The organism is Brevibacterium sediminis, from assembly GCF_024895295.1.
In the GTDB taxonomy this organism is placed as follows: domain Bacteria; phylum Actinomycetota; class Actinomycetes; order Actinomycetales; family Brevibacteriaceae; genus Brevibacterium; species Brevibacterium sediminis.
This window is the reverse complement of the sequence record NZ_JAHQRN010000003.1, coordinates 1-56626: the sequence shown is the minus strand read 5'-3', so window position 1 is coordinate 56626 and position 56626 is coordinate 1. Positions and strand designations below refer to the sequence as shown.

Genomic DNA, 56626 nt, shown 5'->3' with positions numbered 1-56626 from the left:
GGGTCTGTTCTGGATCGCCGTCGCTCTGTATGTGTCCTTCACCGTACTCACCGTGGTGCGGATCCTCCGATATCCAGAAGCTGTCCGCGCCGACCTGCATGATCCCTCCCGGGCGTTCGGGTTCTTCACCGCTGTGGCAGGCACGAATGTCCTGGCGACGGGGCTCGTCGGTTTCGGCTTGATCCCGCTGGCCCTCGCCTTCTTCGCTCTCGGCGGTCTGCTCTGGCTGGTGCTCGGGTACGGGATTCCCTTCACCGCGATCCTCGGGTCGAGCACACGGCCGGTATCTGCAGGGGTGAACGGCACGTGGCTTGTGTGGGCGGTGGCCGCTCAGTCAGTGGCGGTGGTCGCCGCGAGCCTGGGGATCGAGCTTCCGAACACCGCATATCTCGAGCCCTGTCTGGTCGCATTCCTCGCGCTCGCGGCGGTGGTCATGTGGGCGGTTGGACTGGCGCTCTACGTCGTCTGCGTGATTGCGATCGGCGTGCGCGTGCTTCGGCATCGGTTCGGGCCCAAGGACCTCGATGCTCCGTATTGGGTGACGATGGGGGCACTGGCAATCACGATCGTTGCGGGTTCCCGGATTCTCGATCTCGGCGACGCTCCCCTGCTCGAAGCGACACGTGTACTGGTCGGCGCCTCCTCGGCGCTGCTGTGGGCGATCGCCACGTGGCTCGTCCCGGCGCTCGTCGCCGCAGGAGCCTGGAGGCATGCCGTCCACCGGGTGCCGATGACCTATTCGGCCGGGCTGTGGAGCATGGTGTTCCCAGTCGGCATGTACACCGTGGCGAGCATCTACCTGGGCCGGTCGGATCATGTGCCGGCGATCGAATGGATCGGGATCCACTGGTACTGGATCGCACTGACCGTCTGGGCGATCGTCTTCGTCACCATGGTCACGTCATTCGTCAGAACCCTCCGCAGTCGCTGACCGCTCGGACCTCCTCGGCGGGGTCTTCGCAATCCGTCCTCTTGGCAACACAACACCCCGCCAGTGGCTTCTCGCACCATTGCAATGGTGCGAGATGACACTGACGGGGCGTTATGGTTGCGCAGCTGTGTTACGTGTCAGCAACTAGACGTGATGCTCCGCCCGAGCACAGGCGCCGCAGTCAGACCTCGAAATCAGACGTCGAAGCGCTGACCCTCGGGCTTGGGCGGCATGATCTCCATAACGAGCACAACGATTCCGCCGATAGAGGTCAGGGTAAGCAGGTAGAAGAGGCCGGAGAAGCCTGCATCGTGGAGGCGGCGCCAGGAGACAGCGATCGACGGCACGATCGTGGCCAGGACAAACACGCCGAGAAGGACCCCTCCGATGCCCATCAGTGCAATGCCACCGCCCGAGGGCGCCCCGCCCCCGTAGGGATCGGCAGAAGCAGACGCCGCCATCATCACCGCTCCGATGATGACAAGAATGTAGGGCACCAGCGCAACGAGAACGCAGAACAGCGTCGCCCACCAGAACTCGCTGCGCGAGGCGCGCCCGCTGAACTTCGCGTAGTTCTTGAAGAAGCGCTTGACGGCCTGGCCGAAGGAAGCGCCGTAGAGCGGCAGTGAGAGGTCATCGGGGCTGGCGGCACCGCGTGGCGCTCCACCGAAGCCCTGCCCTCCATAGCCCTGGCCGGCGGCACCGGGAGCTCCTTGACCGGGTGCGCCGGAGTTGTATGCTGCATTCGCGTCGTAGGACATGATGACCTTCATTTGTAGGTGACGTTTCCGATCGCGCTCCGACGTCGATGGGCCGAAAATGCTCAGCCGATCTTCAGGAAGCGCGCACTCTATTCTGCACCAGGCATTCCATCGATCATGTGTCGAACCGGTTTCAGATCTGCAACACAGCGCATGATTCACTCATTTGTCATGGTCCGGACACGGAAACGGCGCCCGAGGAATGATTCCTCGGACGCCGTGATCCGCGAGCCGCTGCCGCTTCGAAAAGGCTCGACCTCGTCGACGATCAGCACTGCCTGCAGGCGAGTTCGCCTCAGGCGTCGCCTCCGGTGAGGGCATAAGCCTCGTCGACCGACGACTCATCGATATGCCCGTCGACGCGACGCAGCTTCTTCCAGCCGAGCGAGATGACGACGACCGACAGCAGCACGGCCCCCGCACCGAAGAGGTACGGAGAACCCGCACTGATCGATTCCGACACCGCACCGGCGACGATCGGCGCAACGGCACCGCCGATGAAACGCACACCCGAATAGGTCCCCGAGGCGACCGGACGAGGCAGGTCGCTGACCTCCATCGCCGATTCCGTGAACACCGTGTTGAGCACGCCCAGAAGCATGCCCGCCACGATGATGCAGACGATGATCCCGGCGAGCGATTCGACGAGAAAGGACATCACGCCCAGAAGCACGGCCAGTGCGACCAGGGTGACGATGAGGCTGCGACGACGTCCGATCCGCTTGGTCAGCACGGGAGCACCGAACACCGAGGTGATCGCCACGCAGATGCCCCAACCGAAGAAGACGTAGCCGAGGCCCATGGCGCCGAAGTCCTCCATGCCCAGCTTCGCGGCGGCAGCCTCGACAGGGAACGGGCTGTAGGCCAGCAGTATGAAGAAGCCGAAGTTGTAGAGCAGAGCGGAGACGCCGAGGATGGCGACACCCGGACGGGCGAGTGCACGGAAGGTGGCGCTGAGCTTGATCGGCTCCGCCGAGGCCCCATTCGAGCTCGTTCCTCCCGGCAGCAGCACAACGATGGCGATGAAGCCGATGGCCATGAGGACTGCGGTGCCGAAGAACGGTCCGCGCCAGGAGATGCCGCCGAGCAGTCCGCCGAGCAGCGGGCCGGTGGCGATGCCGACGCCGAGAGCCGCCTCGTAGAGGATGATAGCCTTCTCAGCACCACCGGACGCGGCACCGACGATCGTCGACAGAGCGGTGGAGATGAACAGCGCGTTGCCCAGCCCCCAACCGGCACGGAAACCGATGATCTGGTCGACGGAACCGGAGAATCCAGCCAGAGCCGCGAACGCGACGATGAGCACGAGACCGATGAGCAGCGTGGTCTTCGCACCGATGCGCGAAGACAGGAAGCTCGTGAAGAACATCATTCCGCCGGTGATGAACAGGTAGCTGGTGAACAGCAGCATCGATTGGGCGGGGGTGGCGTCAAGCTCGGCCGAGATGGCCGGCAGGATCGGATCGACCAGGCCGATGCCCATGAAGGCGATGACCGCGGCGAACGCGACCGCCCAGACGGCACGCGGCTGGCGAAGGATCGACGCTCCCGCCCCGGAATCGCCGGGTGTTTCGTCCCCTGTTGTTTCGTTGTCTGCTGACGCTCTCATCTGCTGGTCGCGTCTCCTTTCCTATGGTGCGTTCCGCTTGCGAAGTCCGATTCGGAAGCGTGGTTGAAAAACTGAGGTGTGTGCTGCGGCTAGCCCGCGGCCGAATCGGAGTCCGATTCGTCGGCGGGTTCGTCGACGCCGTCGACCGGGTGGCGGTCCTTGAGGAAGTCCGAGACCAGTCCGAGCGCACGATCGACGCTCTGCCTCTCCTCGACGCTCAGCGACTCGAAGTAGGGCTGCATCTGCTCGATCATGATCGACCGGTTCTCCGCCAGCCTCGCCCGTCCGGCTTCGGTGAGAGAGAACTGCGACGCCCGGCCGTCCGTGGGACTGGGTTCGCGCACGACGAGTCCGGCTTCTTCGAGTTTGGCGAGGAGTTTCGTCGCCGCGGGCTGAGAGCTCAGATATCCTTGCGCAAAATGGCCCACCCGCACGGGCTGATACTGCTCGACGACTGCGAGCGCACGCAGCGCCGCCAGCGAGTTCTCATTGCCGATCACTCGTCGAAACGCTCTGGTCAGGCGCGACGAGACGACAACGAGCCGCGACACGAGTTCAGCCGAATCCACATCATCCATAACTTATTTATATACTCAGGTTATGCAATTCGGCAAATCGTGGTCACCGCGAGCGCCTTCGCGTCGCTCGCGAACGCCGGCCCGCCCGGACCACGGAGACACTCCACCCCATCCGCACGCAAAACCGCTCCCACCCCGCCCAGATGTCACCATGTGACGGACCTCACGGCCGCCTCGGTGATGGTCATGCTACTCTGGCCTCACATGTTCCGGGGACGGTGAAATTCCGTACCGGCGGTCATAGTCCGCGAGCTGCTCGCATTCGTGCAGGCGGTTGATTCGGTGAAATTCCGAAACCGACAGTCAGAGTCTGGATGGGAGGAGCATGGTGGCCTCGGCCGCTGTGTCTGGTGCAATCGACCGCACCGTCGCACGCGACTGAGACGCCCTGATGGTTGCACCCGCAATATCCTCCCTCCCGGCGAAGGCTCGGGAGGTTTTTTCATGGGCGCGCAGCCAGGCGACGCAGCGGAATTCACGGACCTCGAATCCGCGGCGATGACCGCTGCCCTCAATGCGGCCCGCGAAGGTGTTCGCGGAGCGAATCCGCTGGTGGGCGCGGCAATCCTGACAGCCGACGGCCAGATCGTCACCGGTCACCACGGAGGTGCGGGCACTCCCCACGCCGAGGTGGACGCGATCACCACCGCCCACGACCTCGACATCGATCTGACCACCTCGACACTGTTCGTCACGCTCGAGCCCTGCGCCCATCACGGCCGGACCGGCCCCTGCACCGAGGCGATCATCAACGCTGCGATCCCCTCCGTCGTCTTCGCCTCCCCCGACTCGAATCCCCTGGCCGCGGGCGGCGGAAAGACCCTCGCCGAGGCGGGGTTGACGGTCCGTTCGGGACTGCACGAAGAGGACTCCCGCGCACTCAATGCCCGCTGGGTCCGGTCGACGGCCGAGGCCCGCCCGTTCGTCTCGGCGAAGATCGCACAGAGCCTCGACGGGGCCGTCGCCGCCGCCGATGGAACCAGTCAGTGGATCACCTCCGCGGAGTCTCGCGCACACGCTCACGAGGTCCGGGCCCGAGTCGACGCCATCCTCGTCGGCACCGGCACCGCCGTGGCCGACGATCCGCGTCTCAATGCCCGCGGCCCGGACGGAATCTCACTCGACGACCAGCCGCGGCCCGTCGTGCTCGGCACCTCGGAACTGCCGGTCACATCGTTTCTCGCCCTCAATCCGAACACTCTGCAGCTGCGCACCCACGATGTCCGTGCGGCCTTGGACGAACTGTACGCCGCCGGAGTGCGCCACCTCCTCGTCGAAGGCGGGCCGACGGTGCTCGGAGCCTTCTTCGCCGCGGGGGTCGTCGACGAAGTCTTCTGCTATCAGGCTCCGCTGCTCATCGGCCCCGGCCGCAGCAGCGTCGACGGCTTGGACATCGGCACCCTGTCCGAGGCGCTGCAGCTGATCCCCGACGACACGGAGACACAGGCGGTGTCACGGCTCGGCCCGGACTTCCTGCTGCACTTCACAACTGCGGATCCGGAACCTACCGAAACCGGCTCCCCCGAACCAGGTACGTAGCCGCCGCACTCCCCCAACCACCACCGACCACCGCCTGAAGAATCTGGAGTCACATGTTCACCGGAATCATCGAAGAACTCGGCACCGTCGAGTCCATCGAGCACACGAACGATTCGGCCGCGATCACCATCGACGCCGGCCCCCTCGTCGCCGACCTCGACCTCGGCGGCTCGCTGTCCGTCAACGGAGTCTGCCTGACTTCGACGAGGCAGCCCACCGAGCAGCGTCCGGGCCTCTTCACCGCCGAGGTCATGGGCGAGACCCTGCGCCTGACCGGGCTCGGCTCCTTGGTCACGGGCGACCGCGTCAACCTGGAACGCTGCACGCCCGCCTCGGGGCGCTTCGACGGGCATGTCGTCCAAGGACACGTCGACGGACGTGGCGAACTCCTCAACCGCATCGACCGACCCGAATGGTCGACCCTGCGCATCGGGATCCCGAACGACCTCGCACCGCTGACCGCGATCAAGGGGTCGATCGCGCTCAATGGTGTGTCGCTGACGCTGACGGCCGTGTCCGAACCGAGCGCACCCTCGGCGTGGGTGGAGGTCGGCCTCATTCCAGCCACCCTGGCACACACGACGTTCGGCGAGCTGCCGGTAGGCGCGGCCGTGAACGTCGAGGTCGACGTGCTCGCGAAGTACACCGCACGCCTCCTGTCCTTCCGCACCGATGGCGGCGCCGCCGACGCGGTCCCCACTCACTCGAGCCCCGCCTCGGCGGGCTCATCACCTTCGAACAGCACCCAGCAAGGAGTCGATCATGACTGATCCCATCGCCCACGCCAGCCGCCTCGATCCCATAGACGCGGCCATCGCAGCCGTCGCCGCCGGCCGACCCATCCTCGTCGTCGATGATGAGGACCGGGAGAACGAGGGCGACCTCATCATGGCCGCCGAGTTCGCCGATCCCACGACGATGGGCTTCTTCGTCCGGCACACCTCGGGCGTCATCTGCGCACCGATGACCGCCGACCGAGCCGCGTCCCTGCGTCTGCCGCCGATGGTCACCGACAACGAGGATCCGAAGGGCACCGCCTACACGGTCAGCTGCGACGCGGTCGGGGTGACCACGGGCATCAGCGCCGCCGAACGCGCCGAGACCGGTCGAGTCCTCGCCGCCGCCGATCCGGATCCGGCGGCGATCTCGCGGCCCGGCCACATCTTCCCGCTCGTCGCGAAGGACGGCGGGGTCCGGGAACGTCCAGGTCACACCGAGGCCGGAGTCGAGTTCGCGCGCCTGGCCGGTGCGCAGCCGGTGGCGATGATCGCCGAGGTGGTCCACGACGACGGTTCGATGATGCGCTTCGACGCGGTGCGCGACTTCGCCGACGCCCACGACCTCGTCATGGTCTCGATCGAGCAGCTCATCGCCTACCTCGAGTCGCGCGACGCGGATGAGTCGAACGACTCCGCGGCGGCCGTTGCAGCGGTCCCGGGCGTGTCTTCGGCCCCAGCCGTGTCGTCGCCTTCGGACGATTCCCGCACTGAGGCGGCCGCCTCGGTGAACGTCGCCGGTGCCCCTGGTGGGGACGAATCGGTTGAGGCGACCGCGGAGGTGGCTCTGCCGTCGGAGCACGGCAGCCTGCGGGCCCGCGCGTTCACGATCAACGGGCATGACCACCTCGGCGTGTTTGCGGGGTCCCCGGATTCCGACTCAGCGGGTCCGGCACCTCTCGTCCGGCTGCATTCGGAGTGCCTGACCGGGGACGTCTTCGGCTCGCGCCGGTGTGACTGCGGTGAGCAGCTCGACCTGGCGCTCGGCCTCATCGCAGAACACGGCGGGGCGGTGCTCTACCTGACCGGACACGAGGGTCGCGGAATCGGACTGAGCAACAAGCTGCGCGCCTACGCTCTGCAGGATCAGGGGCGGGACACCGTCGATGCGAACCGGGATCTCGGGTTCACCGACGACGCCCGCGACTACCGTGCCGCGGCGACGATCCTGCGCTCGCTCGGGCTGACTCGCATCCGCCTGCTCACGAACAACCCGGCGAAGACCTCGGCTCTCGAAGACCTGGGCATCACGGTCGACGCTGTGGTTCCGCTCGAGGTCGCGGCGCGGCCGGAGAACACGCACTACCTGGCCACCAAGCGCGAACGCATGCACCATGTGCTCTCGCTGCCGGAGGTCACGGGCACATCCGGCACAGGCGCGGGCACCGCTGGAGCCGTCGCCAGCTGAACCTCGGCCCCACACAGAGACACGAACCAGGCTCTGCGGAGCCGTCGAACAAAGGACACACTCATGGCTCATTCCGGAGCACCAGAACTCACCGTCGACGCCGCTGACCTGCGCGTCGCCATCGTCGCCGCCTCCTGGCACACCCAGATCATGGACGGACTCGTCGACGGGGCCCAGCGCGCCGCCGCCGAGGCCGGAGCCGAAGCCACGCTCGTCCGCGTGCCCGGCAGCTTCGAACTGCCCGTCGCCGCGGCCCGCCTGGCACCGCACTTCGACGCGGTCGTCGCTCTCGGAGTCGTCATCCGCGGCGGCACCCCGCACTTCGACTACGTCTGCCAAGCCGCCACCGACGGCCTCAACCGGGTCGCCATCGACTCCGGCAAGCCCGTCGGCTTCGGGGTGCTCACCTGCGACACCGAACAGCAGGGACTCGACCGTGCCGGGCTCGAGGGCTCGGTCGAGGACAAAGGCCATGAGGCGATGACCGCGGCCCTCGTCACAGCTCAGGCCCTGGCGCCGTACCCTCAGAGCTGAACAGCTGTGCTGGGCTGGGCTGAAAGGCTCGGCCAAGCTGGCGGGCCTTCGGGCTGATCGTGCTTTCGAGCCGGCCGGCCCCGTCGAGCCCTGCTTCCGCGAAGACAAGTGTGCGCAGATTGCCCGTTTGGGTGTCCCAAGTGGCAATCTGCGCACACTTATCGTGCTGCGCGGCAGGTTGCGTCGGCGCCGCAGGCCCGCGACCTTACTCAGCTCAGAAGAGCTGGCGGATGTTCGTCCGGGCGAGATCGATGAGTTCGTCGCCCTTGCCCGAGAGCACCGTGCGGATCGCGTAGAGCGCGAAGCCCTTGGCCTGCTCGACGGTGATCGACGGCGGCATCGACAGCTCCTGACGTTCGGTGACGACGTCGAGGACCGCAGGCCCCGGGTAGGCGAGGAATTCCTTGACGACCTTCGGCAGGTCCTTGGACTTCTCGACGCGGAATCCCTTGATCCCGACCGCCTCGGCGATGGTGGAGAAGTCGGGATTGTCGAGGTCCGTACCGAAGGTGACGAAACCGGCCGCCTTCATCTCGAGCTCGACGAAGTTGAGCGACGAGTTGTTGTACACGACCGTCTTGACCGGCAGCTTGTTCTGCGTGAGCGTGATGAGCTCACCGAGCAGCATCGACAGTCCGCCGTCACCGGCGAGCGCGATGGTCTGTCGGTCCTCGAACGCCGACTGCACGCCGACGCTCTGGGACAGAGCGTTGGCCATCGACCCGTGGCTGAAGGACCCGATGAGGCGGCGCTTGCCGTTCATCGTCAGGTAGCGGGCCGCCCACACCACGGGTGATCCGACGTCGGGGATGAAGACGGCGTCGTCATCGGCCATCTCGTCGAGGAGGCGCGTCAGGTACTGCGGGTGGATCGTCCGCTTCGACGGTGTGGCCAGCTCGTCAAGGTCCTTGCGGGTCTTCTGATAGTGCTTGGTCAGGGACTTCAGATGCGTGCTGCTGCGGTTGGCCTTGATCTTCGGCAGCAGCGCCTCGACGGTGTCGGCGACCGTTCCGACAAGCGGAATGTCGACCTTCGTGCGCCGTCCGATCTGGGACCCGCGCACATCGACTTGGATGACGGTCGCGTCCTCGGGGTAGAACTGCTGGTAGGGCAGATCGGTACCGAGCATGAGCAGAGTGTCGCAGTCCTTGAGCGCAGCGTAGCCGGAGGAGAATCCGAGCAGGCCGGTCATGCCCACGTCGTAGGGATTGTCGGGTTCGACGAATTCCTTGCCGCGCATCGTATGGACGATCGGGGCCTGGAGCTTCTCGGCGATGGCGAGCAGCTCATCATGGGCCCCCTCAGTGCCGGCGCCGGCGAGGATCGTCGTCTTCTTGCCCTTGTTGAGCGCCTTGGCAGCGGCTTCGATCTGGGAATCCGCTGGGATCATGTGCGACGGGTAGGCCCGGACCTCCTCGGCGGCGGCATCGATGTCGGCCAGGCCGACGTCACCGGGAATGACGAGCACGGCCACGCCGCGCTTCTCGATGGCTTCTCGCATGGCGATGCGCAGCAGGCGGGGCATCTGCTCAGCCGAGGAGACGTTCTCGACGTAGACGCTGCAATCGCGGAACAGCTCGGTCGGGTGGGTCTCCTGGAAGTAGTTCGAGCCGATTTCATCGCTGGGGATCTGGGCAGCGATGGCCAGCACGGGAACTCGCGAACGCTGGGCGTCGAAGAGACCGTTGATGAGGTGGAGGTTGCCGGGTCCGCAGCTGCCGGCGCAGACCGCGAGCTCACCGGTCAGGGCGGCCTCGCCGCTGGCGGCGAAGGAAGCGGCCTCCTCGTGGCGGACGTGAACCCATTCGAGTTGCGGGTTCACGCGGAGGGCATCGGTGAATCCGTTGAGCGAATCTCCCGGGATGCCGTAGACGCGCTTGACTCCGCTCGCGACGAGGGTATCGACGATGTTTCTGGCGACGGTGGGCATTGACTTCCTTCCGTTGAACCATGGCACCGGGGTGCATTCACAGCCCCGGCAGGGGGCGCGGCCCACGCTTGGGGCCTTGACCGCGCTTTCAGTCTAGCCCCGAAGTCCATCAGGGCGGCTGTCCGATTCCTCACCCTCGGATGCGGGAATATCTCCCGTATCGGTCTGGGAACGACCTCGCCGAGGCGGCCTTGACGGACGGGTTCGCATGTGCAGGATCCTCCGACGAGGTGTCTGTTGGGAGGCCCGCAGGAGAGCCCGGCAGATGTGTCAAGCAACTTTCCATATCTCCGAAACGTGTAAAAAAATCGCCGATTCTTTTACACGTTTCTCTGCTCAGAGAGTGTGCCCCTCACCGAGGTGGCGCTCACGTCCGCGCCGACAGCAGGGTCGCCAGTGCGAGCAGCCCAGCCATGGCCACCGCCATCATCGGGTACCCGCCGAGCACTCCGGCCAGCGCCGGACCCGCGACCGGCGCGAGCGCCGTGCCCGCGGTGATCGGAGCGACGAAGACGCCGTTGACGGCCCCGAAGTTCTTCGTTCCCCACCTGTCGGACACCGCTGTGGCCTGCAGCAATGTCATGCAGCCGCGCACGCCGCCGCCGAGCATGGCGATGCCGATGAGCAGCCAGATCGGGCCGGGAACCAGAGCGAGCAGCCACAGGCCGACAGCGCCCGAGGCGAAGAGGATGATCGTCCGCGACCGTGTCGACGAGTGCCGTTCCAGACTCGGGTAGCCAAACCGTCCGGCCACCTGACCGAAGCCGACGAGGCCGAGGGCGATGGCCGCCAGACTGTAGTCGGCACCGCGTTCGATGATGAGCGGGATGATGTTGATCGTCACCGCGAAGAGCGTGAACGTGGCGATCGCGACGGCGATCTGCAGGGTGATGAAGCGCGGGTGACGAGTGACGCGGCGCAGTTCGGCCCGGCTCGGCTTCACCGTGGATGCGGCCGCCTCGTCGGTCCAGGTGCGGTTGAGGAAGAACAGGTGCATCGGCAGTGCGAGGACGGCGAGCAATCCGGCGAGCACACCATAGGTTCCCCGCCAGCCGAGGCTGTCGATGAGCCAGGCGATGATCGGAGCGAAGACCGTCGATGCGAGCCCGCCGACGAGCGTGATCGTCGTCAGGGGTTTCGTCCGCTCCGCCCCGTACCAGCGGGTGATGACGGCGAAAGCCGGCGGGTAGAGCGTCGCTGCCTGCGCGAACCCGGCGAGGATCCAGGCGGCAAAGAACACCACGAGGTTCGGCGCGACCGCGACGAGTCCGAGTGCGACAACTCCGATGGCCGTACCCGCACCCATGATCAGCTGCGGACCGTGCCGGTCGAGGAGGCGCCCGACGCTGGGTCCCATGAGCGCTGAGACGATGAGTCCGACGGTCAGCGCCGCCGTCACCGTCGTGTGGCTCCACCCCATATCGTCAGAGATCGGGGTGACCGCCACCGGCAGGGAGTAGTAGAGCAGACCCCAGCACACGAGTTCGGCGACGCAGAGAGCGGCCAGTCCCCCGCGCGGCTTATCGGTCGTCATCGGGGCCCTCGCCGAGGCGGCGCTCCGTCTCCGTGCCGACCGCGGTCCGCAGCCGGTTCAGAGCCCTATCCCACGGGATGCGTTCCTGTTCGAGCCGGACGCCTCCTTCAGCATGTAGTCGTTCGAGGGCACGTGCTTCGGTGCCGGTGAGATGCGCGAAAGTGCCGGTGCTCGGCTTCGGTTCCGGTACCCAGAGATCCTGGTGCGCGAGCAGTGTTGCTTCGTCCATGAGCACGGATTCGACCTCCGGCAGGTGGCTGCGCAGGCGGTTGAGGATCGCGAAACCATGGGAGTCGAGGTCGCCCCAATAGATCACGCGCGCACCCGCGATCCAGTCCAATCGAGCGACCCCGTCGACGGCATAGCCGGAACCGTGTACGGCCACGGCACCCGGCCAATCCGGCATGGCGAGCACGGATTCGAGGTTCTCGAAGACGAAGACCAGCCTCGGCGATATGGGCAGTCGACCGAGTTGGGAGATCGGAGCGGTGATGTCGTCGAGGGGCGCGGCGGCTGCTCTGACCGAGGTGCGATCGACGGTGACCTCATGATCCACGGCGCCGATCAGGGTCCCGTCGAGGATACGCAGCCGCAGTCGCGGTTCGGCGTCGAGGACGGTCACAGCATCGGCGTGGCCGATCCCTCCGAGCAGGGCGGTGACGAGGCTGCGGTGGTTCTCGAACCATTTCGAGTCCACTCCGCGGATGGGCAGCTGTCTGGGTCGCAGCGATCCGAGCGGATGGGTGCACAGCCAGTCGACGACGTCGATGACAGTAACGAACGCAGTGTCGGACAAGGAGAGGATCCGTTTCGACTGGGAACGTATCGCCGCGGCAAGGGAGCTCCCGTCCGAGCTGACCTCCGCGTCCGCGTCGCGAGTCGCCGCGATGCCGTTCGATACGGACCCGAGTCGCTGCCGGATGCTGACGGCACGGTCTCGCAGCCTCCGCCAGTATCGAGCGGTGTCGCCACCGACGAAAGCGGCCACTGCATCAGGGGTCAGCAGTCGCAGTCGGACCGGAACGCGTTGACTGCCGACGCGGACCCAGCTGCGCTCTTCCCAATCGATCTCGAGCGCTGCAGGTGCGCCCGCGGCTGCCTCCGGAACCTCCCGGACCGCCCGCCAACTGCCGGCCCAGTCGGCGGCAGCAGCCTGATCGGAGAGCACCTGCTTCTCCGTCGGTGGTTTGAGGGCGATCTCAACACGCACCTCGCCTGTTGCCTCCGCCGCCCACGAGGCCATGGACGAACTCAGGCGAGCACGTGCCTTCGTCCGAGCCTCGGCGACGGAGAGCATCGTCATCGGGCGTCCGACTCCTCGAACTCAAGCTCGACTTCACCGGCCACACGGATGCTGTCGGAGCCGGCCGCCTTCTCAGACCCATCTGCCCCACCGGCACCGTCCGATCCCTCAGCTTCCGTGGCCGCTCCGGCGCCGCTCGATTCTTCGCCAGCGCCAGCGACTGACTCCGACTCCGATACTGACTCCGAGACCGACTCAGCTCCAGCCCCGTCCAGCTCCGTCTCGTCCCACACCATCGTCGAGGTCAGGGTCTTCTGCCGACTCGGATTCTCGATCGAGGTCGCCGCACCCACATAGGGTTCGATCGTCTGCAGCAGCTTCTGCGGAGTCGCCAGCACCATGTGGAAGCCGAACTCGATGAAGATGTCCAAGGCCATACGCGTATACCGCGTATCCGCTTTGTCGAAGGCCTCGTCGAGGATGATCGTGCCGTACTTCGAGATCGCCTCATCCGGGTCGGCGAGCTGATAGCGCAGCGCTGCCGCCAGGCAGAAGATCACGAGCTTCTGCTGCTGACCACCGGACATCGCCGCACCCGAATCGTAGGTGGCATGTGCACGACCATGGTCGTCGATCTCCTCGGCGAGGAAGCTCACGTGCAGGCGTGTGTCCAGGCACTGAGTCTTCCAGACCTTGTCGACGTGCTCGCTGGATGAGAATCGGCGCATCACCTCGGCGAGGGTGTCGTACTTCCTCTCCGCAGTCTCCATATCGTCCTCACCCCAGCTGCCGCTCGCCACGAGGCGGAGATCGGCGATGAAGGCGTTGACGGTCTCGGACCGCCGGGTCTTGACCTTCAGCCGCAGGTACCGGTCCTCGTCGAACTGCGACCGTAGAAGGGACGAATTGATCGGCGCGACCCGATCCTCGATCTCACGCGGGGCGGCATGGATCTCGTTGAGGAGTTCGCCGATGAGATCCCGGGACCGCTGCTGCAGCAGATCCCGGAAACGGTTCTCATGATCGGGTAAGCCGTGCGCGAGGATCTCATCGAGCATCGACAGGTAGGCGCGCCGATCATCGACTTCCGCCGTGAGCTGGGACGATACCGATGGCCATGCGGCCTTGAACTCGGCAGCCAACCGTGTCACGGACTGCCCCGACCGACTTGCATCGGCTTGCGCCCGGTCCTTTTCCTCCTGCAACACCTGCGAGACCTGCTGGCCCACCTCGGCGAGGTTCTCCCGCTTGATGCTGCGTTGGATCTTCCGGAACCGTTCGTCCAATTGTTCGCCGAGGTGGCCCTCGACTTCCGCCACCCGACCTGAGTTGACGTCGTCCTCGATCCGGGTCAGGTTCGAGCGCAGACCCGTCGATTCCTCGTTCGCCCGGCGAAGGGCATAGTCGGCTTCGTTCTTCGCTGTCTCGGCCGCGTCCTTGACCGCCTTGGCTTCGCGTTCGGCGCTGATCGCCTGCTGCAGGTCGCCGTCGGCATCTTCGAGTTCGGCCAGCTGCCGCTCGAGAGTCGCGACCTTCTCGGCCGCTCCGTCTCGGTCGACGTCGCGCCAGGACTGTTCGCGAATACCGGCGAGGATGCCGCGGCGACGGTGGGCCTGTGCGGTTTCGGCGTCAGCAGCCGCGACCACCTGTTCGGCCGCGGCCAGTTCCGACTGAGCCTCCTTGAGGGATTCGACGAGGGCTTCGAGTTTCGCTTCGCGGTCGCCGAGGACCCATTGGCTGCGATCGTCGATAGCCCGCCGGTCGTCCTTCTCGTACCGGGTGCGTGAGGTCTTGACCTGGCCCTTGACGGTGACGGCGCGCGGATGGTCGTCGAGTTCGTCCGGGTGGTCGACACAGGCGAAGTCGAAGCGTTCGGACAAGGTGGTCCGGACCCAGTCGCCGAAGCCGGTGTCGCTGACATTCACCTTGTTGACCAGCGACTTCTCACTGCCCACGGGGCGGGGGCTCGGCACTGAGCGCGGGATCTCCTCGAAGACGAGGCGTCCGCGGATGCGGTGGGAATCCACCCAGGTGCGCACGGCCGAGAGGTTCTCAGAACGGACGAGGACGGTCAGAGCCATGGGCCGCAGCACCCTCTCGATGGCACCCGTCCACCGGGCCTCGTCGGGGTCGACTTCGATGAGTTCGGCCGCGAACGGCAGCGCCTTCTCGCTCAGTCCGGTGCCGGCGGCGAGCTCGGACCTGATCGTCATGAGGTTGTTCGGCACGGTCGATCCGGACCGCCGAAGGGATTCGATCTCCCCTTCGAGTTCGCGGACCTTCGCCCGCGCCTGAGAGAACCGGTCGTGATCGGCATGGCTGGGTCCGGCGACCTGCGTGTCGTCGTCGAGGCTGGAGGCGATCTGGGCCTGCAGTTCGGCGAACTCGGCGGCCGTGGTCGGGGCATGCTCGATGCCGGCCTGCTCAAGCTGGCGAGCCAGCCCAGACCAACGTTCGGCGATGGCGCGGCGTTCGGTTTCGGCGGTGTCGATGCGCTGCTGAAGGTGTTCGGCCTCGGAACCACCGAGTTCCAAAGTGGCCCGTCGGGCCAAGTCGTATTCGTCGACTGCGGCGTCGAAGTCACGTTTGGCGCGGTCGGCGGTGACTTCGAGTTCGACGATCTGCCTGGTCAGCGCCGAAAGGTCGGCGCGGAGGATATCGAGCTCGCGCCGCTTCTGGTACGGCAGCAGAGCTTCGCTGAGCGCGATCGACTTCGCGGCGATGTCGTTGGCAGTCTCGAAACGGGAGGCGGCTTCGCGCAGCTGCAGCAGATGATCGCGCTGTTTGCGCAGTTCGACGACATGGTCATGAGCGTCCTTGAGGTCACCGAACTGTGCGACGGCAGTCTCGGCGAGGTCGAAGGTCACCGGACTTTCGAGCATATGGTCTCGGAAGAGCCGGTCGAGGCTGTCCAGGCTCTTCGCCGACTGTGTTTTATGCAGCAGCTGGAGTGCGGACTCGTCGGCCATGCCGAAGGTCTTGCGCATCCGTGCATAGAACTTCCCGTGGTGGCCGTTCGAGGTGACCACCGCATCAGGATGGTCGGCCTTGAGTTTGCGGGTCTCGAGCCCGGAGCGCGCATAGTGCTGCAGGTCGGAGAGGTCGAGGTCCGCGCGCTCGAGGACACAAGCGTCGGAGAGGTCCGTCGTTTTCGTGCCCGATCCCTTGATGAAGAAGAGTCGGGCCAACGACAGGGGCTTGTCGCTGCCGTTGTCGTAGCGGAGGATGATTCCGCTCCAGGTGGCGCGCGGACGCAGATACTTGCTGACGACCCGGTCCTCTTCGGAATCCGCGGTGCGAGTCCAGGCCCCGCGGACGTAGCTGACGAGGCTGCGCTGGTCGAGGCGAGCGCCCGCGGTCTGAGCGGCGACGTTGAAGCGCAGCCACTTGTCCGGGGTGAGGACTGCGGCGATTCCGTCGAGGAGGGAGGACTTGCCCGAGCCCGAGGGCCCGGTGATGAGGTGGCCCTTGTGGGAGACGGGGATGCGGTGGATGTCGGCGTCGAAGGTGCCCCAGTTCGCGATCTGGATCTCGCTCAGGCGCCACTGACTGCCGACGTCGGGCCGGTTCGCTCCGCGAGCACGCGCCTGGTCGGCGACGAAGGCGGCATCGAGCGGGAAGAGTGCCTCGGTCACGCGTCGTCCTCCTCGGTGTCGGCGTCTATGTCGCTATCGGCTTCGGATGCGTCGGTGGCGGTATTGTCGACGACCGCCTCGGCGATGGAGTCCCCGCCGTCATCAGACTTGCCGTCATGGATCTCACCGGTATCGGTCTCACCAGCGGCGATGCGTTCGTAGACGGCGATGAGCTCGCGCACGCGATCCTCGTCGATGAGGAACTTCACCATGGGAGAGATCTCGAAGCGGTCTTCACCGGCTTTGTGGAGCACACGCAGTCGGTTGCTCATCCGCGACCATGCGCCGTTGAGATTGCGTTGGAAGGTCGATTCGTCCCCTGTGCGGTAGATCGCGAGTCGTTCATAGACCTCTTCGCGATCGACGATGACGCGCTTCTCCCCCGGCGCGGCCAACAGCAGCTGCCGGAGCACCAGCAGCATTGCCGTGTCGAGGAAGGTGAGTCGTTCGCTGCGTACCGCGGCGGGCGCGTCGATCTCGTCGGTGACGATCTTGCGGGTGAATGCGAATTCGTCGACCCGGTCGATGACGAGGTCGAGGAACAGATCGTGCAGGCGCGAACGGACGAGGCTCTCGTCCGCGACGAGGGCTGCCCACAGCTGCGGGGCCTGCGTCCCGGACACATACGGGCCTTTGAGCAGTTCGAGCAGCACTCGGCGGGTGCGCTCTCCCAGCGTTCCGGTGTCACCGGACCACAGACCGCTGGGGTTGTGGCTGAGGTCGTCCGCGGAGTCGGTGGATTCCATCGCCGAGGCGGCCCCCACCTCGGCGGGGGCTGTGTCGTTGTCGTGGTGGGTGGGACTCATAGGGTGATGCCTTCGGTGAAGTAGTGGCGGCGGATCGCGGCGGTGCGGACGATGCCGTCGATGCCGGCCCAAGTGAGGATTTCGCGGTTGCCGACATCGACGTGGCCATAGGTGCTGGCCAGGGACAACAGGCCGACGACGCTGGCCAGTCCCTGTGTGGCAGGGAAGGTTTCGAGCACCTCCGCGACGGAGGCTTCGTGGGCGGAAGTGACGACGGAGTTGATGTTCTCGGTGAGTTCGGCGAAGTCGATTTCGGATTCGCGGGCGACTGCGATGAGTTCGGCGAAGTCGATCTCGGAGTCCGTGGCCTCGCCGAGTTCCGCTCCGGCGTCGAACTCCTCGGGGTCGTGGAGGATGACCTCGCCGACGCTGCCGAGTGAGACGCTGGAGAGTTCGAGGTCGATGCCGATCTCGTCGTAGGGTTTGAGCTCCTGCGACACGGGCGCGGCCGCGGCGAGACCCTCCTGGAGGAGAGTGCGCATGACGCGGTCGCGTTGGAATTCGTGGGAGTGGACGTAGCGGCGCAGGCCACGGGCGAACTCGGTGAGGATGTCCGAAACCTCGTGAGACCCGTCCTTCATCTGGCGCATCAGGGTGCGCAGGGAACGGCGGGTGGCCAGAGAGAGGGTGGCGGAGAAGTCCCGGTCGAGGATGGCGGCGATGTCGTCGTCGAAGGCCGCGGACTGTTCGGGGTCGCGGACGAGGGCGGAGAACGCCGAGAACGTCCGACCTTCGTCAGATGACTCGATGAGATCGACGCCGCGGAACACTTCGTCGAGGACTTGGGACTGGGAGTCCTCGGCGGCGAGGATCGAGACCCGCAGTTCCTGATTGAGTTCTTCGAAGCGTGCGCGCACGCGGGCGAAGTCGGCGGGCAGTCCCTGCGCCTGCTGGAGGATGTCGGAGACGCGTTCGTTGGCTCGCCGCCTGTCGAGGACGACGGAGCGCGGATCGCTGCGGCGGACCCGGGCGATCTCGGCGTCGATGCGATCGCGTTCGGCGCGCAAGGAGGCGAGGCGGCGGGAGCTGTCCGGGTCGGTGTCGATGGCCAACTGTCGCACGGATTGGGCGAGGCTGACCAGCCGGGATTCGGTGGCGGTCTGTGGTGGTGTGCGCAACTGCTCGAGCATGCGGATGGCATCGAAGCCGGCGGCGGAGAGTTCGTATGTTTCGCCTCTGGCGGCGGTGGCGGGACGGCGGACGAGGATCTCGGCGCGACGCCAGTCATCGCAGTAGGCCTTCGCTGTCCGCAGCGAGAGGTCGAAGTGGTCGCGGAGCTCCTCGAGGTCGGCATCGATGCTTTCGTGCAGATCCTCAGTGTTCATCCTGGTGCCGGGCTTGCCGAGATGCGCGTCGAGGGTTCCGGCCATGACAGCGAGGTTGTCGGCCCGGAGCATGCGCAGGGTGGCATTCGATTCGAGCAGTCGCCGGTAGGCGAGCGCGGATGACAGGGCGGACATAGGAACTATTCTCTGCGCCTAGGCGGGTGCGCGCCAATTCGCGAGTCGAGTGAGGTCAACGGCTGTCATTCCTCCCTCCGAAAGTGTCAGGGTCAACAGGCCGGTCCTTCTTGGACATCTTGGCCACGACAAGACAATAGGACTCGAGCACGAGGTCGTGAAGAAGATCGGGATCGAGACGATCGCCGGCAGTTGCGGCGCCGGGTTCGCCGCCGTCATCGCTTCCCTCCCCGGCGACGGTGATCCAGTGCTTCTTGTTCATGTGGTAGCCGGGTGAGATCTCCGCATAGGCGTCGCGCAGCACCTCACCGTCGAGGGGATCGATCTTGAGGTTGAGACTCGGAACTCCCCGCAGCTCGTATGCCATCATGAACATCTTTCCGCGCACTTTGTACACGGCATTGTCCGGTCCGAATGGGTGGTCGAGCTCGACCGAGGGGTACTGCATGGCCTGGTCGTTGGCCAAGCGGAGCACGGTGGCTGGGTCCATGCGTGGAGACTAGCAAGGGCCACTGACGTAGGAACTGACGTTAGACTCGAATCATGCCTGAGACCCCACTCCACACCGCCCCTCACCTGCTCTTGGCCGCTCTCGGCGGGACCATCGCGTCGACCGCCAATGGCGCAGGTGGGGTTGCTCCAGCGCTCAGCGGCGCGGAGATCGCTGCGGCCGCGGGTCTCGATCAGGTCTGGCCGGATCTGCAGGCTGATTTCACTCAGGTTGCTCAGGTTTCGAGCGCGAATGTCACCCTCGAGATGCTCTTCGACGTCGTCGAGCTCGCCCGCTCATCCGAGGCCGATGGAATCGTCCTCACCCAAGGCACCGACACTCTTGAAGAGACCGCGTTCGGGCTCTGGCTGCTCAATGACTCTGGCACGCATATCTCTGTCACCGGGGCCATGCGCAACCCGACGCTGCCCGGAGCCGACGGACCGGCCAACGTCCGTTCTGCCGCCCTCACTGCCCTGTCCGACCAGGTCAGAGACCTGCCTGCGTCGCTTGTGTTCAATGACGAGGTCCACGATCCGAGGTTCGTGACGAAGTCGCACACCACCTCGACGGCCGCGTTCTCCTCCGGGCCCGTCCTCGGCGCGATCGGATGGCTGAGCGAAGACGATCTCCATCTCCCGCACGCACCCCAGCCTCCGAAATCACCGTTCGCCGGACTTCCCCGTCCGTCTCTGCTGAGCAAGGTCGCCCTCGCCGAGGTGGGGATGGGCGAACCGGAAGAGACCCTTGATCTCATCGCCGGTTCCGGTTTCGCCGGCGCCGTGGTCTCCGGGGTCGGCGGGGGCCACGTCCCCGAGGAGTTGCTGCCCGCCGTGGCTCGACTGGCGGAGAGGATGCCCGTGGTGCTGGCCTCACGCACCGGTTCGGGTGCGAGCCTGCACCGCACCTACGGCTATCCGGGCGGCGAGATCGGCCTACTCGAAGCGGGACTCGTGCCCGCTGGCATCCTCGATGCCCGCAAGGCCCGCATCGTGCTCAACCTGGCGCTGAGCTTCGGCCTTGACCCCGCCGAGGTGTTCGCTCACTTCAGGTGATCAGCCGCCGTGCTTGCGCAGAAGTTCATCGAGGCGGCTACGCAGATCTTCCAGTCGCGTAGTGATGACTGCCCATAGGATCGAGTAGTCAATCTCACCATATTCATGAGCGATGACGTTGCGCATCGCAATGATTCGGTGGATATCTGGGATCTCCGCAGCGGCTCCAGGGGCAGAGGAACGCAACCGTTTCAAGGACTCTCCGAGGATCTCGAATTGCCTTTCCACTGCTGACCGAACGAGCAGATCATCGTTGAACTCAGATCTGACCATTCCATCGACGAAGCGCAGAATCGCATCTGCGGCACATTTCGCGTCCCAGATGAGTGCGGGAGTCTCAGGCCGCATAGACGTCACGGGCCTTTTCCAGCGCAGACGACCTGAAGTAGGGGTTCCTCATGGTTCTGCCGACGACGAGGTCCACCTTGCGCTCGAGAAGATCAGTCAATTCCTCGAGAAGGCCGAAGTAGTCGTCGAACGGGTCCGCCCGATCAGGCAGAAAATCGACGATGAAGTCGACATCGCTCTCGCCCGGGTCGAATCGTTCAGTGAGGGCAGAGCCGAATACACGGAGCCGCGCAACGCCGTGTCGTGCGCAGATCCGTGCAATCTCTTCGGCATCAAGGTGGATCGCCATGTCCATAGCCTCATTTTCTCACCTTGAACGACTGGAGTACAGGCTCTGAAGCCTCAGCTCTCGGCACCGACAGCCACGACCATCTTGCCGAAGTTTCCGCCGGTGAGCAGATCGTTGAAGTATTCGGGAGCCTTCTCGAGACCGGGACGGATATCCTCGCGGAAGCGAACCTTGCCCTCCTTGAGCCAGCCGCTCATGTCCGTAAGGAACTGCGGGGTCAGACGCTCGGCGAACTCGGTCTGGATGAATCCGCGCACGAGCAGCGACTTCGTCAGGATGTTGCCCATGAGCGCTCCCGAACGGTCCGGCCCCTCTGGCAGCGAGGTGAGGTTGTAGTTGGCGACGAGACCGCACACGGGCACGCGAGCGAACGTATTGAGCCGCGGCAGCACAGCGTCGAAGACCTCCCCGCCGACGTTCTCAAAGTAGACGTCGATGCCCTGCGGCACCGCCTCCTTCAGCTCCTGCCGCAGGTTCCCCGTGCGGTGGTCAAGTGCCACGTCGAAACCGAGCTCACGAAGGTGAGCGACCTTGTCCGGTCCGCCGGCGATGCCGACGGCAGTCGCTCCCTTGATCTTCGCGATCTGACCGACGACGGATCCGACGGGACCGGTCGCAGCGGCCACGGCCACGGTCTCACCCTCCTTGGGCTGACCGATCTCGAGCAGACCCGCGTACGCAGTGAACCCGGGCATGCCGAGCACACCGAGGTGGGTGGAGATCGGCGCAATCTCCGGGTCGATCTTGCGCAGGTGTCCGGTCGACTCGACCGAATACTCCTGCCAACCGCCGTAGCCGAGCACGATCTCACCGGCAGTGAAGCCCTCGGCATTGGATTCGACGACCTCGGACACGGTGGCGCCGACCATGACATCGCCGACCTCGACGGGCTTGGCGTAGGACTTCGCATCCGACATCCGCCCGCGCATGTACGGATCGAGCGAGAGATAGAGGGTGCGCAGCAGCACCTGCCCTTCGCCCGGGGTCGGTACAGGCACCTCGTCGAGCAGGTAGTTCTCTGCAGTGGGGGCGCCCACAGGGCGCGAGTTCAGGCGAATCCGATGGTTGGTCGTCATGGAGACGGTTCCTTTCAGCAGCAGATCATTCTTCGCTTGTGTGCTTCATTGGGGCGACAGGTGCATCCGCGACGATCACCGATGCTGTCGGTCATAACAACCATTCGGGATCGCCCGATGTTCCTGATCGAACGATTTTTCTGACACCGAGGCGGCACCCAGTCGAACCTTCCCCACCAGATCGCGGGCCACCGTCTCCCATTCGGGATCGAAGGCCCACCCGAAATCGCCGAGGTGGTCGAGCAGATGGCTGCCATTGTCTCGAATGATCTCCGACCACTCCTTCGGCCACGCGCCAAAGTTCGCCGCCGCGGCGAGTTCGTCGACATCCTTGAACACGGCACCGGTCGGATCGAGCCGACCGTCCTCGGCGTGCAGGGGCATAGACGCGATCGGGAAGGTGATATCGAGGATGTGATCGCTGGTGAACAGCGCATCATCGCTGCGTCGGTGTGAGGTCTCAAGATTGATGTACCACTCGACCCGCACGCCGCCGGACTCTGGACGATCGACATCATCCGCAGCATCTTTGAGCAGCACCCATACGGAGAACGGAGCTTCGGGCGGGACGATCTTGAGCACTCCACGACCCCGCCACGTGCCCTCGACATTGATCCTCGTCGGCGCCTCGGCGATGGGACGAAACCGTGCCTTCAACGGCACATCGTGGGCGTTCGTGTCTTCCCACCCGACGATGCGGGTCTCCTGCGTCGGCGTACCCCCTGCCAACCACAGAACAGAGCCGGACGGCCCGTCGGCGATGACACGCATCGGTCGTGCCACCTCGGCGAGGTCGCGGTCGAAGTCGAAACGCCGGAACGTCCAGGTCACGGTCTGCCCCGGAGTCCAGTACGGCGCCTTCCCCACGGGTCTGACCTGGGACGGAGTGGGGATCGTGAACGGATCGCGCAGGCTCATGCGGGCAGTCTATGCGTCGGTCATGGGCGAGCGCTGAAGACCGACCACCCGTGAAGACCTGGGCGGCGAGGTCATAGAGTGGGGCCATGAACGACTCCGATGACGCAGCGGCTCAGACCCCCTCGGCAGCCCAGACCGCCCCCACTGCCCCGACCGCGAACCCTGCCCCGGAGACGACGATCGGTCGCGCCTTCGAGGTCCAGGAAACGATGACCGCTCCACCGCGCACCGATGCCGAAGTCCCCGACTACGTCCGCGCCCTGGGCTTGCCAGGCCTCGCTGACATCCACGTCCACTTCCTTCCGCAGAACGTGCTCGACAAGGTGTGGGAGTACTTCGACAATGCCGCGGACAACTACGGCCGCGACTGGCCGATCACCTACCGGTACGACGCGGACACCCGCCTGGAAATCGTCCGCGAGCTCGGCCTGCGCGCGATCCCGGCCCTGACTTACCCGCACAAACCCGGAATGGCCGCGTGGCTGAATGAATGGAACGCCGAGTTCGCCGTCGCCCACGACGACGTCATCCACTGCGGCACCCTCTATGCCGAACCCGAATCAGCCGACTACGTCCCGGCCGCACTTGCCGCCGGGGCGAAGCTGTTCAAGGTCCACGTCCAGGTCGGTGTGTTCTCTCCCGACGACGAGGTCCTCGACCCCGCGTGGAAGGCTCTCGAGGAGGCCCGCGTGCCGATCGTCATCCACGCTGGATCCGCTCCCCTGCCGGGCACGTACACCGGGCCGCAGGCGGTGGCGAACGTTCTGTCCAAGTTCCCACGGCTGAAGTTCGTCATCGCCCATATGGGCATGCCCGAGTACGACGAGTTCGCCGATCTCGCAGAGAGATTCGACAACGTCTATCTCGATACGACGATGTTCGCCTCCGGGTATTTCTCCACCCCCGCCGAGGTGACCCCCGCCTACCGTGAACGCCTGGCCAGGCTTGAGGGCAAGGTCATCCTCGGCTCTGATTTCCCGAACATCCCCTATCCCTATGTCGATCAGATCTCCGGACTGGCAGGGTTGGGCCTCGGCGATGATTGGATGCGCTCGGTGCTGTGGACCAACGGTGCGAAGGTGCTCGGGCTCGACTGAGTCTCAGCCGTCGCGGGGCACTCGGTCGGCGCCGACGACCCCGGTGAGCATCTCCTCGGCGATGGGTGCACCGCGTCGGATAACGCTGATCTGACCGGTCGATTCGAGGATCACGCACGCCACCTCATCGCGGTTGCGGATGCCGGCAGATCGCAGTTTGGCGATGAGTTCGTCGTGGTCGACGTGGCTCTTCGACAGGTTGTCCGTGAGGATCTCACGACCGGCCATGAGCACCACCGCCGGGGAGTTGACGACGCTGCGCACGAATCCGAAGCGTCGGCCGAATCCGCTGAGCGCCTGCAGGATCAGCAGGGTCGCCAGACCCAGGATTCCGGCCGCCAGGGTCGGGGTATCGCCGAGGATGGACCGCCCGATGATCGCTCCCATCGCGATGATCGCGGCCACGTCGAAGCTCGACAGGCTCGCCAGAGTGCGCTGGCCGAAGATGCGCAGGAGCAGAATGATCCCGAAGTAGAAAGCCACGCACGATACGACGATCCTGACTGCGTCGACCCAGTTGAGCCCGTATTCCATCCAATCCATGAGAACCTCCGGAACGGATGATACGCCTGCCCCGGAATCGGGGCTCTGCATTGCGCCTGAAGTTCAGTGCCTCGTCTGGGACTCAGACCGAGCGCAGCCATTCGTCGACGGTCTTATCGGACATCCTCGGTGACGGTGGGATGAGGCCGTCGCGGGCCATCGGCCCGGGCAGGGGAATGCCGACGACTTTCGACGGCTTCACACCCGCCTTCCGGGCACGTGCAGCGGCAAGTCGGCGGGCGATCTCAGCGAAGTCGCTGATCTCGGGACCGGCGACCTCGATGGTGCCGCGCTCGCGTGCGTCGATGGCTTCGGCCATCATGCGTGCCGCCTCGGTGACTGCCAGGGCCTGCACGCGCATCTTCGGCACGAAGCGCAGCGGCCCGGCCTTGATCGTCATCGTGTCGACGAGTTCGAACCACTGAGCCGACCGGAACATCAGCAGCTGCTCCTCCGGGATGAGCCGGCGAAAGATGCGCTCCTGCATGGCTTTGCCCTGGTAGTAGCCCATCAGCCGCGACTCGGCGGCCTCGGAGCGGAACGCGATCGACAGGACGGCCACGGAGGTGCCGGGCTTCTCGGCAGCAGCCTCGGCGATCGAACGGGAGCTGCGTGAGAAGAAGTCGATGGCTTTCTGGGCGTTCGTCGTCAGCTGGTTGACGCAATCGACGAGGATGTCGCTGCCTTCCGCTGCCTCGGTGACGCCCTGCCCTGTCACCGTGTCGACCCCGCTCCCGCGATGGGCGGCGATGACGGTGTGGCCGCGTTCCCGCAGCTGGGGCACTAACTGCGCGCCGAAGGTTCCGGTGGCTCCATAGACGGTGATCTGCATGCTCGTCGACCCCTCAGACGCCGCATGGGCGGGCCCGACGTCGAGCCCGCCCGTGCGCCGGTCGTTTCTCAGTTCTGGTTGACTGTGACAGTACCAGTATCGGCCGTGGCCGAGATCGGAACGAGGATCTTGCCCTTGGCTTCCTTCGGGTCATCCGCCACATCGTACTTCTTCAGATCGGAGGCGAGGTCGACGGATCCGTCATTGGACTTCGCGTTGATCCGGTAGAAGAAGTCCTTATCCAGCTCTTCCGAGGTGAGCTTGAGATTCGGCACTCGCATGTCGATCGAGCCTTCTTCTGTCTTCGCGATGATTCCGCCGGTGGGCATCGCCTGATTGGTGAAGTCGAGATCGACGGTTCCCGTCGAACTGACCACGTCGATGCGGTCGCTGACGGTGAGGTTCTCTCCTTCGATGGCACCGACCCCCGTCTTAGCTGACACCGTCCCGAAGTCACCGTCCAGATAGGTCGCACCCCAATCGCTCGTGGTCCGCACCTTCTCAGCCGAACCGGTCACGTTCGCGGTTCCACCGCCGGTATCGGCGTTGATCTCGGCGAAGTCACCGGTGACATCGAACCGGCCGTAGTTGCCGTCGAAGTCCAGCGCGAGGTCTTTCGCCTCACTGGTCGGGATGGTGACGGTCAACCTGGTGTTCTCGAGTTTCCCGCCGTTCTTCACGGCCACCTCGGCGGTATCGGCTCGACTGTCGACCTCAAGGTTCGCGGAGCTGTCACGGGGACCGGTGCCGGTGAGCTTCACGGTCGCCTCGGCGACGTCGGCGGTCTTGATGTCGACGGCACCACCGGAGTCGAGGCCGATCTTGAGTTCCTTCATCGCCTTCGGCAGCGGTTCAGACGATTCGATCCGCCCGTAGTCGAGGCGGGAAGCACCTTGGGCGGTGCTGACGATGACGGGGACGAGGAGGACGACGGCGGCGAGGATGATCAGGACCGCGCGCAGACCGACGCGGGCGGATTCGCTGATGCGCACTGTGGCAGGCATTCTAGGCTCCGAGGAATGTGAGGACGGCGAGGACTCGGCGGTTCTCCGAGGTGTCGGCGGTGAGGCCGAACTTCGTGAACACCGAGGAGATGTGCTTTTCTACGGCACCGGCACTGAGGTAGAGGGTGCCGGCGATCGCGGCATTGGACTTGCCTTCGGCCATGAGCTGGAGGACTTCGATCTCGCGGGGGCTCAGGGTCGACAGTCCGTCCTTCTTGCGCGTGCGCACAAGGATCTGGGACACGACCTCCGGGTCGAGAACGGTGCCGCCGCCTGCGACCTCGTCGACGGCGGTGAGGAAGTCTTCGACGTCGGCGACTCGGTCCTTGAGCAGGTAGCCGAAGCCGCCGGTGTTCTCGGCGATGAGTTCGGACGCGTACTGCTCCTCCACGTACTGGCTGAACACGAGGACCTTGACGTCCGGGTTCTGCTTGCGGATGAGGACGGCGGCGCGGATGCCTTCATCGGTGAACGTCGGGGGCATGCGCACGTCGATGACGGCGAGGTCCGGCGGATCGTTGTGAACGACGGCGAGGAGTTCGTTGGCGTCGGGCACGGCGGCGATGACCTCATGTCCGGCGTCGGCGAGCAGCCTTTCGAGTCCGGCCCGCAGGACGGCAGAGTCTTCAGCGATTACGATGCGCATGGCACCTCCACAACTACAGTCGTTGGCCCACCTGCGGGGCTGGTCAGGTTCAGTGTGCCACGAGCGGCTTCGACCCGGTCGATGAGGCCGGCGATCCCGGTGTGACGCCCCGTGCGGTCGACACGTGCACCGCCGTGGCCGTTATCGGTGACGACGATCTGCACACCGCTTCCGGTCGGGGCGATGAACACGCTGGCCCGGGTGGCGCCGGAGTGCTTGGCGATGTTCGTCAGGCATTCGGCGACGACGAAGTAGGACACGGCCTCGGCTTCGCGCCCGATCCGCCCCTCGAGGCGGACATCGACGTCGACGGGGATCGTCGACCGTCCGGCCAGGGCGGAGACCGCGGCGTCGAGTCCGCGGTCGGTGAGGACAGCGGGGTGGATTCCGCGGGCCAGCTGGCGGAGTTCGTTGACGATGCCCTTGGCTTCGGTATGGGCTTCGGCCACGAGTTCCTTCGCCTTCTCCGGATCGGAGTCGATCTTCGTCTTCGCCATGCCCAAAGTCATGGTCAGGGCGACGAGGCGGGGCTGGGCTCCGTCGTGGAGGTCGCGTTCGATGCGCAGACGTTCCGCGGCTGCCGCCTCGAGGCCGGCCATGCGGGCCCGATCGAGTTCCGTGACCTCGGCCTGCAGCGCCACGGTGCGGGCCGGAGCGAGCAGCGCCCGGTCGAGGGCGCGGTCGAGCAGCGGGGCGAACCACAGGATGGCCAGGGAGCTGGCGAGGACGATGACGGCACCGATGGCCACACCGATGCGGGCCGGTCCGTCGATGGTTTCGCCGATGAAGAAGGTGTTGACTCCATGGGGGTTGATGGCCGCGAAGATGCCGAAGATGGAACCGCAGATTGCCGCAATGGTGCCGGCGACGACGATCAGGCCGAGGAGCATCTTGATGTAGTGGTGGGCGGTCGAGCGCCAGAAGGCACCGGATTTCACCTGCAGCCAGCGATTGTGGAGGAAGCGGCCCATGCCGGGTTCGCGATTGCTGCTTTCGATCTTCGGGACGGGGATCTTATCGGAGTAGATGAGTTCAGCCCGGTAGCGTTCGGCGTTGTTCGCGCCCTGCTGGACGAGGACCCAGACGAGGAGGGCGAGGACGCCGAGACCGAGGGCGAAGATGCCGCCGATTCCGGTGAACAGCAGTCCCAGCGGGATCCACGCCCAGATCAGGGCGAGGACGGCGGAGAGCACGAGGTTCGCGACGCCGATGATTCCGGTGGGGCGTTTGGGCCAGGTGATGGGTCCGTCGGCAGGGATCTCGGTGACCTCGTCCCGGCTCAGCGGCAGTGAGCCGGTGACCGGGGCGTAGGCGACGGGTTCGCGTTTGGGCTTCATCCGCCGAGGCGACCGCGGGCGTGGCATCGGCTGTGCCATCGGCATGGGCTGTGCGTTCGGCGCGGGCCGTGCATGCGGCATGGGCTGTGCATGCGGCGCGGGACGACCGAACTGCGGGCCGGGTTGTGGTGCTGGGCGCGGTCCGGGTTGAGGGGCGCGGCCGGGTGGGGTGGGGTAGTTCGGGTTGTTCGAGGGCGCGTACCCGGATGGTGCGGCCTGAGCCGAGGGATGGGTGCGGGGGCCAGGCTGCGCAGGAGCCGTCGGATGTGTGTAGGTGACCGGCCTGGTGGGGTTCATCGGTGGGTCGTCAAGACGCTGGGCCTGTTCGCCGGCTCCCATCACTCGGGTCGAGCCCGTCGCGAACGGCACGTCGAGGTCGACGGGTTTCGTCCGGAACTCTCCTGCTTCGCGAGCGGTCGGTACGTCGACCGCTGCTGCGTCGACTTCGGTGGTCGGCGGTGCATTGACGATCGCTTCGGCGCTGATCGACTCTTCGCGCTGTGGGGGTTGAGGCTCCTGCGGATCGGGGCCGAGCGGCTCCTGATCCTGCGGGTTCTCGGGGGTCTTCTCACTCATAGCAAATACGCTACGGGAGCCGCGGGCTCGCGAACAGCACGAAGACCTCCGACCCCACGTCGGGTTTTCCCGACACCCTGTGACCGGCCCCACTGGATTTCCAGGTGGACGCTGGAGCCCCGGACCGCATCAGCCGCGCCTTTGCGCGCGGCGTGTCTGAGCGTCCCTCACCCTTCGCGACGAATCACCCCGCTGCAACGAGGTGGTCTGCCACGAAGGGTGAGGTGTGCCGACGTACCGGGAGGAAGTGTCGCTCCCGGTACGTGATGCCGTCGGCTATACGGGGACCGCAGCCGCTCGAGACGAGACGTGGTGCTTTCCCGCAGGAGCGGTATGTGCGGCTCCGTCGGCAGGACTCGTGCCCGCATCACCGGACGTGGCGTCGAGCGCCTGCGCAAGGTCGGCGAGGATGTCTTCGACGTCTTCGATCCCGACGGACAGGCGGATGAACCTGCCGGAGACGCTGACCTCGCTGCCGGCCACGGACAGGTGCGTCATCGTCGCCGGGTGGTCGATGAGGGACTCGACTCCTCCGAGCGATTCGGCCAGAGTGATGAGCTTCGTGTTCGCCACCAGGGACAGTGCCCGCTCCTCGGTGTCGGTGCGCAGGGACACCACTCCTCCGAACCCGCTCATCTGCCGCTTCGCCACCTCGTGCCCCGGGTGCGAGGGCAGGCCCGGGTAGATCACTTCGGCCACCTCGTCGCGGGTCTCCAGCCATTCGGCCACCGCCTGCGCGTTGGCACAGTGCGCCTTCATCCGCACCGGCAGGGTCTTGATCCCGCGCCTGGTCAGCCACGCGTCGAACGGGGAGATGCCCAGCCCGACGGACGCGAGGTGGCTTTCGAGGCGGTCGACCACCTCGGCGGCGCGGGGACAGCTCGTCCCGTCACCGGTGAGGACCGCCCCGCCGATGACATCGGAGTGGCCATTGATGAACTTCGTCGTCGAGTGCACGACGATATCGGCGCCGAGTTCCAGCGGACGCTGGAGCACCGGGGTCGCAAAGGTCGAGTCCACGGCCAGGAGCGCGTTCGCTCGGTGGGCGAGGCGGGCCGCCTCGGCGATATCGATGATGTCGAGCCCGGGGTTGCTCGGGGTCTCGACCCAGATGATCGCGGTGTTGTCGTTGATGGCGGCGGCGAGCGCCGCGGTGTCCGTGAGGTCGACGGTGCGGATGACCACGCCCCAGCGGACGTACTCATTCTGCAGGAGCCGGAAGGTCCCGCCGTAGACGTCGCGGGGCAGGATGACCTCGTCGCCGGGACGAAGCAGAGAAGAGAACACGGCCACCTCGGCCGAGGTTCCCGAATTGACGGCCGCGGCGAACGACGCTCCCTCCAATTCGCACAGAGCCTGTTCGAGGTCGCTGCGGTTCGGCGTGCCCGTGCGCGCGTAGTCGAAGCCGGCGCGAGTCTCTCCCGGAGTGTCCATCATGAAGGTCGAAGTCTGGAAGATCGGGGCCACGACCGAACCGGTGTGCGCCTCGGGCATGGCTCCCGAGTGCACCGATCGGGTCGAGATTCCGGCGGGTGTGGTGGGTTCGAAACGGGGTGAACTCACGGCGGATCCTTCCTTCACTGATGGGCACCGCTGCATCTGCGGTGTGTTTCAGTGTGAGTGCCCCAGATGCGCTCGCGCGAACGCGCCGTCTCGGATGGTCACGTCGCGTCATATGTCGTCGATGAATGTCATTTTTCGACGTAGAAAGCCGGCATCCCTCGCCGAGGCGGTCCGCCGACTCGTACGCACGCGACGTGATCGTCGTTCGTTCCCACCGCGGCAGCTCTCTGTGACGATCGAGCAGTCCCACTGCCGGTCGCCGGTCACCCAGCCAGGAGCTCCCGCCGGTCGGACCCTGCCGCCACGGCGTCGAGGATCGCCCCGGCAATGCGCTCGTTGTCAGCGAACACGGGGGCGCCAGTCTGCGGTCGGCTGAAGGCCTCGGCCGTCGATCCGGAGACCGCGGGACCGAGCAGGAACAGATCGCCTTGTGCCCGACCATGTGCGTCGAGCGCGCGACCGGCACCGTCGGTGCGCAGCTTCGCGTGAGCCGCGGTCTCGAGCAGCAGTCGGCCGTCCGCCCGCAGTGTTTCGAGGACCGGATCGGCTGCCTTCTCCGCACTCTGCCGAGCCAGGCGCGCGTCGACGAGATGAGTGAAGGTCTTCGCCTCCGGGTAAGCGGTGGAGCGGGCGGTGAAACCGGCAGCATCGGCGTCGATGCTCAACCCGGGACCGAGGAACCGAACGAAACCGGCTTCGTGGAGAGCGAGGATCTGTCTGACTCTCTTCGGCGGCGGGCCGCTGCCGATGAACGAGAACAGGGAATGAAAGCTGCCTTCGACGAACTCCGTGCGATCGCCATTGCTGACTCGACCGTCGCGGACGAGCATCCTGATCTGCACATATGCCTTGACCAGAGCGGTGAAGACGGCGAGGTCGGCAGAGTGGTGCACATCGGCACTGCGCTTGAGTTGCCCGGAGATGTGGTCGCGCACGCTCGCCTCTGCAGAAGAGAGATCATCACAGCGCAGATCGGCCAGCGGACGGTCGATGCGGTCCAGGTCGAACAGATCGGCCTCGTCGGCGATGACGTCGCGGGCGGCCTCGGCGATGGTCTCGAAGACGGCGCCGGTGGTGGCTTCTGCCCCGTTCGCGCCGATGCGGCCCGCGCGGACCCGCTCGGCGGTTGCATCGATGCGCTCGAGCAGTTCGGGAGCGTCGATGTCGCGCTTCCACAGCACGTGTTCGTAGTGGGCATAGGTGAGTTCGAGTTCGAACAGCGGACCGAGCACCGCATCGAACTCGATGAACCGGGAACTCTCGCCGAGGCGCTGCCCGCTTCCGCGACGGTCCCCTCCCGCGCTGCCGGTTACGTCAGCCACGCGGTCCAAGTACCGCAATTCCACGGCCGGTGCGCCGGGGACATCGACCTGACTGTAGCCGAGCTTCGGACTGTAGGAGACCCCGCGGGAAGATCCCACCCACAGCACCGGTTCGGTGCCGGAGGGCCGGTAGCGAAGCCGTTCCCCGTCGTCGACGAACTCACCGCCGCGACCCTCGGTGACCATAACCATGAAGTCGAGGAACGCGAGTCCGAAACCGCGGGTGAGCACCTCAGCGCCGGCAGGGATGCCGCTGAAGTCGAGGTCGGCCGTGTATCCGGGAGCCTGATAGTACAGGTCTTGTCCTGCCGAGGCGGCCGCACGGTCGGCCAGGATCGCATCCTGCTCGGCGGTGTGCATATCGAGATGCCCCTGAGCCGAGACAAGGACGTCGGTGGCGATCTCCGCACCGGCGGAGGTGGTGACCACGAAGCCGCGGTCGCCTTCGCCGCGGCGCACCGCCGCGGCGCGGGCACGGTGGATGTGCACCTCGGCGCCGAGCCGATCGAGAGCGAGTTCGAAGGCCGCCGACAGGTAGTGGCCCTGGACCCGGCGGCTGGCGAACGATTGGGAGTCGAGCCCTGCCGCCTCGGCGCCGAGGCCAGCCTGCGTCAGGCGCTCCCGACCGGGCCCGTGGATCCACTCGTGCAGGGTCGGTCCCATGATGCCGGGATTCTCGAGCAGGCAGGACTCGTCCGGGAAGATCGTGACGTCCTCGGTGCGCGAGTTCATCCACAGGTGCGGCGACTGTTCGGTCCGCCATATCCGCCCGGCTCCGGCCGGATACGGGTCGACGAGGTGGATGCGCAGGCCTGCCCCGGCGTCCGTGTTCGCGGCGATCGCGAGCAGGATGCCCAGGGTCTTCGGCCCGGCCCCGATGAAGGTGAGGTCGGCGCGGTGCCCGCCCGAATCGGATGCCGTCGACGCATCACCGCCGGTCGTGAGGTCCGCCGCAGCCGACGTCTTACGCATCGACATAGAGGCTCACGGCCGGGGCGAGTCCGAGGCGGCCGCGCAGATCGCTCGCGTCGCTGCCGCCGCCCAGTGCCGCAACGACCTCAGGGGTGTCACGCAGTCCCGCCGCGTGCAGGGCGGGCAGGATCTCGGAGACGAGGCGGACGCTGAAGTCGAGTTGATTCTCAGCTGACGCGGTCAGCAGCACCCCCGAGGCCCCGCGTTCGACGAGGATGCGCACGGAGCTGACGAGCTCGGCCACCTCGGCGCGGTTCGTCGGTGCCGGCAGGACGGTGAGCACCGGCACCCAGGGGTCGAGTTCGGTGCGCAGATCCTCGAGCGAGATGGTGCCGGCGGCCTCGTCGGCGAGAACGACGTCGGCGGCGCCGCGGGCCGCCTCGTTGCCGGCCTCCGCACGGACGATGATCGGCGGGTGGCCCTGCGGCGGGCGCGGCGTGATCGAGGGCCCGAGCACCGAGTAGTCGACTCCCGTCGAGTCCTGGACCTGCGCTTCGATGTAGTGGAGGCGGTCGCGATCGATGTAGCGGTCGGTGGCCTGGTCGCGGATGATCGCGTCGTCGTCCCAGGAGTCCCAGAGTCGGCGGATGACGTCGATGACGGATGCGGCCTCGGCCCAGGCAGCGGGTGCAGGGGCGGGGCCGCGTCGACCGAAGAGGGCCGCCTCGGCGGGGGTGGATGAGATGCCCACAGCGAGTCCGGCACGGGCCCGGGCCGCGTAGTCGAGCGTCGCCGAGGCGGTCGCGAGGTGGAAGGGCTCGAGATGGGTGACGCGGACCTCGGGGACGATCCCGAGCCTGCTGGTCAGCGGGCCGAGCCAGGAGGCGAACTCGAGCGCGTCGTACCCGGTGAAGTCATCGGGGACGAGGGCGAAGTCCGCATGTCCGTCAAGGGTCTTCGCGGTCGCCGGGCCGGAGATCGGATCGGGGTTCAGCGTGGTGGCGATGATGACGCTCATGAGGGATTCCGTTCGGTCGTGATCGGGGCGGTGATGAGGGATTCGGCGGCGGCCGCCTCGGCGTGGGTGCACGACCGGGCTCGGACGGTCAGTTCGGAGTCGAACTGGTCGATGGCGTCGACGACGTCGCGCTCGACGGATTCGTCGATGCTCGGAGGGGTCGTGTCCGTGGCCGGGAGGATGTTGCTCGATGCGACGAAGCGGCCACGGCCGATCGAGCTCGCCCCGAGCGTGGCCAGCAGCGGTTTGAGGCCGTAGTCGAGGGCGAGGACGTGGGCGGCGGATCCGCCGGTGAGCAGCGGCAGAACGGGTTTGCCGTGCAGGGCGTCCATCGGCAGCAGATCGACGAAGACCTTGAGCAGTCCGGTGTACGTGGCTTTGAAGACCGGGGACCCGACGACCACTGCGTCGGCGGCGGCGACCGTGTCCCGCGCCGAGGCGATGAGGCCGTCGCTCGAATCCCCCGTCAGGAGGGGGCCGGCGGGCAGGTGGCGGAGTTTGATGAACTCCGTACGGTGGCCGTACTGGCCGAGCCTGCGGGCGATGAACTCGAGGAGCGCTTCGGTCTTCGAGTTCTCCGAGGGGCTGGCCGAGAGCAGGACGACACGCGACATGTCAGCCCACCTCCTTGAGTTCGCGGGTCGGAGCGTCGGGGGTGCCGGCGACACCGATCTTTGTGGTGTCGGTTTCTGCGGCGGCGGTGCTGCGGGCTTCGCGACGGGCGGCGGCCCAGTCAGCGGCGGTGCGGGCGGCGGGCAGTCCGATGCTCTCGCGCAGGGACCCGTCCGGATATTCGGTGCGATAGACCCCGAGTTCCTGGAGTTCGGGCACGACCTTCTCAACGACCTCGTCGAGTCCGCCCGGAGTGAGGTGGGGGACGAGGATGAAGCCGTCGGCGGCCTTCGTGCGGACCGCCTCGGCGAGGTCGGTCGCGACCTGGTGCGGGGTGCCGACGTAGGAGTGACGGGTCGAGACCCGGATGACGAGTCCTCGGGCGGTGAGGTTCTCGGCCTCGGCGATCTTCCGCCAGCGGGCAATCGTCGCTTCCGCGTCCTTGATGTGTTTGACCCTGCCCTGGGAGATCGAGTCGGCGGCCGGCGGCACATCGGGCAAGGGTCCATTGGGGTCGAAGGCGGAGAGGTCGCGGTCCCACACGCGTTCGAGGAACGCGATGGCACCGGCCTCGCTGACCTGTTGGGAGGCGACCTCACGGGAGCGTTCGGCCGCCTCGGCGGGAGTGTCGCCGAGGATGATGGAGACTCCCGGGTAGATCTTCAGGGAGTCTTCGGTTCGGCCGTAGCGGGCCAGGCGGGACTTCACGTCCGCGTAGAACTTCCGGCCGGATTCGGGGTCGGAGTGACGGGTGAAGATGACGTCGGCCGAGCCGACGGCGAAGTCACGGCCGAAGTCCGAGTCCCCCGCCTGGAAGACGACGGGGTGACCGCCGGGCAGGGGGCCGGCGGGGAAGCGTCCGGCGATGTCGAAGAAGTCGCTGGCATGCGTGAACGACCCGTCACCGGCGGCGGTGTCCCAGAGTCTCCGAGCCACGTCGATGAAGTCCTCGGCGCGGCGGTAGCGGTCGGCGTAGTCGAGGTAGCCGCCGCGGCGGAAGTTCTCGCCTGTGAAGGCGTTGGAGGTCGTGACGACGTTCCAGGCGGCGCGACCGTTCGAGAGGTGGTCGATCGTCGCGAGCCGGCGGGCGATGTCGAAGGGTTCGTTGAACGTCGAGCTCAGCGTCCCTGCCAGGCCGATGCGCTTGGTCACGGCGGCGAGCGCGGACAGCACGGCCGTGGTGTTCGGACGACCGACGACGTCGAGATCGAAGATCTTTCCCTGGTGTTCGCGCAGGCGCAGGCCTTCGGCGAGGAAGAAGAAGTCGAAGAGTCCAGCCTCGGCGGTCTGTGCGAGGTGAGCGAAGGAGTCGAATTCGATGTGGCTGCCCGAGGCAGGATCGGACCATACGGTCGTGTTGTTCACGCCCGGGAAGTGCGCGGCGAGGTGGACCTGCCGCGGCTGGCCGGGGATGCTGCTGTCGAATTCAGGCATGGGATGCTCCTGTCAGTTCGGTGGTGTTGATGGTGGAGGTTGTGCGCACGGCGGAGTCGTCGAAGCACGGCACTGCGTCGATGAGCGCCCGCGTGTAGTCGTCACGGCTCTCGTGCAGCACACGAGCAGTCGGCCCGGATTCGACGACAAGTCCGTCCTTCATCACGATCACCTCGTCGGCGATCTGCTCGATGACGGCGAGGTCATGGGAGATGAAGAGGTAGGCGACGCCGAGGCGATCCTGCAGGTCGACGAGCAGCTGCAGGATCTGCGCCTGCACGCCGACGTCGAGTGCGGAGACGGGTTCGTCGAGGATGATCACCTCGGGGTCGACGGCCAGCGCACGGGCGATCGCGAGCCGCTGCCGCTGCCCTCCCGAGAGCTCCCGAGGGGTGCGCTTGAGCAGGCTGTGGTCGAGGGCGACGGCGTCGAGCAGCTCCCGCACTCGTCCCGGCCGGTCGGCTCGGGTGCCGATGCGGTGGCCGCGCAGCGGTTCGGTGAGGATCCGCTCGACCGTGTAGTGCGGGTCGAGAGCCGCGCTCGAGTCCTGGTGGACGTACCGGATGCGCCGTCCGAGGTCCTTCCGCCGATAGTCACTGACGGGCTTTCCGTGGAGGGCGATAACTCCGGAATCCGCCCGGTCGGCGCCGAGCAGGATCCTCGCCGAGGTCGTCTTCCCCGACCCGGATTCGCCGACGATTCCCACAGTCGATCCTGCCCGCAGATTGATGTCGAGACCGTCAACTGCGGGACGGTCCCCACCGAAGTTCCGTACGATCGCACGGCCGGACAGGACCGCCTCGGCGCCGGTGTGGGTCTCGGTGGCGCCAGCGTCGGTGCTCGGCCGCAGTCTCCCCCACCCGAGGTGCGGGGCCGCGGCGAGGAGCGACTGCGTATAGGCATGCTGGGGGTCGGCGAGGACGGCTTCGGTGGGCCCGGTTTCGACGATGCGGCCGGCCTGCATGACCAGCAGCTTTGCGGCGCGTTCCTTCGCGACGCCGAGGTCGTGGGTGATGAGCACGAGCGCGGTCTGCAAACCGGCGACGAGGCCGCCCAGCACGTCGAGGACCTGTTTGGCCACGGTCGCGTCGAGCGCCGAGGTGGGTTCGTCGGCGATGATGAGCGCCGGCCGGGCGGCGATCGCATTGGCGATGAGCACGCGCTGCCGCTGCCCGCCGGAGAGCTCGTGCGGATACCGCCGTCCGTGGGTCTGCGGGTCGAGTCCCACGGCGGTGAGAACCTCGGCGATGCGGGGTCTGATCTGCGGTTTCGCATAACCGTTGACGGTCAGGGTCTCGGCCAGGGCGGAGGCGATCGTGCGCACCGGGTTGAGCCCGGCGCCCGCGTCCTGCGGCACGTACGCGATTCCCGTACCGAGGATCCGCTGCCAGGTGCGCGGCTTCGCCGAGGTGAGGTCCTCGCCGAGGTGGCTGTGCGTGTGCGCGTGGACCTTCGTCCCAGCCGGGAGGAGTCCGGTCAGCGCCGCGGCCGTCGTGGACTTGCCGGATCCGGACTCGCCGACGATCGCGAGCGTGTCCCCGGGGGCGAGACTGAGGTTGATGTCCGCAATCGCCGGGGTGGGAGCACCGGGGTAGGTGACGCTCAGTCCCGCAACCTCGAGGACCTCAGGGTCCTGAGGCGACAGGGTCGACCGGGCCCGGATCGGTGTCGGCTGGGCCTCGGTGGTCTCCAGACCGGCCTCGTCGATGACTTCGGTGCCGGCACCGGCTGCGGGCCAGGCGAGGAGATCGGTGTTGATCATCGGAATTCCTTCTCGGAGTTGACGGCGTGGGAGAGACGGTTGGCCGCGAGCACCACCGCAGCGACGACGAGTCCGGGGAAGGTCGTCATCCACCAGGCTGCGGCGAGGAAGTCGCGGCCCTCGGAGACGAGCAGACCCCATTCGGGCTGCGGCGGCGGGGCGCCGAAGCCGAGGAAGCTCAGGGCCGAGACGGCGAGCACAGCGGACCCGAATTCGAGTGCGAGCAGCGCCCCGATCGGGCCTCTGACCTGGGGCAGGATGTGCAGGGCGAGGACCGATGCGGCCGAAAGTCCGTCGGCGCGGGCGGCGCGGACGAATTCCGTCGAGCGCCACCGGATCACCTCAGCACGAGTCAGCCGGGCGAACGAGGGCACGGCCGCGACGCCGACGGCCACGGCGACGTTGAGGGTGCCGAAGCCGAGCGCGGTGATCACTGCCATCGACAGCAGCAGGCCGGGCACGGCCTGGAGGACGTCGACAGTGCGCATGAAGATCGCGTCGAGCACCCCGGTGAAGAAGCCGGCGAGCAGGCCGATGAGGACGCCCGCGCCGACCCCGATGAGCACGGCGGCGAGGCTGGCCGACAGGGTCTGCGCGGACCCGTGGATGGTGCGGGCGAAGACGTCGCGGCCGAGCTGATCGGTGCCGAAGACGTGCTCGGCGCTGGGTGCCAGGAGGCGGTCGGTCGGGTTGCCGGTGAGCGGATCGACGCTGGTGAGCAGGGTCGGCCAGACGGCGGCGAGTGCGGCGAGTCCGAGGACGATGATCGCGATGACTTCGACGATCCCGATGCGGGCGGAACCCACCGCCGAGGTGAGGCGACGCAGCCGCCCGGGCGTGCCGCCGCCGGGGACCCGGTCCTCGTGGGGCCGGTCCGCACCGGGCCCGGTCGGTGCGATCTGGGCGTTCTTCTGCAGTTCGGTGGCCAGGCTCATGCGCGCGCTCCTTCGGTCTCCGTCGATGCGGACTCTGCCGTCGAGCCGGCCGGGCTCGCACCGGCGGGTGCGTCCTCACGGTCGGCCGCCTCGGCGAGGGTGTCCCTGACCTTGGTTTCGAGCTTCCGGCGGGCGGCGCGCAGCCGCGGATCGAGCACCGGGTAGGTGAGGTCGGTGATGAGGTTGACGAGGACGAACACGGCCGCGGCGAAGAGGACGATGCCCTGGACGAGCGGGATGTCCTGCCCGGTCACAGCGGTCTGAGCGAGCCGGCCGAGGCCCTGTCGCGAGAACACGTTCTCGACGACGACGGATCCGGCGAGCGCCTGGCCGAAGAGGACTCCGCCCATCGTCAGCGCCGGCAACAGCGCCACCGGCAGGGCCTGGCGCAGCAGCAGCCGCAGCCGGGTGTAGCCCGATGCGTGGAAGGTCGTGACGAAGGGTTGGATCCAGGCGTTCTGCAGCGAGCGGAACAGCACCTGGGCGATGATCGCCGACAGCGGGATCGCCAGGGTCACGGCCGGCAGCACGATCGCGGCCGGAGTTCCGGTGCCCACCGCAGGGAAGAGCGGGAGGCGGAAGGAGAAGATCTGCAGCAGCATCAGTCCGACCCAGAACGTCGGCAGTGCGACTCCCAGTCCCGGAAGCGCGGCGAGGGTGTCGCGCAGCCACGGGCGGCGGGTCAGGGTCGCGGCAACCGCGATGATGGCCCCCACCGCCAAGGCGAGACCTAAGGCCAACGCGGCGAGTGCGAGCGTCGAGGGCAGGGCGGCGGCGATCGCCTCGGTGACGGGGGTGCCGGCCTGGATCGAGGTGCCGAAGTCAAGGCGGACGACGGCCAGGAGGGCGAGCAGGTACTGGATGGGCAGCGGCTGGTCGAGGTTGAACTCGGCACGAAGCCTGGCCACCTCGGCGGGGTCGAAGCTCTGCAGCTCTCCCCCGGCGCCGAGCATCGTGATGACCGGATCGCCGGGCAGCCAATAGAGGAGGAAGAAGCTGAAGGTGAACGCGATCCACAGGACGAGCAGTCCTTGGGCCAGCCGGGAGGCCAGGTAGCGCAGGCTCATCACCGCTCACCGTCCAGCCAGGTGTCATAGATCTGGAAGCGCGAGGAGGCCTCGTACTTGAAGTCGTGGACATTCTTGCCGGTGCCGATCACTCCGGAGAGTTCGACGATCGGAATCGAGTAGCCTTCGTCGATGAGGATCTTCGCGGCCTTCGTGAAGTCCGCCGTGCGTTCCTTCTCGTCGAGCGTCGAGGTCGTGCGGGCGAGGATGTCGTCGAGCTTCTCCTTCTTCTTCCTCGCGTTGCCGTTCTGTTCGTCGACGCCGAAGTAGTTGCGCAGAACATCGCCGTCGGCACGGGTGAGGTTGCCGAAGGTCAGCTCTTCCTTGCCCTCGGCCTGCTGGGCGGTCACCTCGGCAGTGGTCTTCTTCTCGAGCTTGAGGTCGAAGCCGATCTCTCGCAGCTGCTGCTGGACGAGCTCGAGGAATGGGGCGTCCTGCCAGTAGGTCAGCGTCGTCGACAGCTTCGTGCCGTCCTTGACCCGGATGCCGTCGTCGCCGACCTTCCACCCGTCGTCCTCGAGCAGCTTCTTCGCGCCGTCGGGGTCGTAGGCGAGCAGATCGGAGAGATCTTCGTACTCAGGGGTCGACTTCGCCAGCACCGAGGTGGCCGGAGCCTGGTGCTGCGAGATCACGCTCTGCAGCTGGTCGCGGTCGATGCCCTTGACGAGCGCCTGACGCACCGACTTGTCCTTGGCGATGTTCCCGGTGAGCTTGGGCACGAGGTTGTAGACGACGCCCGGGTTCGGTCGGGAGGCGATGCCCAGTCCCTGCGCCTCGAGGGTTTTCTCGTCCTGGGATTGGACGGAGAAGTCGACATCTACCTGCCCCGACAGCAGTGAACCGTTGCGCACCGAGGCCTCGGGGACGATGGAGAATTCGATGCCGTCGAGGTGGGCCGGCCCTTCGTGCTCGGCGATCGATGACGGCCAGTCGTAGTCGTCGAACCGGGCGAGCTCGATCGACTTGTTGTGCTCGAAGGACTTCACCTGGAACGGGCCGGTGCCGACGATGTCTCCGGTGCAGCGTTCCTCGGGGGACTTCGCGAGTGTGTCCGAGGAGTAGAAGCCCAGCGACATCGTCGACGTCGCCTGGAGGAACTGGGCGTTGGACTTGTCGAAGGTGAATGTCACGGTCTGCTTGTCGGGAGTCTCGATCGACTTCAGCCCGTCGAGGTAGGTCTGTCCCAGGGAGGCCTTCGCCCCGAGATCCTGGATCGCTTCGAAGTTCTCCTTCACCGAGGCGGAGGTGAAGTCCGTGCCGTCCTGGAACTTCACCCCGTCACGGAGGTGGAAGGTGAAGGTCTTCGCATCATCGGAGACATCCCAGCTCTCGGCGAGCCACGGCTTGATCTCCTGCGTCTCCGGATCCTGATCGGTGAGCGAGTCCGTGATCTGACGAGTGACATTGAGGGTGACGTTCGTGCCCTGCTGCTGTCCGTCGAGGCAGGTCGGATCGACGTCGTAGGCGATCTTCAGTGTTCCGCCGTCCTGAGGTGTGGCATTTTCGTCCTCGGCCTGTGCCGATCCGGAGCACCCGGCGAGGAGGAGGGAACCTGCTGCGAGAACGGCGAGAGCGAAGTGAGAGCGGCGCTGCGGCGAGCGGGTCGGAGCGGCGGGAGAGCTGATGGTGGTCATGGGTGTCCTGGGTGGTGTCAGTAGTGGATGTGAATCAGAGGTGATTGCGAGGGTGTCGGCGCGAGTTGCGACGATCACGGGCCGACCAGACGGCAGTGATTGCTCAACATATCGCCGGAAAGATCAAGCGCTTTCGGCTCGGTGCCCCAGAATCGTGCGAGAAAGCGGAGCGTCCGGCAGGGCGAGGCGAGCGAGGCTCGACAGCCTTCGCCGCAGAAAAGCCCGGGCGCCCGGAGTCGGAGAGAAATCAGCCTTTGACGAGGCGGAACATCGGCATGGTCATGCAACAGTCAAGAGCTTCGAACCGTGCGGACAGCGCCCAGGTCTGCGAATTCTTGAAAGCGATCATCATGCCCTCTGCTGAAGTGATGTCGTGGAATGTTGACGATCAACACCGTATCAGTAAACTCAATTGCTCAACAATAGTTGAGTATGATCGTCGTCATCATTCGTCACAGAACTTTCAGCCGCCCTCTTCCCATAGGCCACCCCAGGATGTAATACTTAGCCTCATGGTTAAGTATTCGGATGAGCTCGATGCGATGTTCTCAGCATTGGCCGACCCCACTCGCCGCAGCGTGATCGCGCGTCTCGGGCGGGGACCGGCCAGCGTCGGAGAGCTTGCCGAGCCGTTGTCGATCTCGCTGCCGTCGTTCATGAAACATGTGCGCAGCCTCGAATCGTGCGGCCTCATCCGGACCAAGAAGTCCGGGCGCGTGCGCACCTGTGTGCTCAACCAGGATCGGTTCCATCTGCTCTCGGGTTGGCTCGAGGAACAGCGGCGCATCTGGGAACGCGCCACCGACCGGCTCGAACAGTTCGTCACCACGGGTTCCGTCGACTCCGACGGGCCCACCCCCACCAAGGAGGAATCATGACCACTCAGCTCTCTCGCACACGAAATCAGAATCCAGACCTCGACCTCAGCATCCAGCGGATCATCCACGCCCCGAAGCAGGCCATCTGGGACGCTTGGACCACGCCGGATCAGCTGGCCCAATGGTGGATTCCGGCGCCCCTGAGTCTGCGCGTGGATTCGCTCGAGCTCGCTCCGGGCGGTGCCTTCGTCACCCAGATGAGCGAAGACGGCACCGAGTGGCATCCGCATGTCGATGCGGTGTTCCTCGTCATCGAGGAAGGCAGCCGCCTCGTGTTCACGAACGCCGTCAGCAGCTCCTGGCACCCTTCGCTGCCGGACCCGGTGGCGATGACCACCGAGATCATCCTCGGCGATCATCCCGACGGCACCGACTACCGCGCCATCGTGCGGCACGGCAGCCCGGAGCAGCGCGCCCGGCATGAAGAACTCGGGTTCTTCGACGGCTGGGGCACTGTCACCGACCAGCTGGCTGCCGCAGTGGAGTGAGCCCGGCCGACAGGACGAGCGAACCCATCAGCAGGCCGGCCGCCACGACCGTCCAGATCATCGGCGCGATTCCGACGAGGAGGGCGATCGCAATGCCCATCGTGGCCGCTCCGACAGCGACGATGGCGCGCGCCCGCGAGCTGAATGCCTGGACCGGGAAACCCTGCGGAAGGACAGCACGGACAAGCGCTGAGAGGCTGCGACCGACTGCGGCCAGTCGCTGTTCGGAGGGGAACGGGATCCGCTCCGCGGCCATGGCGACCAGCGCGGAGAGTCCCATGACTGCAAGCAGCCACGGCAGACGCGTCGCCCACCACCATCCCGACTCGATCTCGGGAAGGATGAACTCGGCGACGATGCCTGTCGGCAGGTCGAGCAGAATCCCCGTCGGGAAGCCGACGGCTGTCTGCGCCAGCCATCCGAGAGCTCCGATGAGGACGATGACGACGCTCATATGCCACAGGTAGACCTGTATTCCGTAGGTATTGCCCCAGGCGATGACCCGCGCCGATAACTGGGCGGTCAGGATTCGGGAGGAAGGGGCCGCCGCAGTGGGGGCCGCCTCGGCGGGGACTTCTCCTGGAACCATCGTCGACTCTGCAGACGGCTGATCGACGTCGAGCGCCCGATTCAGCCGGGCGTGGCACAGCCGCAGCACGCAGAGCTGTGCCACGCCGAGCAGGACGAGTGCGCCGGTCGGCGGATTGAGGTTGACGAGCATGTTCGGGCTGTACACCCCGGCCGCCACGAGTCCGCCGAGGAGACCCAGCACGGCCACAAGCGCCGACCACACCACGGGACGGCTGATCGGGCGGTCGGAGGCATCGGCGAAGAAGAACCCGAGCTGTTGGATCAGCGGCCAGACGACGAAGTTGAGATAGCCGAGGCCGGCAATCCCTGTCGTTCCGGAGAGAACGTCGACGGCGATGACGGCACCGGCGAGGACTGCCAGGGACCGCCTCGGCGCTCTTTCATGGAAATGGACCGCTACCGGCACCAGCGAGGACAGGCCGAGATAGACGGCGAGGAACCACAGCGGCTGGCCGATGCGGCGGCTCGCCTCGGCGATGAGTTCGGAGGAAACGCCCATGTCAGCGGCCGCGGACAGTCCGATTCCGGCAATGACGACGAGGACAGCTGTGGGTACGGCGAGGCGGCGCAGTCGGGCGCGCAGATAGTCGGTCCAAGTTCCGCCTCGAGCACGGGTGCGCCGCCATCCGGTGATGCCCGCGTATCCCCCGATGATGAAGAACAGGGGCATGACCTGGAAGAACCAGGACGCTGCGGCGAATCCGGCGGTCGTCGACAGCGCGACCGTCGGCGCCACTGTGCCGTCGGAACCGAGCACGGCCGCGCTCATCATCGAGTGGAGGATGACCACGACGACGAGGCAGCCGAACCGGATGAGGTCGATGGCCTGGTCGCGGTGGGGTGCGGCAACGGTGCGAGGTTCGCGAGTCCGAGGTTCGGCGGGCGGGGCGACCGCGCTCTCGGGGGTTCGGACGACCTCGGTGCCGGCGGGCGGGGCCGGGCTGTTGAGCATGAGTGTCATGGCAGTTCCTTGTCAGAGTCGTTCAGTGCCGATCACAGGGAATCGGGGCGATGACACCGAAGTTAGGAACCGCGTCTGCCTCGGCACATCACGCCGGAGAGCCCACCTCTCCCCCGCCGACCGATACTTCCGAGGGATACCTTCGACCGGTCACCTCATACTCGCCGCGGCCGATCGTGTGAGAATGGCGATGAGCACGCACGACCACGCGGCCGCCTCGCTCGGCTACAGACGCCGAGCCCGGGCCGCCGATAATAGGAGAGAACCGTGACGATCGCCTTCGCGAAGACCTCACTGCCCATCATCGGTGCACCCATGGCCGGTGGGACGACGACGCCCGAACTCACCGAGGCTGTCGCCCGGGCCGGCGGATTCCCTTTCGTCGCGGGCGGCTATCTCACTGTCGAGGCCCTCGCTCCGCTTATCACACGGATGCGTGAGACGACCTCGAACTTCGGCGTCAACCTCTTCGCCCCGAATCCCGTTCCCGTCGATCGCGAAGCTTTCGACGACTTCGTCAGCGCGCTCGAACCGGCCGCTGCCGCCCGCGGGATCACGCTCGATCCCGAGCCGGTCGAGGATGACGACCACTTCGACGACAAGCTCGACTGGCTCACCGAACACCCCGTTCCTCTGGTCTCGCTGACCTTCAATCTGCCCACCGCCGAGGCGGTCGACCGCCTCCACGCCGTCGGCACTCAGGTCGTCGCCACGGTGACCTCGGTTGCTGAGGCCCGTGCGGCCGCCGAAGTCGGGGTCGACGGGCTCATCGTCCAAGGTCCGCACGCCGGCGGACATTCGGGTACGGCCGATCCGACACGGACCATCGAGGACCGCGCGACCGTCGATCTCGTCCGTGACATCCTCGCCGAGGTGGACCTGCCCGTGGCAGCCGGCGGCGGAGTCGACGGTGAGGCCATGGTGGGAGAGCTCCTCGGTGCGGGGGCGAGCTCAGTCGTCGTCGGCACCCTGCTGCTGCGCTCCGACGAGGCAGGAACGGCACCCACTCATCGGGCTGCACTGGCCGACGACGAGTTCACGGACACCCAGCTGACCAGGGCGTTCACCGGGCGCCCCGCGCGTGCGCTGGTCAATGACTTCGTGCGGACGTTCGACCCGATCGCCGTCGACGCCTACCCGGCGGTGCACCATCTGACGAAGGAGTTCCGCGCCGCGGCGAAGAAGGCCGATGACCCGCACGGCCTGCACCTGTGGGCCGGAACCGGCTACCGCAGCGCCCAGGACGGATCCGCAGAGACCATAGTCAAGGACCTCGGAGCCGGCTTCGCCCGCGAGTAGTCAGCGAGCCGGCGTCCCCCGCACACGCCCCTCTCCGAACCGCGCCGCTCAGTTCCCGGCGACGACCAACCCGGACTCATAGGCGGCGACGACGATCTGGGTGCGGTCGCGCAGTCCCAGCTTCGACAGGATCCTCGAGACGTGGGTCTTCACGGTCTGTTCGGCGAGGTACAGCTGTTCGGCCACCTCGGCGTTGGCGTGCCCCTTAGCCACCAGGGTCATCACGTCGATCTCCCGGTCGGTGAGCTGACCGAGCACCGCGGTGTCCTTGGCCACGGTGGGCCCGGCGACGTATTCGGCGATGAGGCGGCGGGTCACCGACGGCGCGAGCAGCGATTCCCCACCGGCGACGACCCGGACAGCGGTGATCATGTCTTCGGCGGTGGCGTCCTTGAGGAGGAATCCGCTCGCACCGGCGCGGAGCGCGGAGAACACGTATTCGTCGGCGTCGAACGTGGTGAGCATGATGACTCGCGGGTGGTCCCCGGGCATGTTGAAGATCGCTCTGGTGGCGTCGAGCCCGTTGAGCGTCGGCATCCGAATATCCATGAGGATGACATCGGGGCTCGTGCGGCGGACGAGGTCGACGACGGCGGACCCGTCATCGGCGCTGCCGACGACCTGCATGTCCGACTGCGCGTCGAGCAGCGCCCCGAACCCCTGCCGCACCATCGCCTGATCGTCGACGATGGCGACCCTGATCGTCGTCTCCGACGGAGGCGGCACACTCGCCGAGGCGGCTCCTCCGTCCCCGTTCCCCGCGTCCTCAATTCCCGGCATGGTCCAAACCTACCGGACAGCGGGGTCGCAGAACCCGCGCAATTCCCGAGAATCCGCCGCTTGGACCCGGTTTCGCGCAGATCTCATCCTCACGGGTGATACGTGCGGCGCTCATTTCACTCCTGCGTATGATGTGCCGGCGCATACCGGCTCCCTAACGTTCGAGTCATGATCATCACCGCCGTCATCCTCGCCACCGCAGCAGCGTTCTGCCTGGCCTTGGGCACCCACTTCCAGCAGCATGCCGTGGCCACCATGGCTCCGGGCCTGCGCCGTCGCGCTGCCTGGGCAACCGGGCTCGGCCTCATGGGGCTGGTCACGGTGCTCAACGTCATCGCGCTCGGACTCGGCCCGGTCGCCATCGTTCAGCCCATCGGCGCGGTCTCTCTCGTCTTCGCCGTCCTCATCGGCCGGCGGTACCTCGGGCTCCGCCTCGGTGCTCCGCTGCTCATCAGCATCGCGGTCACGCTCTTCGGGATCTTCTCCTTCGTGGCCACCTCGGCGCGGTTCGCCCACGACATCTCCGTGAACGCACAGTCGGTGACGTGGCTGCTCGCCGTGCTCATCGCCCTCACCGTCTTCGCGGGGCTGTTCTCGTTCAGCTCCGCCGGCCACATCCCCCGGGTCGTCATGACCGGGATCGTCTTCGGCACGGTCGCCGCGGCCACGCACGTCCTCGCCCGATCCGTCGTCATGTCGGGACTGCCCGGACTCGATACGTTCGGTCTGCGCTGGTGGGCGCTGTTGGGCGCGGTCGGCCTGGCCTCGGCGGCGGGATTCTGGCTCGTCCAGACCGCGTACGCCTGCGGTCCCGCCGAGACCGTGCTGGCCGGCCTCACCGTCATCGACCCGATCGTCGCCGTCATCATCGGTGCCGCATTCTTCGGCGAGTACACGGGCCTGACTCCGCCGGCCACTCTCGGTCTGCTCGTCTCCGCAGCCATCGGCATCGGCGGAGTGTGGATGCTCTCGCGCTTCCACCCGAAGGTCCTCGAATCCCGCAAGACCGCTCGCACTGAGACTGCGGTCGGCACCGCGCAGACGTCCTCGCACACAGCACAGGAAGGAATCACGCTGTGAACCACTCCCCCGATCTCACCTCCCCCGCACCCGCCGACGCGTACGCTGGAGACGTGCCCCGCCCAGCAGAGCCTCCGCAGATCGGCCCGAACTCACAAGCGGCCGCCGATTCTCAGGCCGCAACCGCGCCGAGGTCGTGGTGGGCCAGAGTGTGGCACAATCTCGGCCGCGATGCCGGCCTCGTCGCCCCGAGCCTGCTCATCTCCCTTATCGCGTTCCCGGTGCTCGTCGCCCTGTTCTCCGTCTCGATCGCCACTGTCATCGTCTGGGTCGGCGTGCTCCTCCTGCCGCTGACACTCACCGTCGCCCGCGCGTTCGGCAACCTCTCCCGGGCCCGTGCTCGTGCGTGGGGTGCCCCCATCGCCGAGGCGGCTCCCCGTCCCCGTGGACGCGGACTCCGCTGGTGGTTGGCTCCGCTGTCCGATGCGCGTGCGTGGTTGGATCTGCTCTTCGAGGCCGTGTTCGCACTGCCGATCCGGCTCTTCACGTTCTCGATCTCCCTGGCCTGGTTCGCAGGCGGTCTTGGCGGGATCACGTTCTTCGTCTGGGGCAGGTTTCTCCCCGAAGACGAAGGCGACACCGTCGACTGGGTGGTCGCCTGGGTGACGAACTCCCCGGTCACTGACCTCGGGTTCTCCGCCGAGGCGACGTTCCAATTCGTCACGGGCATCGTCCTGCTGCTGACTTTCCCCTTCATCCTCCACGCCATGGCACTGCTCGAGATCGTCTCGATCCGCGCTGCCGGGTCGACTGATGGGGCAGCTGTCTCCGCGCAGGCGACTCGCTCAGAGCGGTCGGCTCATCCGGCGCAGTCGTCTGCACTGTCGGCCATCGCCGGGAGTCAGGGGTGGTTCTGGCTCATCGCAGCGTTCGTCGGGGTCGTGCTCGTCGCGGTCGCCTGGCCGGTGACCACCGTGCTCTACGGTGTTCCGACAGTCTTCGCGATGGTTCTTGCGTTCAGTCTCAGCGCCGCGCTCCTGCTGGCAGTGCGCTGGCCGATACCGGCGATCGGCCTCGGCCTCGTCGCTCAGTTGGCAGGCATTCTGCTCACTGCGGACGTTTCGGGAGCAGTCCGACCGTTCACGGTCACCTCGCTGCTGGCTCTCGTCTTCCTCCACCTCATCATCGGTCTGCGTCACCGCTGGATCCACCTCGTCGCACTGTGGTCGGGCAGTGCGCTCATCGGCGTGCTCGCCCTGGTCCTGCCGCATGCCGGCGAGCTGCCTGGGGCCTTGTCGAACGTGATCACCACCGCGGCCGTCGCCGCCGGCGCCGGAGTCATCGGCGTCATCGGCAACCTGCTCATCAAAGGTCGCAGGCAGCTCGAATCCGAACGCGAACTCAGCGCCGCGGAGCTGGCGAAGCGACAGGAGTTGGAGGAGCGCAACCGGATCGCTCAGGAGCTCCATGATGTCGTGGCGCACAGCATGTCGGTCATCAGCGTCCAGGCGACGACGGCGAAGTACCGGCTGCCCGGACTCGATGAGCGCAGCCTCGGCGAATTCGATTCGATGGCGGGATCGGCCAGGCAGGCGCTCACGGAGATGCGTGGGCTGCTCGCAATCCTCCGCGGTGGCCGGGATGCCGACCTGGCGCCGCAGCCGACCGTCGACGACATTCCCGCTCTCGTCGATGTCACGCGCGGCTCCGGTGCGGTCGTCGATCTCGACTTCCCCACCGACCCCATGTCGCTGCCGCCGACGACGAGCCTCACGGCCTTCCGCGTGGTTCAGGAGAGTCTGTCGAATGCGCTGCGGCATGCCGCCGGCGCACCCGTGGCGGTCACCGTCACGGCCATCGGCTCCCGGCTCGAGATCTCCGTGCTCAACGGGGAACCCGACGGCGGGGCGGATGCGGGTGGGCACAGCCACCTCGGCGGAGGTTTCGGCATCAAAGGGATGCGCGAACGCGTCGAAGCCTTGGGCGGGAGCCTGCAGGTGGGGCCGACCCAGCACCGTGGTTTCGAGGTCAGGGCGTCGCTGCCGATGGAGTGAAGGTCCGAGGAAAGCGCTGAGGCGGCGCGGATTCGCGCCGAATCAGGCAAGCGTCGGGCGTCCGGTGCCATACTGGAAGTCCCCTCATGCTTTCCCATTCGGAAGGACTGTTTCCCCATGTCACAGCCGCCTCCTTCGCCATCTGCATCTCCGCCTTCGTCGGTGCCCGCCTCGGCGTCGGATCCGAAGGCACCGAGACGATCGGTGCGGATTCTGCGGCGCACGATCGCCATCATCATCGTCGTGGCTTTCAGCCTGGCTGCGGCCGGCGGGATCATCGTCCTCCTCGGCGACATCGAGTCCGAAGCGACGTACAAAGTCATCGGCACCACGGCTCTGACCGGCGCCGTCAGTGTCGCGGCGTTCTGCGGTGCCACGCTCATCGGTCGCCGGACCCAGTGGTTCGGGATCACCACGATCGGGCTGGCAATCGTCACAATGGCGCTGAGCCTGTGGTTCCTCTGGGGCGACCCCTATGCAGATCCTGACAGCTATGCACTCGAGGAGGTCCTCTTCCAGGCTCTGTCCTCGCTCGCCCTCGTCACTGCTGTCGCCTCGATATCCGCGCTCATTCTGTTGCTGGTGCCCCGGTCCTGGGTGGTGCGGGTCGGGCTGCCGATCACGCTCGGACTGCTTGCTCTCGGCACGAGCCTGGTTCTCGTCACGATCTGGGTGGAATCGGCGTGGGAGCTCGAGTGGCTGACCCGCCTCAACGGGATCGTATGGATCCTCGCCGCACTCGGGGTCGTCATCGTGCCGCTGACCTCGCTGCTGCTCAGGGCCGGGTCGAAGCCTGCGGGCGCCGACCGCGCCGGCGAGACGTCAGCCCGATCGACTCAACCGTCGTCGTCCCAGCCGGCGCCGGCCCTGTCGCCTTCGACGCTCGATCGCATCAACGCCGCCGCGCGGGCCGAGGGCATCACTGCAGATGAGCTCATCGATCGGCTTCTGACCGCGGAGCCTCGAACCCCTTCGGCAGACGAGAGTCGATGAAGCCTGCGACGAAGGCGCCGATGACGAGCAGGACGAGGAGCGCGATCATGCCGGCGAAATTCGACAGCACAGGGTTTGTGAAGTCGAACAGTCCCGGCCAGATGGCGTAGACGACCACACAGCACACGCCCACGAATCCGAACACGTTGAGCGTCGCCTGGCCCGCGGACCGTGCGCGCTTCCCGCTGTGCTTTGAGGCTTCCTCTTCGGGGGTGCCGAACTCGGCCTCGGGTGTCGTGCCTGCCTTCCGCGTCGTTTCCTTGACCTCGTCGAGGACGGTGAGGACCTGGTCCTCTTCGCAACCGCGCCGGCGCAGGTTCTGGGCGAGCTCGCTGTAGTAGCTCATGACAGGTTCGCTTTCGTTTCGGTGTCGGCATTCACATCGCTGTCCACCGCGGTTTCCTCGTTCTCTGGGCCGTCCCCGCGGGGACGCATCGGTTCACGGTCGGTCGGGTCGCCTCGGCGAAAGGACGATCCGCTTCGGCGGCGATGATCGAGGACGACGATGATGCCGAAGACGATCGGAGCCGTGATCGACATGACGACCTCGACTGTGGGGGCGCTCGTCGCATTGAGGTCGGCACCGGCGAGCACGCCCAGACCGAACGCGAAGACGTTGTTGACGATGTGGAAGGCGATTCCGGCCTCGAGACCGCCGGTGATGATGGTCAGGGTGCCGACGATGACAGCGAAGATGCCGACGTCGATGAGTCCCGGCAGGTCGTAGACGTGGCCGACGACGAAGAACGGCGCGGGGATGAGCACGGCCCACGCGGGGTGGCGCAGCCATGAGCCGATGATGTTCATGGCCAGGCCGCGGAAGACGATCTCCTCGGCCGTCGCCTGGAACGGAACGAGGAGGATGATGGCGATGAGCATGGCAAGCACTTGGCTGTTCCACACGATTCCCGAGGTCAGGTTGTTCATCGCCCCGTCGGAGAAGGTCACCATGATGATCGCGCAGACCACCCATACGGCCGCGCCGACCAGCAGATACCGGCCGAGCTGCCCCCATCGCATGCCGCCGCGGATCGAGATCATCGAGGAGAACGAGCGCCGGTAGATGCATAGGGTCGCGAGCTCGGCGGCCGGCCACATGAGGATGACGCTGACGAGTCCGAAGAGGACGCCCGTGGTCGTGTTCATGTCGATGAGCTGGTCCGACCATGTGTTGAAGTCGCCGTCGGCGCCGAGGGCGAAGAGTGCCCAGACGAAGAAGCCGACGAACAGGGCGACGATTGCGATGAGGTAGAACACCGCGGTCAGGAGCGCCACGAGGATCGGCTTGAACCACCGAGTGTCCGGCAGCGCGGCGAATTGACGATGAAACGGCAGTGAGTGGGGTTGATTTCTCATGTCTCCACTCTTTCGAAACCGGCGGCCGCCCACCATCGGTCAAGGGCATGATTCATGTCATCCGATCGAATGAATGCGCACGTCAGGGCGCATCCGGCCGGGCTGCCGCGCCCTCGCGTCCGCTCCGAATTCATCCTTTCGGGCGACACCCTCGCGGCCCGCGCCCGGGTAGGCTCGAAGGGTGACACCTCGCCCCGCCCGCCGCCCGCTCGCGCATGCCCTCCTCTGGACCGGCATCTCCGCGGTCGTCGGCGCGCTCATCCTCTTCGTTGTCATCGGAAACCAGTGGCCGAACCCGAAACCCACCGGTGCTGAGGCGGACGCGCTCAGTGCCGAAATCTTCGTACACATCGTCTTCGGGCTCGTATCCTTCGTCTGTCTGCCAATCGTGCTCGTCTTCGACGGACGCCGGATTCCGCGCAAACAACTGCGTCCGAAGGTCCTTGCCTCAGAGAAGCTGCGCGAATTCCTCACAGTCACCGGTCACGGCGGTGATGAGTTCCTCGCCGCCGACGGATCCGTCGAATCGCTTCAGCGGCGACCGGGAGGCTGGATTCCCGTCACAGTCGGGATCATCGGCATACTCCTCGGCACGGTCAGCATCCTCGGCGCCTTCGCCGCTTCGATCATGCTCATCTCACTGTCGGCCCGGCGCAGTTGGGCCCTCGACTTCGTCGCACTCGCCGCCACACTGGCAGCCTTCTCAGCGACCTATGTGCTCACTCCACAGGCCGCGGGAGCCTTCGATCTCCCCGTGTTCGTCTTCGGCGGCACGATGTACGCCGTTATCGTCATCGTCGGTGTCATCCGCGGTGCCCGCGAGCAGGGCTTCATCGACTCCGCCGCCCAGACCCTGCTGCGCGAACGCTCCCGGCAGGACCGCGCCATCGCCGAGGTGCGACGCGGCATCGCCCGCGATATGCACGATTCCCTGTCCCACCACCTCTCCGTCATCGCCATGTATTCCGGTGCGCTGTCCGTGCGGCAGGACCTCGACCCCGACGAGGTGCGGGAGAACGCCCGCCTCATCGCCGATGCCGCCCGCCGCTCCGGCGTCGAACTCCGGGAGGTGCTCACCATGCTCCGCAGCGACGATCAGGGCACGGTCATCGACCCCGACATCGACCGCCTCGTCGCGGCCAGGGGCGACACCGCTGAGCTGCGCTACCTCGAACCGGTGACGGGCGCGGCGCTCCACCGGTGTGGGGCGCTCGAGCAGACGACGATCTACCGCTTCGTCCAGGAGGCGATCACGAACGCGGTCAAGCACGCACCAGGCCAGACGGTGACGATCAAGGTCGGCTTCGATGGGGCCGACGGTCACCTCGTGCTCGTCGCCAGCAATCCGCACACAGGCCTGGCCCCGGCCTTCCGCGCCGGAGCGCAGCAGCTCGTCTCCGGATCCGGGTTGGGACTGCTCGGACTGCGGGAGAGAATGGAGGCCATGGGCGGCGATCTCACCGTGACGACCACTCCGGAGTTCACCCTCCGTGCCCGCATCCCCGTCGACGCCGACATCTTCACAGACGGCGACGCCCTGGGTATGACCGAAACGACCGACCCCCGCGACAAGCAGGAGACACAGCCATGAGCATTCGGGTACTCATCGCCGACGACGAATCGCTCATGCGCTCGGGTCTCAAGCTCCTCCTCGGCGCGGCGACCGATATCGAGGTCATCGCCGAGGCGGTCGACGGAGTCGAAGCCATCGACCTCGCCCGTCGGCTGAGTCCCGACCTCGTACTCATGGACATCCGGATGCCCCGTCTCGACGGCCTGGAAGCAGCTCAGACGCTGCTGTCCGATCCCGAACACCCGCAGGTGCTCATGCTCACGGCCTTCGGGACCGACGATTTCATCCACCGCGCCCTGCAGTCCGGGGCGGCAGGCTACATCCTCAAGGACACTCCACCGGAAGAGCTCATCAACGCCGTCCGTGCGGCGGCCGACGGCACCCGCACCCTGTCGGCGACCGCCCTGGCCACGTTGATGTCGTCCCGTCCGGCCGCCTCGGCGCCGGGTCAGGATCCGCTGGCAAATCTGTCGACCAGGGAACGGGAGATCGCCGAGGCGGTCGCTCAGGGTTTGACGAACGCACAGGTGGCGCGGTCGCTGTTCGTCTCGACGGCGACGGTGAAGACCCACCTGGCGCGCATCTTCGACAAGCTCGAGGTGACCTCGCGGGTGCAGCTGGCGCTGCTCGTCAACGCCCGCCGCTGACAATTCCAGTCAACGGCAGAGCCGCCCCTCCGCGACTGCGGAGACGGGCGGCTCTGTCGGTTGGACGCTCCTCGGGGAGGGCCTCCTCGGTGAAGGTGTCAGTCGATCATTTCGGAGCCATGCGGATGGCGCCGTCGAGGCGGATCGTCTCACCGTTGAGCATCGGGTTGGCGACGATCGATTCGACGAGCTGCGCGTACTCGGCGGGCTTGCCCAGCCGCGCCGGGTGCGGCACGGACTTGCCGAGGGATTCCTGCGCCTCGGCGGGCAGACCGGCCATCATCGGGGTCTCGAAGATGCCGGGGGCGATGGTGACGACACGGATGAGAGAGGCGGCGAGTTCGCGGGCCATCGGCAATGTCACGGCGGCCACGGCGCCCTTGGACGCCGAGTAGGCGATCTGGCCGATCTGGCCGTCGAAGGCCGCGACGGAGGCGGTGTTGACGATGACTCCGCGTTCTTCGCCGTCCGGCTCCTGCTGCTGCATGGCCGCAGCGGCGAGGCGGCAGACGTTGACGGTGCCGACGATGTTGATGTTCAGCACCTTTTGGAATGACTCGAGCGGCAGCGGTCCCTTGCGGGAGACGAGCTTTCCGGGGGTCGCGACGCCCGCGCAGTTGACGACGACGCGCAGGGCGCCGAGCCCGGTGGCGGTGTCGACGGCGGCCTGAACCTGCTCTTCGTTCGTCACGTCGGCGGTGACGAAGTGGGCGGAGTCACCGAGTTCGGCGGCGACCTGTTGCCCCACCTCGGCGTTGAGGTCGACCATGACGACCTGGGCGCCGGCGGCCAAGAGGCGTTCGGTGGTGGCGCGGCCGAGTCCGGAGGCTCCGCCGGTGACGAGGGCGACGGTGTTCGTGAGATCCATGAGTGTCCTTTGCATCGCTGAGCGAACAGTTGATCACTGCGACTCTAACGCAGATGTGGGGACAGTCACTGTGCATGGTCGAGTGGGGCCGCCTCGGTGAGGGATCACCCTGACGGCGGCGCCGGTCGTGACCGGTACGGTGTCAATCGACACGGGGACGACAAAGCCCGCCGGTCGGGTGACCGGCGGGCCTGTCTCAGCTCAGTTGCGAGGGCGGACTCAGGCAGCCTGCTCCTCGGCACCGGCTTCGCGCACGGACTTCAGGGCCTCGCCCCAGGCGACGATGTCGTCGACCATGGAGGCGAACGGGGCGGCCGAGACCTCGGTCGGTGCGAACGTGCCGTCGGCGACGTCGGTGAAGATCGAGAACGATGCCTGGTCGCGGACGACGGCGAGCTTGTAGTTCGCGAGGATGTGGCGCAGGTGCTCAGCGGCGCGCACTCCCTTGTCGGCGCCGTAGTTCACGATGCCGGCGACCTTGTGGTTGAACTCGGTGGCGACGAAGTCGAGGGCGTTCTTCAGCGAACCCGAGATCGAGTGGTTGTACTCCGGGGTGACGAAGATGAAGGCGTCGAACTCTTCGAGCTTCGCGCCCCAGGCCTTCGTGTGGTCGTTGGCGTACATCTTCGCACCGGCGGGGATCACCTCGTCGAGGAGAGGCAGGTCGAAGCTGCCGAAGTCGACGACCTCGGCGCGGACGTCATCATTGGAAGCCAGCTGCTGCTCGACCCAGCTCACGATCTGCGGGTTGAGCGCCTGCGGGCGGGAAGTTCCGGGAATGATGGCAATGTTGAGCATATGCGTCCTCAAATCGTTGAGCGGTGTCCACCGGCCGGGCGGCCATGGCGGTCGAGTTCACTGGTGGAGCCTGCGACCCCGGCGAACCGGATCGGCTGCAGCTCCACCGTGACCAACATTGTTGAACACTCAATCATTCCCGGATAGAGAGTGACGCTGGTCACTGGTTGAGACTGGGTCAGGTCACTGACCAGGCACTGCTCGATCACCGTTCCGGTGACGGGGCCATACGAAGTCCGCGACCGGTCGCAACGGACGCCGAACACGGCGATACCGTAATTCCGCGCGAAATCAGGCCCGCAGAGACCACCTGTCGTGTATGGTCGTTGGGCAAGTGAAAGACTGTTCGTTAAAAAGTCGGCTTCAACGGAAAACAAGGCAAGGAGTCCGGTCATCGTGCGCTCAACCAACGGCCGCAACAATATTCTCCGCTCGGCCCGGGACACCTTCGCGGACAAAGGATTCGACGGCGCGTCCATCCGCGATATCGCACAGACAGCAGGTCTGAGCCTCTCAGCGCTCTACTACTACTTCCCGTCCAAGCAGGAAGCTCTCTACGAGCTCGTCCACACAGCGTATACCTGGTACGTCGAACACTGCCGAGCGGTAATCGCCGATGTCGATGACGATGTCGTCGATCAGCTGGCCGTGGCGGTGCGCTACCTCGCCCGCTATCGCATGGAGAACGTCTCGGTCTCCACCGTGCTGCTGCGCGATACCGAACGGCTCACCGGCGACAACGCCGTCCGCGTGAAAGAACTCCAGCGGGAGGCCCGCGAGATCATGGGCGATATCGTCCAGGCCGGCATCGACTCGGGTAAGTTCCGCGTCAGCAGTGCGGCTCTGGCCACCCGCGCCATCCACTCGATCTGCAACTCGCTCTCGCTGTGGTACCGGCCGACGGGCGACCTGACGCCTGACATGATCGAGCGCGACTTCACTCAGTACTCGATGCGCATCCTCGGTGTCGACCCCGACGAGGCCGAACTCGACCGCCTGTTGGCCCTGCCGGTCAATCAGGCCGGAATGCTCGATTTCATCGCCGACACCAACTGACCCCGTTGCTACCTGACGGCGGCGCAACAACCTCGCGTGGAGTGGTCCCC

The 56626-nt window shown here is 66.4% G+C and carries 51 protein-coding genes and 1 riboswitch (1 of these 52 cut by a window edge); of the genes, 16 read left to right on the top strand and 35 right to left on the bottom strand.

All coding sequences use genetic code 11. The annotated features are described in order from the left end of the window. A protein-coding gene (locus KTJ89_RS07630; RefSeq protein ID WP_259357273.1) for a tellurite resistance/C4-dicarboxylate transporter family protein crosses the window boundary here: on the top strand, positions 1-931 show its 3' portion. 149 nt of this gene lie to the left of the window's left edge; the window shows 931 of its 1080 coding nt (coding positions 150-1080); its start codon lies beyond the left edge, outside the window; it ends in the stop codon at positions 929-931. 194 nt (positions 932-1125) lie between these two features. Here KTJ89_RS07630 and KTJ89_RS07625 read toward each other — a convergent pair whose 3' ends face one another. The 3 genes from KTJ89_RS07625 to KTJ89_RS07615 form a co-directional block, all read right to left on the bottom strand. Continuing rightward, entirely contained in the window at positions 1126-1692 is a 567-nt protein-coding gene (locus KTJ89_RS07625; RefSeq protein ID WP_172171800.1) for a DUF805 domain-containing protein, read from the bottom strand. A 295-nt stretch (positions 1693-1987) separates the two neighbouring features. Beyond that, positions 1988-3301 (bottom strand): MFS transporter, encoded by a 1314-nt coding sequence (locus KTJ89_RS07620; protein ID WP_139467899.1) that lies wholly within the window; start codon positions 3299-3301, stop codon positions 1988-1990. A gap of 89 nt (positions 3302-3390) precedes the next feature. Then, positions 3391-3879 (bottom strand): MarR family winged helix-turn-helix transcriptional regulator, encoded by a 489-nt coding sequence (locus KTJ89_RS07615; RefSeq protein WP_139467898.1) that lies wholly within the window; start codon positions 3877-3879, stop codon positions 3391-3393. Between the two features lie 201 nt (positions 3880-4080). Next, positions 4081-4209: riboswitch (FMN riboswitch) on the top strand. Positions 4210-4323: 114 nt separating this feature from the next. On the opposite strand from KTJ89_RS07615, the gene ribD reads away from it, so the two are divergent. The 4 genes from ribD (at position 4324) to ribH (ending at position 8136) form a co-directional block, all read left to right on the top strand. Continuing rightward, positions 4324-5418 (top strand): bifunctional diaminohydroxyphosphoribosylaminopyrimidine deaminase/5-amino-6-(5-phosphoribosylamino)uracil reductase RibD, encoded by a 1095-nt coding sequence (gene ribD, locus KTJ89_RS07610; protein WP_259357272.1) that lies wholly within the window; start codon positions 4324-4326, stop codon positions 5416-5418. A gap of 53 nt (positions 5419-5471) precedes the next feature. After that, positions 5472-6188 (top strand): riboflavin synthase, encoded by a 717-nt coding sequence (locus KTJ89_RS07605; RefSeq protein ID WP_259357271.1) that lies wholly within the window; start codon positions 5472-5474, stop codon positions 6186-6188. Continuing rightward, positions 6181-7602, top strand: a complete 1422-nt coding sequence (gene ribA / locus KTJ89_RS07600) for a GTP cyclohydrolase II (RefSeq protein WP_259357270.1) — start codon at positions 6181-6183, stop codon at positions 7600-7602. Before KTJ89_RS07605 ends, ribA begins: the two co-directional genes overlap by 8 nt. A gap of 63 nt (positions 7603-7665) precedes the next feature. Next, the gene (gene ribH, locus KTJ89_RS07595; protein WP_259357269.1) at positions 7666-8136 is read left to right on the top strand and encodes a 6,7-dimethyl-8-ribityllumazine synthase; all 471 of its coding nucleotides are present in this window, start codon (positions 7666-7668) and stop codon (positions 8134-8136) included. Between the two features lie 214 nt (positions 8137-8350). On the opposite strand, the gene poxB is transcribed toward ribH, so the two are convergent. The 7 genes from poxB to KTJ89_RS07560 all read right to left on the bottom strand — a co-directional run bounded on the left by poxB (position 8351) and on the right by KTJ89_RS07560 (position 19234). Continuing rightward, positions 8351-10066 carry a ubiquinone-dependent pyruvate dehydrogenase gene (gene poxB / locus KTJ89_RS07590; RefSeq protein ID WP_259357268.1) on the bottom strand — a complete coding sequence of 572 codons (1716 nt, stop codon included), beginning with the start codon at positions 10064-10066 and terminating at the stop codon, positions 8351-8353. Positions 10067-10433: 367 nt separating this feature from the next. Beyond that, positions 10434-11600, bottom strand: a complete 1167-nt coding sequence (locus KTJ89_RS07585) for an MFS transporter (RefSeq protein WP_259357267.1) — start codon at positions 11598-11600, stop codon at positions 10434-10436. Beyond that, a complete protein-coding gene (locus KTJ89_RS07580; protein ID WP_259357266.1) occupies positions 11587-12903 on the bottom strand; it encodes a Wadjet anti-phage system protein JetD domain-containing protein in 1317 nt (438 codons plus the stop codon). The genes KTJ89_RS07585 and KTJ89_RS07580 overlap by 14 nt, the downstream gene beginning before the upstream one ends. Then, the gene (locus KTJ89_RS07575; RefSeq protein ID WP_259357265.1) at positions 12900-16478 is read right to left on the bottom strand and encodes an ATP-binding protein; all 3579 of its coding nucleotides are present in this window, start codon (positions 16476-16478) and stop codon (positions 12900-12902) included. The genes KTJ89_RS07580 and KTJ89_RS07575 overlap by 4 nt, the downstream gene beginning before the upstream one ends. Then, complete coding sequence (locus KTJ89_RS07570) at positions 16475-17284, bottom strand: DUF4194 domain-containing protein (protein ID WP_374990262.1); 810 nt, start codon at positions 17282-17284, stop codon at positions 16475-16477. Before KTJ89_RS07570 ends, KTJ89_RS07575 begins: the two co-directional genes overlap by 4 nt. Further along, positions 17281-18744: a DUF3375 domain-containing protein gene (locus KTJ89_RS07565; RefSeq protein ID WP_259357264.1), complete on the bottom strand. Its 1464-nt coding sequence runs from the start codon at positions 18742-18744 to the stop codon at positions 17281-17283. The genes KTJ89_RS07570 and KTJ89_RS07565 overlap by 4 nt, the downstream gene beginning before the upstream one ends. A 55-nt stretch (positions 18745-18799) precedes the next feature. Beyond that, on the bottom strand, positions 18800-19234 hold the full coding sequence (locus tag KTJ89_RS07560) for an MmcQ/YjbR family DNA-binding protein (protein WP_259357263.1): 435 nt from the start codon (positions 19232-19234) through the stop codon (positions 18800-18802). Positions 19235-19287: 53 nt separating this feature from the next. Between KTJ89_RS07560 and KTJ89_RS07555 the strand changes: the two genes are divergently transcribed. Continuing rightward, positions 19288-20289, top strand: coding sequence for an asparaginase (locus KTJ89_RS07555; RefSeq protein WP_259357262.1), 1002 nt, complete (start codon positions 19288-19290; stop codon positions 20287-20289). On the opposite strand, the gene KTJ89_RS07550 is transcribed toward KTJ89_RS07555, so the two are convergent. From KTJ89_RS07550 to KTJ89_RS07535, 4 genes are all read right to left on the bottom strand, one after another. After that, positions 20290-20637, bottom strand: a complete 348-nt coding sequence (locus KTJ89_RS07550; RefSeq protein ID WP_259357599.1) for a HepT-like ribonuclease domain-containing protein — start codon at positions 20635-20637, stop codon at positions 20290-20292. Next, on the bottom strand, positions 20627-20932 hold the full coding sequence (locus KTJ89_RS07545; RefSeq protein ID WP_259357261.1) for a nucleotidyltransferase family protein: 306 nt from the start codon (positions 20930-20932) through the stop codon (positions 20627-20629). The genes KTJ89_RS07550 and KTJ89_RS07545 overlap by 11 nt, the downstream gene beginning before the upstream one ends. Positions 20933-20979: 47 nt before the next feature. Further along, positions 20980-22002 carry an NADPH-dependent curcumin/dihydrocurcumin reductase gene (curA, locus tag KTJ89_RS07540; RefSeq protein ID WP_259357260.1) on the bottom strand — a complete coding sequence of 341 codons (1023 nt, stop codon included), beginning with the start codon at positions 22000-22002 and terminating at the stop codon, positions 20980-20982. A 75-nt stretch (positions 22003-22077) separates the two neighbouring features. Beyond that, a complete protein-coding gene (locus tag KTJ89_RS07535; protein ID WP_259357259.1) occupies positions 22078-22920 on the bottom strand; it encodes a ribonuclease FAU-1 family protein in 843 nt (280 codons plus the stop codon). A gap of 86 nt (positions 22921-23006) precedes the next feature. Here KTJ89_RS07535 and KTJ89_RS07530 point away from each other — a divergent pair, with 86 nt between their 5' ends. Continuing rightward, entirely contained in the window at positions 23007-24017 is a 1011-nt protein-coding gene (locus tag KTJ89_RS07530; RefSeq protein ID WP_310650277.1) for an amidohydrolase family protein, read from the top strand. Between the two features lie 3 nt (positions 24018-24020). On the opposite strand, the gene KTJ89_RS07525 is transcribed toward KTJ89_RS07530, so the two are convergent. The 14 genes from KTJ89_RS07525 to KTJ89_RS07460 form a co-directional block, all read right to left on the bottom strand. After that, the gene (locus tag KTJ89_RS07525; RefSeq protein ID WP_259357258.1) at positions 24021-24560 is read right to left on the bottom strand and encodes a DUF421 domain-containing protein; all 540 of its coding nucleotides are present in this window, start codon (positions 24558-24560) and stop codon (positions 24021-24023) included. A gap of 82 nt (positions 24561-24642) precedes the next feature. Further along, positions 24643-25392 carry an SDR family oxidoreductase gene (locus KTJ89_RS07520; RefSeq protein ID WP_259357257.1) on the bottom strand — a complete coding sequence of 250 codons (750 nt, stop codon included), beginning with the start codon at positions 25390-25392 and terminating at the stop codon, positions 24643-24645. Positions 25393-25460: 68 nt separating this feature from the next. Beyond that, entirely contained in the window at positions 25461-26396 is a 936-nt protein-coding gene (locus KTJ89_RS07515; protein ID WP_181272423.1) for a DUF4097 family beta strand repeat-containing protein, read from the bottom strand. Between the two features lies 1 nt (position 26397). Next, entirely contained in the window at positions 26398-27042 is a 645-nt protein-coding gene (locus KTJ89_RS07510; protein ID WP_139909223.1) for a response regulator transcription factor, read from the bottom strand. Continuing rightward, positions 27030-28955 carry a sensor histidine kinase gene (locus KTJ89_RS07505; protein ID WP_259357256.1) on the bottom strand — a complete coding sequence of 642 codons (1926 nt, stop codon included), beginning with the start codon at positions 28953-28955 and terminating at the stop codon, positions 27030-27032. The genes KTJ89_RS07510 and KTJ89_RS07505 overlap by 13 nt, the downstream gene beginning before the upstream one ends. A 276-nt stretch (positions 28956-29231) precedes the next feature. Beyond that, on the bottom strand, positions 29232-30518 hold the full coding sequence (locus KTJ89_RS07500) for a trans-sulfuration enzyme family protein (RefSeq protein ID WP_259357255.1): 1287 nt from the start codon (positions 30516-30518) through the stop codon (positions 29232-29234). A gap of 263 nt (positions 30519-30781) precedes the next feature. After that, entirely contained in the window at positions 30782-32812 is a 2031-nt protein-coding gene (locus KTJ89_RS07495) for an FAD/NAD(P)-binding protein (protein ID WP_259357254.1), read from the bottom strand. After that, positions 32805-33770, bottom strand: a complete 966-nt coding sequence (locus tag KTJ89_RS07490) for an LLM class flavin-dependent oxidoreductase (RefSeq protein WP_259357253.1) — start codon at positions 33768-33770, stop codon at positions 32805-32807. Before KTJ89_RS07490 ends, KTJ89_RS07495 begins: the two co-directional genes overlap by 8 nt. Beyond that, entirely contained in the window at positions 33767-34384 is a 618-nt protein-coding gene (gene ssuE, locus KTJ89_RS07485) for an NADPH-dependent FMN reductase (protein ID WP_259357252.1), read from the bottom strand. Before ssuE ends, KTJ89_RS07490 begins: the two co-directional genes overlap by 4 nt. 1 nt (position 34385) lies before the next feature. Further along, positions 34386-35816 carry an NtaA/DmoA family FMN-dependent monooxygenase gene (locus KTJ89_RS07480; RefSeq protein ID WP_259357251.1) on the bottom strand — a complete coding sequence of 477 codons (1431 nt, stop codon included), beginning with the start codon at positions 35814-35816 and terminating at the stop codon, positions 34386-34388. Further along, positions 35809-37578 (bottom strand): dipeptide ABC transporter ATP-binding protein, encoded by a 1770-nt coding sequence (locus tag KTJ89_RS07475; RefSeq protein ID WP_259357250.1) that lies wholly within the window; start codon positions 37576-37578, stop codon positions 35809-35811. Before KTJ89_RS07475 ends, KTJ89_RS07480 begins: the two co-directional genes overlap by 8 nt. After that, positions 37575-38513, bottom strand: coding sequence for an ABC transporter permease (locus KTJ89_RS07470; RefSeq protein WP_259357249.1), 939 nt, complete (start codon positions 38511-38513; stop codon positions 37575-37577). Before KTJ89_RS07470 ends, KTJ89_RS07475 begins: the two co-directional genes overlap by 4 nt. Then, complete coding sequence (locus tag KTJ89_RS07465) at positions 38510-39580, bottom strand: ABC transporter permease (protein ID WP_259357248.1); 1071 nt, start codon at positions 39578-39580, stop codon at positions 38510-38512. The genes KTJ89_RS07470 and KTJ89_RS07465 overlap by 4 nt, the downstream gene beginning before the upstream one ends. Then, a complete protein-coding gene (locus tag KTJ89_RS07460; protein ID WP_259357247.1) occupies positions 39580-41214 on the bottom strand; it encodes an ABC transporter substrate-binding protein in 1635 nt (544 codons plus the stop codon). Before KTJ89_RS07460 ends, KTJ89_RS07465 begins: the two co-directional genes overlap by 1 nt. A gap of 512 nt (positions 41215-41726) precedes the next feature. Between KTJ89_RS07460 and KTJ89_RS07455 the strand changes: the two genes are divergently transcribed. Together KTJ89_RS07455 and KTJ89_RS07450 are read left to right on the top strand one after the other, a co-directional pair. After that, positions 41727-42092: an ArsR/SmtB family transcription factor gene (locus KTJ89_RS07455; RefSeq protein WP_259357246.1), complete on the top strand. Its 366-nt coding sequence runs from the start codon at positions 41727-41729 to the stop codon at positions 42090-42092. After that, the gene (locus KTJ89_RS07450) at positions 42089-42580 is read left to right on the top strand and encodes an SRPBCC domain-containing protein (protein ID WP_259357245.1); all 492 of its coding nucleotides are present in this window, start codon (positions 42089-42091) and stop codon (positions 42578-42580) included. Before KTJ89_RS07455 ends, KTJ89_RS07450 begins: the two co-directional genes overlap by 4 nt. Here KTJ89_RS07450 and KTJ89_RS07445 read toward each other — a convergent pair. Next, on the bottom strand, positions 42549-44132 hold the full coding sequence (locus KTJ89_RS07445) for an acyltransferase family protein (RefSeq protein WP_259357244.1): 1584 nt from the start codon (positions 44130-44132) through the stop codon (positions 42549-42551). The two genes, KTJ89_RS07450 and KTJ89_RS07445, sit on opposite strands and share 32 nt — an antisense overlap. Before the next feature lie 267 nt (positions 44133-44399). Here KTJ89_RS07445 and KTJ89_RS07440 point away from each other — a divergent pair, with 267 nt between their 5' ends. Then, positions 44400-45431: an NAD(P)H-dependent flavin oxidoreductase gene (locus KTJ89_RS07440; protein WP_259357243.1), complete on the top strand. Its 1032-nt coding sequence runs from the start codon at positions 44400-44402 to the stop codon at positions 45429-45431. A gap of 48 nt (positions 45432-45479) precedes the next feature. On the opposite strand, the gene KTJ89_RS07435 is transcribed toward KTJ89_RS07440, so the two are convergent. Further along, positions 45480-46211, bottom strand: a complete 732-nt coding sequence (locus KTJ89_RS07435; protein ID WP_259357242.1) for a response regulator — start codon at positions 46209-46211, stop codon at positions 45480-45482. 168 nt (positions 46212-46379) lie between these two features. Here KTJ89_RS07435 and KTJ89_RS07430 point away from each other — a divergent pair, with 168 nt between their 5' ends. From KTJ89_RS07430 to KTJ89_RS07420, 3 genes are all read left to right on the top strand, one after another. Then, positions 46380-47291: a DMT family transporter gene (locus KTJ89_RS07430; protein WP_259357241.1), complete on the top strand. Its 912-nt coding sequence runs from the start codon at positions 46380-46382 to the stop codon at positions 47289-47291. Then, complete coding sequence (locus tag KTJ89_RS07425) at positions 47288-49285, top strand: sensor histidine kinase (RefSeq protein WP_259357240.1); 1998 nt, start codon at positions 47288-47290, stop codon at positions 49283-49285. The genes KTJ89_RS07430 and KTJ89_RS07425 overlap by 4 nt, the downstream gene beginning before the upstream one ends. A 117-nt stretch (positions 49286-49402) precedes the next feature. After that, positions 49403-50278 carry a hypothetical protein gene (locus tag KTJ89_RS07420; RefSeq protein ID WP_259357239.1) on the top strand — a complete coding sequence of 292 codons (876 nt, stop codon included), beginning with the start codon at positions 49403-49405 and terminating at the stop codon, positions 50276-50278. Here KTJ89_RS07420 and KTJ89_RS07415 read toward each other — a convergent pair. Next, complete coding sequence (locus KTJ89_RS07415; protein WP_259357238.1) at positions 50220-50624, bottom strand: hypothetical protein; 405 nt, start codon at positions 50622-50624, stop codon at positions 50220-50222. The two genes, KTJ89_RS07420 and KTJ89_RS07415, sit on opposite strands and share 59 nt — an antisense overlap. Continuing rightward, positions 50621-51634 (bottom strand): CPBP family intramembrane glutamic endopeptidase, encoded by a 1014-nt coding sequence (locus KTJ89_RS07410; RefSeq protein WP_259357237.1) that lies wholly within the window; start codon positions 51632-51634, stop codon positions 50621-50623. The genes KTJ89_RS07415 and KTJ89_RS07410 overlap by 4 nt, the downstream gene beginning before the upstream one ends. A gap of 181 nt (positions 51635-51815) precedes the next feature. Here KTJ89_RS07410 and KTJ89_RS07405 point away from each other — a divergent pair, with 181 nt between their 5' ends. Together KTJ89_RS07405 and KTJ89_RS07400 are read left to right on the top strand one after the other, a co-directional pair. Further along, a complete protein-coding gene (locus tag KTJ89_RS07405) occupies positions 51816-53225 on the top strand; it encodes a sensor histidine kinase (RefSeq protein ID WP_259357236.1) in 1410 nt (469 codons plus the stop codon). Then, the gene (locus tag KTJ89_RS07400; RefSeq protein ID WP_172171871.1) at positions 53222-53854 is read left to right on the top strand and encodes a response regulator; all 633 of its coding nucleotides are present in this window, start codon (positions 53222-53224) and stop codon (positions 53852-53854) included. Before KTJ89_RS07405 ends, KTJ89_RS07400 begins: the two co-directional genes overlap by 4 nt. 106 nt (positions 53855-53960) lie before the next feature. Here the strand turns inward: KTJ89_RS07400 and KTJ89_RS07395 are convergent, their stop codons facing one another. From KTJ89_RS07395 to KTJ89_RS07385, 3 genes are all read right to left on the bottom strand, one after another. After that, positions 53961-54722: a 3-hydroxyacyl-CoA dehydrogenase gene (locus tag KTJ89_RS07395; protein WP_259357235.1), complete on the bottom strand. Its 762-nt coding sequence runs from the start codon at positions 54720-54722 to the stop codon at positions 53961-53963. Positions 54723-54941: 219 nt separating this feature from the next. Next, positions 54942-55520, bottom strand: a complete 579-nt coding sequence (locus tag KTJ89_RS07390) for an NADPH-dependent FMN reductase (RefSeq protein WP_101543990.1) — start codon at positions 55518-55520, stop codon at positions 54942-54944. Positions 55521-55528: 8 nt separating this feature from the next. Then, positions 55529-55915 (bottom strand): hypothetical protein, encoded by a 387-nt coding sequence (locus KTJ89_RS07385; protein WP_259357234.1) that lies wholly within the window; start codon positions 55913-55915, stop codon positions 55529-55531. A 1-nt stretch (position 55916) separates the two neighbouring features. Between KTJ89_RS07385 and KTJ89_RS07380 the strand changes: the two genes are divergently transcribed. Next, positions 55917-56576, top strand: coding sequence for a TetR/AcrR family transcriptional regulator (locus KTJ89_RS07380; protein WP_259357233.1), 660 nt, complete (start codon positions 55917-55919; stop codon positions 56574-56576). Positions 56577-56626: the final 50 nt, after the last annotated feature.

Coding starts and splice junctions, on each gene's coding strand:
- KTJ89_RS07465 (WP_259357248.1), bottom strand. CDS start 39,580: ATGAGCCTGCGCTACCTGGCCTCCCGGCTGGCCCAAGGACTGCTCGTC.
- KTJ89_RS07545 (WP_259357261.1), bottom strand. CDS start 20,932: ATGGACATGGCGATCCACCTTGATGCCGAAGAGATTGCACGGATCTGC.
- KTJ89_RS07535 (WP_259357259.1), bottom strand. CDS start 22,920: ATGAGCCTGCGCGATCCGTTCACGATCCCCACTCCGTCCCAGGTCAGA.
- KTJ89_RS07565 (WP_259357264.1), bottom strand. CDS start 18,744: ATGTCCGCCCTGTCATCCGCGCTCGCCTACCGGCGACTGCTCGAATCG.
- KTJ89_RS07550 (WP_259357599.1), bottom strand. CDS start 20,637: ATGCGGCCTGAGACTCCCGCACTCATCTGGGACGCGAAATGTGCCGCA.
- KTJ89_RS07530 (WP_310650277.1), top strand. CDS start 23,007: ATGAACGACTCCGATGACGCAGCGGCTCAGACCCCCTCGGCAGCCCAG.
- KTJ89_RS07450 (WP_259357245.1), top strand. CDS start 42,089: ATGACCACTCAGCTCTCTCGCACACGAAATCAGAATCCAGACCTCGAC.
- KTJ89_RS07475 (WP_259357250.1), bottom strand. CDS start 37,578: ATGATCAACACCGATCTCCTCGCCTGGCCCGCAGCCGGTGCCGGCACC.
- KTJ89_RS07495 (WP_259357254.1), bottom strand. CDS start 32,812: ATGCGTAAGACGTCGGCTGCGGCGGACCTCACGACCGGCGGTGATGCG.
- KTJ89_RS07385 (WP_259357234.1), bottom strand. CDS start 55,915: ATGACCGGACTCCTTGCCTTGTTTTCCGTTGAAGCCGACTTTTTAACG.
- KTJ89_RS07580 (WP_259357266.1), bottom strand. CDS start 12,903: ATGACGATGCTCTCCGTCGCCGAGGCTCGGACGAAGGCACGTGCTCGC.
- KTJ89_RS07420 (WP_259357239.1), top strand. CDS start 49,403: ATGTCACAGCCGCCTCCTTCGCCATCTGCATCTCCGCCTTCGTCGGTG.
- KTJ89_RS07625 (WP_172171800.1), bottom strand. CDS start 1,692: ATGTCCTACGACGCGAATGCAGCATACAACTCCGGCGCACCCGGTCAA.
- KTJ89_RS07560 (WP_259357263.1), bottom strand. CDS start 19,234: ATGGACCCAGCCACCGTGCTCCGCTTGGCCAACGACCAGGCCATGCAG.
- KTJ89_RS07505 (WP_259357256.1), bottom strand. CDS start 28,955: ATGAGTGAGAAGACCCCCGAGAACCCGCAGGATCAGGAGCCGCTCGGC.
- KTJ89_RS07490 (WP_259357253.1), bottom strand. CDS start 33,770: ATGAGCGTCATCATCGCCACCACGCTGAACCCCGATCCGATCTCCGGC.
- KTJ89_RS07470 (WP_259357249.1), bottom strand. CDS start 38,513: ATGAGCCTGGCCACCGAACTGCAGAAGAACGCCCAGATCGCACCGACC.
- ssuE (WP_259357252.1), bottom strand. CDS start 34,384: ATGTCGCGTGTCGTCCTGCTCTCGGCCAGCCCCTCGGAGAACTCGAAG.
- ribH (WP_259357269.1), top strand. CDS start 7,666: ATGGCTCATTCCGGAGCACCAGAACTCACCGTCGACGCCGCTGACCTG.
- KTJ89_RS07570 (WP_374990262.1), bottom strand. CDS start 17,284: ATGAGTCCCACCCACCACGACAACGACACAGCCCCCGCCGAGGTGGGG.
- KTJ89_RS07395 (WP_259357235.1), bottom strand. CDS start 54,722: ATGGATCTCACGAACACCGTCGCCCTCGTCACCGGCGGAGCCTCCGGA.
- KTJ89_RS07430 (WP_259357241.1), top strand. CDS start 46,380: ATGATCATCACCGCCGTCATCCTCGCCACCGCAGCAGCGTTCTGCCTG.
- KTJ89_RS07510 (WP_139909223.1), bottom strand. CDS start 27,042: ATGCGCATCGTAATCGCTGAAGACTCTGCCGTCCTGCGGGCCGGACTC.
- KTJ89_RS07515 (WP_181272423.1), bottom strand. CDS start 26,396: ATGCCTGCCACAGTGCGCATCAGCGAATCCGCCCGCGTCGGTCTGCGC.
- ribA (WP_259357270.1), top strand. CDS start 6,181: ATGACTGATCCCATCGCCCACGCCAGCCGCCTCGATCCCATAGACGCG.
- KTJ89_RS07390 (WP_101543990.1), bottom strand. CDS start 55,520: ATGCTCAACATTGCCATCATTCCCGGAACTTCCCGCCCGCAGGCGCTC.
- KTJ89_RS07400 (WP_172171871.1), top strand. CDS start 53,222: ATGAGCATTCGGGTACTCATCGCCGACGACGAATCGCTCATGCGCTCG.
- KTJ89_RS07410 (WP_259357237.1), bottom strand. CDS start 51,634: ATGAGAAATCAACCCCACTCACTGCCGTTTCATCGTCAATTCGCCGCG.
- KTJ89_RS07460 (WP_259357247.1), bottom strand. CDS start 41,214: ATGACCACCATCAGCTCTCCCGCCGCTCCGACCCGCTCGCCGCAGCGC.
- curA (WP_259357260.1), bottom strand. CDS start 22,002: ATGACGACCAACCATCGGATTCGCCTGAACTCGCGCCCTGTGGGCGCC.
- KTJ89_RS07445 (WP_259357244.1), bottom strand. CDS start 44,132: ATGACACTCATGCTCAACAGCCCGGCCCCGCCCGCCGGCACCGAGGTC.
- KTJ89_RS07455 (WP_259357246.1), top strand. CDS start 41,727: ATGGTTAAGTATTCGGATGAGCTCGATGCGATGTTCTCAGCATTGGCC.
- KTJ89_RS07520 (WP_259357257.1), bottom strand. CDS start 25,392: ATGCAGATCACCGTCTATGGAGCCACCGGAACCTTCGGCGCGCAGTTA.
- KTJ89_RS07555 (WP_259357262.1), top strand. CDS start 19,288: ATGCCTGAGACCCCACTCCACACCGCCCCTCACCTGCTCTTGGCCGCT.
- KTJ89_RS07480 (WP_259357251.1), bottom strand. CDS start 35,816: ATGCCTGAATTCGACAGCAGCATCCCCGGCCAGCCGCGGCAGGTCCAC.
- poxB (WP_259357268.1), bottom strand. CDS start 10,066: ATGCCCACCGTCGCCAGAAACATCGTCGATACCCTCGTCGCGAGCGGA.
- KTJ89_RS07525 (WP_259357258.1), bottom strand. CDS start 24,560: ATGGATTGGATGGAATACGGGCTCAACTGGGTCGACGCAGTCAGGATC.
- KTJ89_RS07435 (WP_259357242.1), bottom strand. CDS start 46,211: ATGCCGGGAATTGAGGACGCGGGGAACGGGGACGGAGGAGCCGCCTCG.
- KTJ89_RS07620 (WP_139467899.1), bottom strand. CDS start 3,301: ATGAGAGCGTCAGCAGACAACGAAACAACAGGGGACGAAACACCCGGC.
- ribD (WP_259357272.1), top strand. CDS start 4,324: ATGGGCGCGCAGCCAGGCGACGCAGCGGAATTCACGGACCTCGAATCC.
- KTJ89_RS07585 (WP_259357267.1), bottom strand. CDS start 11,600: ATGACGACCGATAAGCCGCGCGGGGGACTGGCCGCTCTCTGCGTCGCC.
- KTJ89_RS07605 (WP_259357271.1), top strand. CDS start 5,472: ATGTTCACCGGAATCATCGAAGAACTCGGCACCGTCGAGTCCATCGAG.
- KTJ89_RS07615 (WP_139467898.1), bottom strand. CDS start 3,879: ATGGATGATGTGGATTCGGCTGAACTCGTGTCGCGGCTCGTTGTCGTC.
- KTJ89_RS07415 (WP_259357238.1), bottom strand. CDS start 50,624: ATGAGCTACTACAGCGAGCTCGCCCAGAACCTGCGCCGGCGCGGTTGC.